Consider the following 57671-nt stretch of genomic DNA (forward strand, 5'->3'; position numbering starts at 1 on the left):
TGGCATCACAAACTTGTTCAAACAAACACGCTATTGGATTCTCAAACCACAAACACACACCCATCACCGAAACCCGAAACCGGGTCACGTTCACTGGGGGTATCAGTTTCATTTGTGCTGCCCCACCCGTTCCGAACCGGCACCCGAACGATTGTTCGTGCTGGTCAGACCCGGTGGAAACCCTGTCCTGTGGATCTCGTTTCCGCGGGGCAACGAGATATAACTCTAGACCAGGCCAACACCCCCACGCAACTCGAAACCGGTTCGTCGGCTGTGACAACGGTCACCGCGCCTCCCGGAGGGCAGTTCCGCCCTCCGAATGCACGGAGAGGTCGCAGTCGAATCCCAGGAGTTCGACCGGACACGGCTCCTACACTGAGGCAATGACTCAGAAGGAGCAGCGCGAACGCCTCGGCAGGAACGACCTCGACCTCGAGGACGAGCTCATCAACGAAGCGACCGCCACAGTCACCGAAGGCGCCAAGCGCCTGAACCGGAAGTGGCCGGAGCTCATCGTCACCGGTTTCTTCGGCGGCGTCGATGTCGGACTCGGAATCCTCGCGATGATCCTCGTCAAACAGGCCACGGGTTCGGCGATCCTCGCCGGCATGGCCTTCGGCGTCGGACTGCTCGCGCTCAAGCTCGCGCATTCCGAGCTGTTCACCGAGGAATTCCTGCTGCCGCTCAATGCCGTCATCGCCGGGCAGGCGAACTGGCTTCAGGTCGTGCGGCTCTGGGTGGTCACGCTGGTGACCAACCTGCTGGGAGGTGCGGCCTTCGCCTGGCTCATCGTCGTCGGCCTGCCCGATTACCATTTCGTGCTCACGGACATGGCGGCAGGCTATGTCGATCAGTCCTCGCTGAGCGTCATGATCGCCCTGTCCCTGCTCGCCGGAGCCACGATCACCCTCGCCACGCGAATGCAGCAGGGCACGAAGAACGATGTCGTGTCGGCGATCGTGTGCATGATCACCGGTCTGCTCGTCATCGGATTCGGGATGCTGCACGGGGCGATCAACGCGATTGTCATCTTCGCCGCGATGTTCGCCGGAGCGGACATCTCGATCCTTCAGTTCCTGCAGTGGTTCGGCATCGTCATTGTGTTCAACATGCTCGGCGGACTGCTCATCATCTCTCTGCCGAGGGTGGTCCGCACCAGACGTGTGCTCTGGGGCGTGCGCAAAGGCAGGATCTCGCTCGAAGAGCTCGAGCAGCAGAGTTCTTAGGCGCGTGCTCCGCGGTATCCGGGCATGAGGGAGTCGCTGTTGACGATCTCCTTGCCCAGGGGCATGAGGGAGACGGGGATGAGTTTGATGTTCGCCCAGCCGAGCGGAATGCCGATGATCGACACGAACAGGGGAATCGATGTGACCACGTGCCCGATGGCCAGCCAGACTCCGGCGACGACGAGCCAGATGATGTTGCCCAGGGTCGTCACAATGCCGGCAGGGCGTGTCTCGATGACCTCACGGCCGAATGGCCACAGAGCGTAGTTGCCGATCCGGAACGATGCGATACCCCAGGGGATGGTGACTATGAGGATGCAGCAGATGATGCCTGCGGCCCAGTATCCCAGGGCGAGCCAGAGCCCGCTGAAGATGAACCAGATGATGTTGAGCAGTGTTCGCATATTCTCCTCGTTTCGTCGGATCCGTCATTCCAGTCTGGTCCACGGTGGGCGTTGAACGCCATGGGGCCTGCCGCAATTATCGTGCCGGCCTCTCCCATAGTCTCGTGGTCACGAACTGGCGACTTTCACAATCAGATACCTTGTATGACGGCATAACAACGTCTTAGTTTGTACGCTGACGGATTCGGCAGTCATCCAACGCTCGGCTCGCACTCGACGCGATGTGCGGAGACGACGACACCGTGCCCTGCAGCGTTCGCAGGACACGGTGTCGTCGGTGGAGGTGGAGCTCAGCTGACGATGTCAACGGCGCCGAGGGTCTTCTTTCCCCGGCGCAGGAGGACCACTCCCCCTGCTTCGGTGGGGAGCACCTCGGCGGGGGTGAGGCTCTGGTCCTCGGCGGTGACCTTGACGTTGTTGACGTAGGCTCCGCCGTCCTTGATGGCGCGACGTGCCTCGCCCTTCGACTTGACGATGCCGGAGGTGACGAAGGCATCGACGACGGGCACCCCTGCGGAGAGCTGCCCGGTGCTCACTTCACCGCGCGGGAGCTCGGCGGTGGCGGCGCCCAAGGTGGAGGCGTCGAGGCCGGTGAGCTCTCCCCCGCCGAAGAGGGCGGAGGCGGCGGCGATGGCCTGCTCGTAGGCCTGGCGTCCGTGGACGAGGGTGGTGACATCCTCGGCGAGGGCCTTCTGCGCCACGCGGGTGTGCGGGGCGGCGGCGAACTCCTCCGCGATGGCCTCGATCTCGTCGAGCGACCGCAGGGAGAACACCTTGAGGTACTTCACCACGTCGCGGTCGTCGGCGTTGAGCCAGAACTGGCTGAACGCGTAGGGGCTGGTCAGGCTCGAATCGAGCCATACGGTGCCGGATTCGGTCTTGCCGAACTTCGTGCCGTCGGCCTTCGTGATCAGCGGGGTGGCCAGGGCGTGGACCGAGGTCTGCTCGACGCGGCGGATGAGGTCGACTCCCGAGGTGAGGTTGCCCCACTGATCGGAGCCGCCGGTCTGCAGGGTGCAGCCGTAGCGGCGGTAGAGCTCGAGGTAGTCGTTGCCCTGGAGCACCTGGTAGGAGAATTCGGTGAAGGACAGGCCGCTCTCGTTCTTCAGGCGCGCGGCGACGGACTCCTTCGCCAGCATCCGGTTGACCGGGAAATGCTTGCCCACGTCACGGAGGAAGTCGATGGCGGAGAACTGCGAGGTCCAGTCGAGGTTGTTGACGATCTGCGCGGCGTGAGGGCCTTCGAAGTCAAGGAACTTCTCGACCTGGGCGCGGATCTTCGCCACCCACTCCTCGACGACCTCGCGCGGGTTGAGCGTCCGCTCCCCCGACATCCGCGGGTCGCCGATGAGGCCGGTGGCGCCACCGACGAGAGCGAGCGGGTTGTGCCCGGCCTGCTGCAGGCGCGCGGCGGTGAGCAGCTGCACGAGGTTGCCCATGTGCAGGCTCGGCGCGGTCGGATCGAAACCGACATAATAGGTCAGCGACTCCGTCTCCAGCGCTTTCTGGAGGGCGGCCTCATCGGTTGACACCGAGACGAGCCCGCGGGCTTTGAGTTCACTGAAGATGTCGGTCACTTCGGTCCTTTCGAATCTGTGGTCTGTGCCGGTGCAAAGCCGACAGGACCAATTCTACGTGCTCGCCGAGGCGGCCAGGTACTCTACACTCCCAAAACAAACAAGAGCGACCCAACTCGAGCCCATACAGGTCAAAAGCGAAACGAAATACTAGCATTATGGCGTTGAGACATTCTCAATACTGACTATAGCGCCGAAGTCACAACAGTATTCTCCGCCATATGGTGGTATTCTTCTGACATCTTACGCGCTAGCACCCACCCAGGAAATATCTTACTATGGTTGATTCAGCACCCCAGAAGCACTTTTCGGAAAATCCAGACGGAACGATCCCTAGAGTGTGGAATATTCCTCGTCCACCAACTCGAAAGATCCCAAAAGAACTTGCTGACCGCCGATCGGCTGCAATAAGCGAACTCATTGCAATGGGCAACTTTCCACATTCACAGACCCGACCGCTCAACCTAAAAGCAACGCAGCGAGAGATTGACGCCCGAGATCCCCACGACCCTTTCCGCAAGTACAATTGGAATCACAGACTTAGAACTGCGCAAGGAAGATCCAGATCAGTTCCGATTGAATTAAAGCAACGAATTGGCGAAATCCGAAGGGAATGGCTGAATCTAACCTATGCTGACATTCGCGTGTGGGAGAGCCAACGCGCAAAAGCAATTGAACAGTACTTGGAGAACAACAACCTCAAGCACCCAGATATTCACGGGAATCTGCTTCTACTTTCATTCGCACTGGGGCCCTTAGCTCTCGCTTGCACATTTGTTGTCGAGTTCTTCACTCCGAAATATAATCTACCCGGGTGGATCTGGGGTGCGACAATTATTTCCAGTGTCGGCTTCGTCCTATGTTTGCTCACGATGCCGAAAGACGGCCCAGCGGGCATCCTCAATAGAGCCCGTCCGATTAACTCCCGAAGACGGTAGTTGAGCAACCTGAATCTTAAATATCATCTCGGCTGTCATCAGCATCAACCGTACACCTAATATTATCTGCCTGGCAGAAGGCCGATCGGCAGAGGAATCGCCATTTCCCACTTTCATTTATTTAGGTACGAGGGTCAAAATAATTGACTAACCGAGCTGGCCTGCCCGGTGAAATCGCCCCAGTCTAAGCCACGGGCCAAAGCAGGGCGTTCCAGAATCACTTTTTCGTCGTCTCGCAAAATCATGCGCGAACCCTCCTACGTGTAAAATCTGCACCGCGTTGGTAATCTTAACTCTTTGGGCGCGACCAGGCGATCTCTCCACTTAACCGAAACTCGCGCATCCCCTTCCATTTTTGGAGGTCACGATGCTGCCCGCGATTGAGGACGAGCACGGCCAGGCGTCGGGCGATGGGACGATCAAGTTTGCGCAGCGCCTTCGCCGCTGAAGGCACATAATTGATCGAGTACGACACAGCGGCGGGTCAGAGCCCGAGCTCTTGTTCCAGCTCTTCCTGAGACACTCGTCCACGCTCTTCTCGAGCCAAAGCTGCAGCTCGCACATCTGCCTGATCCTCGAGTGCCTGGAGTGCACGATCATAGAAATCAGGAGAGACCACCACTGCACGACGAACAGAACCACGGGAGGTGATCTCGACGGGCTCGCGCTGCGCGGCAGCGATGAGACTGCTCTGATGACTGCGGAATTCGGACATCGTTACTGAGCTCATGACACTATCGTACAACTTGTACAAGTTGTACAGAAGACTGCGTGGCGTTGCCCGGTTATATACGGCTCCTCCCAATCCGCGCATAGAGATCCCCCATAGAAAAAGCACTCGCGCAATTGTCGAAATCTCCGCCCGAGCCTCGATGTCACACTAGAAGGGCCGGGAGGCGGCCCTCGACGAAAGGCAGAACATTGAAGTACGTCATTCTCCTCCACTCGAATCCGCAACCCTGGGGGCATCCCACTGGCGACTACGTTGCCGAGGTTCAGGCCTTGCCGAAGGAGGAGCGGGAGAAGCTGGATGCCGACTTCGAGAAACTGCTGGGCGAACTTCAGGAGCGCGGCGAACTGCTCGGCGGCGAAGCCTTGGGCGCCCCTGCATCATCCACGCTCTACCGGTGGAAGGCGGGTGGGCCGACATCGACCGATGGCCCGTACGCAGAGACGAAGGAACACCTCGCCGGATTCTTCAAGATCGACGTCGAATCGCAGGAACGCTCCGAGGAGATCGCCGCCCGATTCGCCGGCCCCGGAGAGATGGTGGAGCTGCGACCGATCATGGTCTTCGGTGACGACGGCGAATGACGATGACCACCAGTGAGGATGTGTGGCGCCGCGAGACGCCGCACATCCTCGCTGCCTTGGTGAGGCGATTCGGTGATTTCACCGCGCGCGAAGACGCCGTTCAGGAGGCACTGTTCGACGCCTCACAACAGTGGCCGTCGGCAGGAGTACCCGACAGGCCCCGAGGTTGGCTGCTGCGGGTCGCTTCCCGTCGGCTCATCGATGCCAAACGTCAGGACGGTGCCCGCCTCGAACGTGAGCGATGGGTATTCGCGCGCGAACGTCCCGATGAGTCATCCATCGCCGAGGCGGCCGTCGAGGACCGTGATGCCTCGTTGGAGGTGCTCGTTCTGTGTTGTCATCCGTCGCTCAGTCCCGATGCTCAAGTGACCTTGACCCTGCGGTCGGTGCTCGATTTGAGTACGGAACAGATCGCCGCTCTGTACTTCATTCCGTCCACGACCGCTGGGCAGAGGATCAGTCGAGCGAAGACCACGATCGACGGCGACGGGCGGCATTTCCCGCGGCCGAGCACGGCGACTGAGCGACTTCCCGCGATGCTCCACGCCCTCTATCTCATGTACACGGCCGGTCACAGCCGACCGAACGGTGAGGACCTCTTCGACAGGAACGTCACGTTCGAGGCCATCAGGTTGGCTCGACTGCTTCATGCCGTACCCCCCGATGAGACCGAGACTGCGGGATTGCTTGCGCTCATGCTGCTCAGCGAGGCGCGTCGACCCGGCCGAAGGACCCAATCCGCCGAGCAGGTGACTCTGCGCGACCAGAATCGCACGCTGTGGAATACGACGATGATCTCCGAAGGAGTCAGCCTTCTGGAGACCGCACTCCCAACCGGACCGGTCGGAGCTTACCAACTGCAGGCCGCGATCTCTGCGGTGCATTCCGAAGCAGCGACCTGGGAGGAAACCGATTGGCCTCAGATCGTCGAACTCTACGCCATGCTCGCACGCATCGCACCGTCCCCGACCGTCACCTTGAATTACGCGGGGCCGTCAGCGAGGTCCATGGTCCGCGCATCGCCCTTGAGATGCTCGAGCCGCTCCTCGCTGACAAGCGCATGAACCGCAGCCACCGACTACACGCCGTCCGGGCGCCGATAGTGGAAGCGCTCGTAGATTCCGCCGAGGCGCTGGCCGCATACCGGACCGCCAGCAGACTATGCACGAACGTTCCAGAGCAGAGATAACTCAATGCGCAGATCACTCGCCTGAGCGACAAGTTCCCAGCGGGCAGCGCCTGACAGGTGGTTCTCACACGCTCCGAGCCGATCCCGCGAACTCACGCAGGCGCGTGACCTCGGTCTTCGCGTTAGCGATCTGCGCCTCGACGGCCGAGCGAGCCGTGCCGCCCTTGGCGTTGCGCGAATCGATCGACCCGAGCGTCGTGAGCACCTCACGAACGGCAGGCGTCAGATGCTCGGAGATTCCCGCGAAGTCCTCATCGGAGAGGTCCCAGAGTTCGACGTCGCGGGACTCTGCCAGCTGCACGCAGGCACCCGAGAGTTCGTGGGCCACGCGGAAGGGCACGCCGGCTCGCACGAGCCATTCGGCGATATCAGTGGCCAAAGCGAACCCGCGCGGCGCCAAATACGCCATCCGCTCGGTGTCGAACGTCAGCGTCGCGATCATGCCGGTGAATGCCGGCAGCAGGAGCTCGAGAGTGTCGGTGGCATCGAAGACTGGTTCCTTGTCCTCCTGCAGGTCACGGTTGTACGCCAGCGGCAGCGCCTTGAGCGTCGACAGCAGACCGGTGAGGTCGCCGATGAGACGGCCGGACTTGCCGCGAGTGAGCTCGGCGATGTCAGGGTTCTTCTTCTGCGGCATTATCGACGAACCTGTCGAATAGGCATCGTGGAGGGTGACGAACGAGAACTCCTTCGTCGCCCAAGCGATGACCTCCTCGGACAGGCGGGAGAGGTTGATGCCGATCATCGTGGTGATGAACTGAAATTCGGCGAACACATCCCGGCTGGCGGTGCCGTCGATCGAGTTCTCGACCGAGTCGTTGAACCCGAGGTCGGCGGCCACGGCCTGCGGGTCGAGCCCCAGAGACGAACCGGCTAATGCTCCCGAACCGTATGCGGAGACTCCGGCCCGGGCGTCGAAGTCGACGAACCGGCCGACGTCGCGCAGCAGCGGCCACGCGTGGGCGAGCAGGTGATGGGCCAGCAGCACCGGCTGTGCGTGCTGGAGGTGGGTGCGCCCCGGCATGGGCGCCTCGGGGTGGGCTTCGGCCTGGGCGATGAGCACCTCGACGGTGTCGAGGACGAGCCCGGCGAGCTCGCGGGCATGATCGCGCAGGTACATGCGACCCATGGTCGCGATCTGGTCGTTGCGGGACCGTCCGGCCCGCAGTTTGCCGCCGAGTTCGGGTCCGGCGATCTCGATGAGCCCGCGCTCGAGCGAAGAGTGCACGTCCTCATCGGATTCGGCTGCCACGTATTCGCCAGTCTCGACCCGGCGCAGGAGCTCGTCCAGCGCCTCGTGCATTCCGGCCAGCTCCTCATCGGTGAGCAGCTTTGCGGTGTGGAGGACCTTCGCGTGCGCCTTCGACCCGGCGATGTCGTACTTCGCCAGCCGCCAGTCGAAGTCGGTCGACTTGCTCAGTGCGGCCAGGGCATCGGCGGGACCGTCGGAGAATCGTCCGCCCCACAGGCTCAGTCGTTCGCTCACAGATCGTCCTTTCCCACCGACGCTGTGGCGCCGGTCCGTTCGTGGTTCGTTGTCATTGTTGCAGGAAATGCGGGTGGCAGGTCGCGCCGAGGCGGTCATCCCTCCCCGAGGCGACCGCCCCTTGCCCACCGCTCAGCCCTCGGCCATGCCACCGGCGGCGAATTCGAGGAAGGTCTCGGCCAGGGCCGCTCCCCCAACGGCTGCCTCGGCGATGACGAGCACCGTGTCGTCTCCGGCGATGGTGCCGAAGACACCGAGGGTCGAGGATCGGTCGATCGCCGAGGCCAGGTACTGGGCGGCCCCGGGCGGGGTGCGCAGCACGACGGTGTTGTCCTGAGCGGCCGCGGAGACGAGCAGCTCCTCGAGCAGTCTCGGCAGCTTCGCGTCGAGGCTGTCGCCGGTCGACTGCTGCAGGGACCGGTCGCCTCCCTCACCGGGGACGGCGTAGACGGAGCCGGTGGTCGTGCGGATCTTCACGGCCCCCACCTCGGCGAGGTCGCGCGAAAGCGTCGCCTGAGTGACGGTGATGCCCGAGGTCGCTAGCGCCTCGGCGAGTTCGATCTGGCTGCGCACGGATTTGCGGGTGATGAGGTCGATGATCTTCTGCTGCCGGGCGGTCTTCGTCAGCGGCGCGGAATTCGCTGCGGCACTGTTCGTCTCGGCCATCATCGCTCCAACAGGTAGGTCATGAGTGCCTTCTGCGCGTGCAGACGGTTCTCGGCTTCATCGAAGACCACCGAGGCGGGCCCGTCGATGACCTCGGCCGTGACCTCTTTGCCGCGGTAGGCGGGCAGGCAGTGGAGGAAGATCGGATCGTTGCCTGAGTCCATGAGCTCCTGGCTGACCTGGAATGGCATAAACGGTGAGGACTCGTCATCACGGCCGGCGGCGTCCTGGCCCATCGACACCCAGGTGTCGGTGACGAGCACATCGGCGCCGTCGGCGGCGGCAACCGGGTCGTCGGTGACCGTCAGCGATCCCCCTGTCCGGACGGACAGGGCTTCGGCCTCGGCGATCACGGCGGGCACAGGCTGGTGGCCTGCGGGCGCGGCGATGCGCACGTGCATGCCGGCGTTGACTCCGCCGAGCGCATAGGAGTTCGCCATGTTGTTCGCTCCATCGCCGAAGTACGTCATGGTCTGACCGGTGACGTCGCCGCGGTGTTCGCGGATGGTGAGCAGGTCGGCCAGGATCTGGCAGGGGTGGAAGTCATCGGACAGGGAGTTGATGACGGGCACACGCGAGTGCTCGGCCATCTCCACGAGCCCGGCCTGGGAGTAGGTGCGCCAGATGATCGTCGAGACCATCCGCGACATCACTTTCGCGGTGTCGGCGATGGATTCCTTGTGCCCGAGCTGCGCCTCACCGGGGTTGATGATCAGCGGCTGCCCGCCGAGCGCAGCGATGCCGGCGGCGAACGACACGCGGGTCCTCGTCGAGGTCTTGTCGAAGATGACGGCCGCGGTCTGCGGGCCGGCCAGCGGGGTCCGCGAATAGGGGGCGGCCTTGAGTTCGACGGCAAGGTCGAGGACCTCTGCCTGTTCGGCCGGGCTGAGGTCGGAGTCCTTGAGGAAGTGGCGTGTCATGAGGTGTCCTTCGGAAGTCTGGGTGAGCTCAGCCGGTGATGAGGCCGGGCAGGGCGGCGATGAACGGGGCGAGTTCGTCGGTGGTGATCGTCAGCGGTGGGGCCAGGCGCAGACGTCCGGGGGCGACGGGGTTGATGATGAACCCGGCTTCGAGCGCGCGGGCGGCGACGGCTTTCGCATCCGGGACCGCGCCATCGCTGGCGTCCTGACCGTCGGCGGCGCCCGTGAGCTCGAGTCCGAGCAGCAGCCCCTTGCCCGTGATCTCACCGATCCCATCGACCTCGGCCAGCTGGGCCTTGAGCCAGTCGCTGACCTCGGCGACGTGGGCGAGGAGGTTGTCCTTCTCGATGGTCTCGAGCACGGCGAGTCCGGCCGCACAGGATAAAGGGTTGCCGCCGAAGGTCGTGCCGTGCTGACCGGCGTCGAGCAGCTTGGTGTTCTCATCGCCGACGGTGATAGTGGCCCCGATCGGCATGCCGCCGCCTAGTCCCTTCGCCGAGGTGATGATGTCCGGTGTCACACCCTCACCGATCTCGGGGTCCTGGTGGGCGAACCAGGAACCGGTCCGGCCGATGCCCGACTGGACTTCGTCGAGGACCATGAGGGCTCCGAACTTCGTGGTGAGTTCGCGGACGGCGGTGAGGTAGCCGGCGGGGTGTGTGCGCACGCCGACTTCGCCCTGGACGGGTTCGATGAACACGGCCGCGGTGTTCTCGTTGATGGCCGCCTCGAGCGCCTGAGTGTCGCCATAGGGGACGTGGACGACTCCGGGCACACCGGGGGCGAAGGGTTCGCGGTAGGCGGCCTTCGCGGTCAGTGCCAGCGAGCCCATGGTCCGGCCGTGGAAGGCCCCGTCGATGGCGATGATGAACGGGCGGCCTCCTCCCCCGGCGCGGCGGGCCATCTTGAAGGCCGCCTCGTTGGCTTCGGTGCCGGAGTTCGAGAAGAACACGGCCGATCCGGCCGGCAGGTCGAGGATTTCGTGCAGCTTCTCGGCCAGTCCGATCTGGGCCGGGGAGGTGAAGAAGTTCGAGATGTGGCCGAGCGTGCTCGCCTGTTCGGCGATCGCGGTCGTCCAGGCCGGGTGGGCGTGGCCGAGTACGTTGACCGCGATGCCGGCGAGCAGGTCGAGGTATTTCTTGCCCGCAGCGTCCCAGACATAGGAGCCCTGACCGCGGACGAGGTCGAGCTGGGGTGAACCGAAGACCGGGGACAGGACGCGGGAGAAGTCATCGCGCCAGGTCTGCGCCTGATCGCCGGCGGCCTGATCGTTCGCGGCCTGGCCGGTCGGCTGGGTCTGTGCGTGTGTGTCAGTCATGGACGTCCTCCGTGGTTGCCTTGTGGCCGTCGCCCAGTGGTGCGGGTTCGACGACGGTGTCCTCGACCATGGTGCCGATGCCCTCGGAAGTGAAGACCTCGAGCAGCAGCGAATGCGCCATCCGGCCGTCGATGATGTGGGCCTGCTGCACCCCGTGCTCGATCGCCTCGAGTGCGGCGGTCATCTTCGGGATCATCCCCGAATCGAGCGTGGGCAGGAGTTCGCGCAGCTTCTTCGGGCCGATGCGGGAGATGAGCGAGGACGTGTCCGGCCAGTTCGCGTAGAGGCCGGGCACATCGGTGAGCATGATGAGTTTGTCTGCCTTCAGCGCCTTCGCCACCGCCGAGGCGGCCAGATCGGCGTTGATGTTGAGCGGTTTCCCGGCACGTCCGTTGATCTCCGAGGCGATCGAACAGATGACGGGTACCCTTCCGTCGTCGAGGAGTTCGGTGAGCACGGTGGTGTTGACCTTCGCGATCTCACCCACCCGGCCGAGGTCGATGACCTCGCCGTTCACCTCGGCGCCGGTCTTGTGCGCCAGCAGCAGGTCGGCGTCCTCACCGGACAGGCCGATCGCGGCGTCACCGTTCTGGTTGATGCGGGAGACGATGTCGCGGTTGACCTGGCCGGACAGGACCATGCGGATGACCTCGGCGGCCTCTTCGGTCGTCACTCGCTGCCCGGCCTTGAACTCGGATTCGATGCCCAGGCGGTTGAGCATCGCCGAGATCTGGGGTCCGCCGCCGTGGACGACGACGGGGCGGATGCCGGCGAAGCGGAGGAAGGCGATGTCATCGGCGAACGACTGCTGCAGCTCCGGGGAGACCATGGCGTTGCCGCCGTATTTGATGACGATCGTGGCACCGGAGAAGGTCTTGATCCACGGCAGCGCTTCTGTCAGGGCCTCGGCCTTGACCTGGGCGGCAGCGAGCCGGGCAGCCGTGGACTTCGTGGACATATCGTGCGGGTTGCTCATGAGGAGTAGGCGCTGTTCTCTTCGACGTAGTCATGGGTGAGATCCGAGGTCCACACGGTCGCGTCGTGGTCGCCTGCGTGCAGGTCGATGACGACATCGACGCTGCGTTCGAAGGTCACACGCTCCGGGTCCTCATAGGGTCCCGAGGCCTTGCAGACCTGGACGCCGTTGATCGTGACGTCGATGGCGGTGGGATCGAAGTCCGCCGAGGTGGTTCCCACCTGAGCGACGACACGACCCCAGTTCGGGTCCTCGCCGAAGATCGCGGCCTTGAACAGTGCCGAACGGGACACCGACCGGGAGACCTCGACGGCATCGGCCTCGCTGGCAGCACCCGTGGTGGTGATGGCGATGTCGTGGTGAGCACCTTCGGCGTCGACATGGAGCTGGTGCATGAGGTCGAGGCAGACCTCGCGCAGCAGGCTCGTGAACTCTTGCGCGTCGACCGCAGCGTCGTGGGCTCCGGAGGACATGAGGATGACGGTGTCGTTCGTCGACATGCACCCGTCGGTGTCGAGGCGGTCGAAGGACTGGTTCGTCGCGGCGCGCAGTGCGTCGTCGAGAACACTCTGGTCGAGTTTGGCGTCGGTCGTGATGACGACGAGCATCGTTGCGAGTCCCGGGGCGAGCATGCCCGCGCCCTTGGCCATACCGCCGATCGTGAACCCGGTGGACCCTGTGCGGCTGGCGGTCTTCGCCACGGTGTCGGTGGTCATAATCGCTTCGGCGGCGTCCTGCCCGGCCTCGACCGTGGTGTCGGTAGCGGCGACGAGCGGCGGAAGGTGGCTGAGGACCGAGTCGCGGAAGCCCTGTCCGCCGACGCCGATGAGTCCGGTGGAGCAGACGAGGATGTCCTCAGGCTTCGTGTCGGTGCCGGCGGCGGTGAGGGCGTCGGCGGTTGTCTGGGCGGTCAGGGTCGTCGTCTCGTACCCGAAGTCGCCGGTGTAGCAGTTCGCTCCCCCGGAGTTGAGGACGACGGCGCGGGCCTGACCGTTGGCCGAGGCCTTCTGGGACCACAGGACGGGGTTGGCCTTGCACCGGTTGGACGTAAAGACGGCGGCGACGGCGTCGGACGGTCCGGAGTTGATGACGAGTGAGAGGTCTTTGGTGCCCGAGGGTTTCAGGCCGGCGGTCAGTCCTGCGGCCGTGAAGCCCAGTGGTGCGGTCACGCTCATGGGGCGACTCCTTCAAGGGGAAGGGCGGTGGTCTCGTCGAGGCCGAGCGCCAGGTGGATGGATTGGAGGGCCTGTCCGGCGGTGCCGCGGACGAGATTGTCCAAAGCCACGACGACGAGGATCTTGTTCGCCCGTTCGTCGACGGTGAACTGGATATGGGCCATATTCGACCCCGTCGTCGCCGAGGTGTGCGGCCACTGGCCCTCGGGCAGGAGCCGGACAAAAGGTTCGTCGCCGTAGGCCTGGGCAAACGCCTGGCTCAGCTGATCCTTGAGTGCCGTCGCGTCGACGAGGCCTTCGGCGGTGCGGGCTACGGCCTCGCCGAGGTCGGCGGTGATGGTCGCGAGGATTCCTCGGGCCATGGGCACGAGAGTCGGGGTGAAGGAGATCCGCGTCGGCCCCTCGGCGGCATCGGCGCCGAGGACTCCGTTGAGATTCTGCTCGATCTCGGGCACATGCCGGTGGGTGCCACCCGTGCCGTAGGGCGAGGCGTCGCCGAGGACTTCGGCCGCGGTCAGGTGCGGTTTGAGGGCCTTGCCCGCTCCGGAGACCCCGTTGGCGAGCACGGCGTTGAGACCGGCCGGTGCGGCGAGACCCGCCTGAATGAGCGAGGCCAGGCCGAGCGTCACAGCGGTGACATTGCAGCCGGGCACGGCGATGCGCTTCGTGGACTTCAGTGCTTCGCGCTGCTTGGTGCCGTCGGCGGTGAGCAGTTCGGGCAGGCCGTAGGTCCAGGTGCCCTGGTGGTCGGAGCCGTAGAACTTCTCCCACGCAGTGGCGCTGATGAGCCGGTGGTCGGCGGCGAGGTCGACGATGAGGGTGTTCGGGCTCGTCTTCTCGAGCTCGGCGGAGATCGCCCCGGACTGACCGTGCGGCAGCGCCAGGACGACGACATCGTGGCCGGCGAGCACCTCGGCGGTGGACTCTTGGACCACAAGTTCGGAGAATCGGGGAAGATGGGGTTGATGTCGGCCGAGCGCCTCGCCCACGGAAGAATGTCCGCACACCGTTGTGACGTTCAGATGCGGGTGAGTGCTCAGCAGCCGGAGGACCTCTCCCCCGGCGTATCCGGTGGCACCGGAGACGGCAACACTGAAATCGTTCATATGTATAACTATACCAGCACATTAAATTATATGCAGGAGGCGTCATGACCCAGGCAGTTCGTGCGATGGAAGCCGGTGGACCCGAGGTCCTCGAGTTCGGTGAGGTGGAGACCCCCGTCGCCGGGCCCGGCGAGGTGCTCGTCGATGTCGAGGCGGCGGGTGTGAACTTCATCGACACGTATCGTCGTTCGGGCGTGTACCCGATGGAGTTTCCGCATATCGTCGGGTCCGAGGGCACGGGTCGCATCGCCGATGTCGGCGAGGGCGTGGAGAGCTTCTCCGCCGGCGACCGCGTCGCCTGGCATGAGGCGCCGGGGTCTTATGCGACCCAAGTGGTCGTGAATACGGACAACCTGCTGCGCGTGCCGGATGGTGTGAGCGCCGAGGTGGCCGCGGCGATGCCGCTGCAGGGCCTGACCGCGCAGTACCTGGCGACGAGCTCGCACGAGATCAAGCCGGGCCAGACGGCACTCGTGCATGCCGGCGCCGGTGGTGTTGGGCTGCTGCTCACCCAGATCATCAAGCACTTGGGTGGCAATGTCATCTCGACGGTGAGCACCGAGGAGAAGGCGGAGCTGGCGCGCAAGGCCGGTGCCGATGAGGTGTTCCTCTACGGTGAGGGCGTCGACATCACGGCGAAGGTCAAGGAGCTCACCGACGGAGAGGGTGTCGATGTGGCATATGACGGGGTCGGCAAGGACACGTTCGATGCGTCGCTGGCCTCGATCAAGCCGCTGGGGTCGATGGTGCTCTTCGGTGGAGCGTCGGGTCAGGTCCCTCCGTTCGACATTCAGCGCCTGAACTCCTCGGGCGGAATCTTCTTGTCCCGCCCGTCGCTGGCGTGGTTCGTCCGCAGCTCGGAGGAACTGGCGAAGCGTTCGGCGATGCTGTTCAACGGCATCGAACACGGCTGGCTGAACTTCCGCGTGGGAGCGACGTTCGCCCTGGCCGATGCTGCAGATGCTCATCGTGCGCTTGAGGGGCGGAAGACGACCGGCAAGGTTGTTCTGACTACGGCCTGATTGATCGACAGTGATTTGAGCCCGGAGTTCCTGCTTGAGTTCAGGTATTCCGGGCCCAAACTGTCAGGATACTGACGTCAGACGGTGTACTCTCATCTCTCCACTCATTCAGAACTTCAGTCGTTGCGTAGTTCATCGTTGTGCCCCATCTCGTTGCGTCGCTGATACCTTGTGGTTATGTACGAAGATCCAGTTCGCGACGCCCTCCGACAGTTCATGGCAGAACGCGATTGGCAGCAGTTCCACACACCCGAGAATCTCGCAAAGAGCGTCTCCATCGAAGCAGCAGAACTGCTCGAGTGTTTCCAATGGGGAGATGCTGACCTCGATTCTGCGAAGGACGAGTTGGCAGATGTGCTGACCTATTGCGTGCTGCTCGCGGGCAAGCTGGGGCTTGATCCCGACACAATCGTCATGGACAAGCTTGAGAAGACTCGTGAGAAGTATCCCGTGGACAAGGTGCGTGGGCGGAGCGTGAAATATGACCAGCTTTAGAATCGAGCGCTTCCCGTTCAGGTCGGAACAGGTCAAAGCATGGGGCGCAGTCGACCCACGACATCGAAACTGGCCCGTCGTCTACGTGATGAATAACCACAAAGAGGTGTACATCGGCGAGTCTCTCAATGTCGAGGGACGGATGAGACAGCACCTTGAATCTGACTCAAAGCAACGGCTCCAGTCGGTCCGAGTAGTTCTCGATGACACGTTCAACAAGTCGGCGTGCCTGGACCTCGAGTCATTCCTCATTCGGATGTTCCACGGCGACGCGAGTCGACAGGTGCTCAATCTCAATGCTGGCATCACCGACGCCGAGTACTACGACCGCGACAAGTACAACAAAACGTTCCATCAGATCTTCGAGGAGCTGCGGACTCAAGAAAACCTATTCAAACGCACGATCCCGCAGATCATCAACAGCGATCTGTTCAAGCTCTCCCCATTCAAGGCGCTTAACCACGATCAGGCCATCGCTGTCGACGACATTCTCGAGGGCTTCTTTGACGACCTGAGAAGCGGCGTTGATAACACCGTCGTAGTCGAGGGCAGTCCAGGAACGGGCAAGACGGTAGTCGCGATCTATCTGCTCAAGCTGTTGGAAGACATCAGGCGTCACGATTCAGAAGAGCCGCTCGACATCGATTCAATCTTCAGCGACTACTTCACTCCCGAACATGCCGAGCTTCTCAAGGCCCTCAAGTTCGCAATCGTAGTCCCTCAGCAATCACTGCGCGACTCAATTGCCAAAGTGTTCAAGCTGACTCCCGGACTAAGCAAGGGCATGGTGTTGACGCCGTTCCAAGTAGGCGAAAGCACTGAACAATTCGACCTTCTCGTCGTCGATGAAGCTCACCGACTCAATCAGAGGGCAAATCAGGCGTCTGGCCCCCTCAACAAGAAGTTCATCGAGATCAACAAGAAGCTCTTCGGTTGGGACGACCCGCAGAAGACCCAGCTGGATTGGATTCAGAAGCAGAGTCGGCACTCGATCCTCATGCTCGACGTCGGACAAACCGTTAGACCAGCAGATCTGCCAGCGTCCACGACGCGGAAGCTTGCCTCGCGAGCTAGAGCGGATGGCCGGCTTTATCCTCTTCAAACCCAGATGCGCATCTCGGCCGATAAGGACTATGTCGGCTACATTCGCCGATTGCTCAGCGACAATCCACCGACATCACGCGAAGACTTCGGGGACTACGACCTGCGACTGTTCACTGACCTCGGCGAAATGAGGCGGGAACTTCAGAAACGCGAAGACGAGCACGGCCTATCTCGGTTGGTAGCTGGCTACGCATGGCCGTGGAAGAGCAAGAACGATACGACCGCATACGACATTGAGCTTGACGGCCAGAAGATGCGCTGGAACACGACCACAACCGATTGGATCAACTCTCCGAAATCGGTCAACGAGGTCGGTTCAATCCACACCGTCCAGGGTTACGACCTCAATCATGTCGGCGTCATTATCGGCAAAGACCTCCGCTTCGACCCGGTCGCAGGCAAGCTCATCTTTGACCGCACCAACTATCACGACAAGAAAGGCCGCGAGAACAACCCGAAGCTCGGCATCACGTATTCCGACAATGACCTACTAGAATATGTAAAGAACATCTACAGCGTGCTACTTACTCGCGGGATCCGTGGCACTTATGTATACATCTGCGACCGCGCTCTAAGAGGGCAACTACGAGAGCTATTCTGAACTTAAATTTGAATCGATTGCCTGCTCGCGCCTAGTAGCTGATGGGGTGTGTTGCGCATCGCCTGCGAAGCGTATTCGGCCCGAGGATGAGTATAGTTACAGCGTCCGCCAAATGCGGCTCGCCAGCACGCATCTGCAAGGCAGCGAGTTGAGAATGGCATAATCTTAGAATCAACGAGGAGAAAGCATGCGCATAGGATTGCCTGATAGGGCCTATCTGGCCGACTTGGAAAGATTTCTATCTATGGTCACGGACGACGGCTCAACTGATCTAACGTTTACCCCGAAGCAGGGTTTGTTTTCACTTCACCCTTTGGTGCTTTGCATGATCGCCGCTCTTTCGGATGATTGCAAGTTAAACGGTGGTCAGGTTACAGTTCAGGGTCTTACTACCAATAGCAGCACTCGCTACCTACAACGTATGGGACTCTTCAATATGATGGGAGTCGAAACCGCCCTCCCTGTTGTCGAGCACGATCCGTCTGGTCGATTCATACCCCTAACACGCATTATCGACAATTCAGGTCTAAATCAGTTTGTCACTGACTTCGTTCCGCTCCTACACGCAACCTCCGGGGAGGCTGACTCTGTCAAATATGTTTTATTCGAGCTTATCCGGAATGTACTCGAACACGCTGGCGCAGGCGATCGAGGTGCGCTAGCTGCAGCGCAAGTGACCAAGTCCGGCCGACTGCTTGTCGGAGTAGCCGATTCCGGTGTCGGTGTCCAAAAAACCCTGGCGCGTTCGCACGTGGTAACAGATCACAAATCCGCCATCGAACTTGCATTTCAGCCGGGGGTCACGGGTACAACTGCGCGTTTCGGAGGAAACGAGACGAACGGTGGCGCGGGCCTCTTCTTCATGAAAGCAATGAGCACACTGTCCCGTCACCATATGGTCATGGTCACCGGCGACCGTCTAATGAAGCTCTTAACTCAGAAGCTCTCCACCAATAGCACACCAACTATCAAAGCGAAGCTCAGTGACGATAGAGTGCGCTGGAAGCAGTTACCTTTCATGTTCAGCGGCACAGCTGTAGGCGTAGACATCACGGTGAAAGAAACACTTGCCTTTAGTGAACTTCTAAAAGAAATCCGTGAAGTATACCATCTGAACGTTCGCAAATCGAAGCAGGAAAGAAGAAGAGCTCGGTTCTCATGAAAGTATTTGATTTCTCAGGTGATTTCGCTGGCGACAAAGATGCGGCCGCATCAGTTCGAGACATCTACATTCGCCCTGCACTTGCAAGAGGCGAACAAATCGTAGTCGATTTCGGTGGCGTCGATCTAGCCACACAATCGTTCATCCACGCGCTAGTCGCGGGAATTGTACGCGAGGACCCAGCTAGCCTCGACTTGATTTCTTTCAAGAATTGTAACGACAGCGTCCGATCAATCATTGAAATTGTAGTTGAGTATGCGCAGGACGAGTTCAAATAGCATCTGCGCATCCAGACTCTAGTTACCTAAGCAAGGCGCTTCCTCCGGTTCGTGAACGTGGCACATGATCGCCGCTTCCAATCGGCAGAACGTCGTTTAGGCCGGGAGCGATAAATTAGACATATCCAAGTCGATGTCTTGTGCACGGTCGGCGCAGGAACTTTCACCTTCGGAAGACTTAGTTATCTATCTGGTCAGTGACTCTCAGCGTACACGGATCGTCCAAATACACCCGAATGTCTTAACATACAGACTGCCAATTAAACTCTAGCTGTGTGAAGCCACGATTGCTTTCAGCTCGTCGGGCTCAAGCCACGGGTGACGGCGATGAATCATTCGATGGCAATTTGCGCAGAGAAGCACCAAGTCGCCCAGCCGAGTAATGGTTTGACCAGAAGCATGCAACGGCAAGACGTGATGCACTTCGATGTAGCCATCTCCGCGATCACCATAAATGATGCTGTAATCGAATCCACACACCTCACACTCAATCTTCTTTCCGGCGCCCAGCACTGCTGAAATCTTCTTGAGCCGCAATGAACGGCTTCGCTCGCGTCGAATTAGCATAATCTCCGCTTCGGCTCCCTCTGAAGCTTCCTGAATACCGAACTCGTCATCACCTTGAAGTCCTTCGGACGTCAACTGAGACGAAACGATTTGTGTTTTGATCTCTTGAGCGCGCTGGGTCATCTTGTCTGGCTCTTCAAGGAAACACTGCACGACCTCACGAGTGGTATTTCCGCCCTTTGTTGGCGTGCCAGAGTAGGTCGGCAACGCCGTGATGATGTCCCATGACTTACGGTGAATGCTGCCAGGGCTCCGAAAAGTTTCCTTACGTTCGTTTAGCGGAACTTTGGATGCTCCGATCAGGAGCACTGACAAACGTCGAGCGGAGAGACTGTCTGCCCGGATGCTGTCCCAACCATTGGCTTTAACCTCGGCGCAAATAAGCACTACCTCGTCTTCGGTCCAGTTGGCACTCATCGCGGTCACCCCCTAGATGTATGAATCCTCTGATCTCAGTTAGCCTAGCTTCATAACCGCCAACGCACAGTAGCAACTCGGATCTCCGCAACGAGCCAGATGTCGTTCCATGTCGATTCCCACTGTCCCCGTCCTGACAGACTTACGGCCGTTCGAATAATGGAATGATGAAGTACTGAGGAAGATTGAACAACTGCGTCAGTCTCCTGTTTAATCGTCTCTTTTTCCCAAGATTCCCAACGGAAAATTTGAACGGTTCGATGGAATGGTTTGTTTAGGTCCATCAACGAAGAACGAGGCGGATTAGCCCGGATAGTGCTGGCTGACCCACCCCGTTGAAAGTTTTTACCTCACTCTTCGACGCGCTCAACCTTCCCGACAAGGAACACGTACGACAGCACACCGACGATGGTGACCGCGGCCATGTAGACGAATGCCGGGGCGAAGTCGATGTCGGTGACGAGGAATCCGATGACGATCGGAGTGGCGATCGATGACAGGTTGCCGATGAAGTTGAACATACCGCCCGTCAGTCCCAGCAGTCGCTCAGGTGCCAACGCAGACACCAGTGACCAAGTGATCGAGGCGAAGCCGTTGCCGAAGAACGCGATCGACATGAACACGATGACCAGAGCCGACGAGTCCGTGTAGTTGGCGCCGAGCATGAACACTGTCATCGCCAGGCCGATGATGATCGGCAGCTTCCGTGCCATGCCCAGCGATAGGCCCCTCTTGACCATAAAGTCCGAGACCCACCCGGAGAGCAGAACTCCCACAAGGGCAGCAATGAACGGCAGTGAGGCCATGAAGCCTGACTCGATGTAGTCCATGCCTCGATAATCGACGAGGTAAGTCGGGAACCAGGTGAGGAAGAACCACAGCGTCGAGGTCAGACAGAACTGGCCGAGGTAGATGCCCCAGAGCTTCCGCCTAGTCAGCACGACCTTGACGTCGGACCACTTGAGCTTCGGCTTGGCCTCCCTTTTCACTCCGCTCTCGACGTCAACGAGCCCTCCGCCGGAGTCAATGAGGTCGATCTCAGCCTGGTTGACTCCCGACTTGTCGCGCGGCTCGCGGTAGACGAACCACCAGATCGCGGCCCAGATGATGCCGACGACACCGGTGAGGATGAATACCCAGTGCCAGGTGAGCACCGTCTGCAGCCACGACAGCACAGGAGTGAGCAGCGCGAGACCGATGAACTGGCCCGAGGTGTAGAAGGCGATGACGCGTCCGCGTTCGCGCTCCGGGAACCACGCGGTGGCGACCTTGTTGTTGATGGGGTAGGCGGGCGCTTCGAAGCCACCGACCATGAGCCTGAGGATGATGAGTGCGACGAATCCGCCGGACATTCCCATGAACAGAGTGGCGAGCGACCACAGCACAAGGCACGAGGCATAGAGCACGCGTGGTCGCACGCGGTCGACGAGCCATCCGCCGGGCAGTTGCATTGCGGCATAGGTCCAGCCGAACGCAGAGAGCAGCAGTCCCTGCTGGCCTGTGGTGAGGTCGAACTCCTGGGATAGTGCCGGCATCGCGATGGACAGGTTGGCCCGGTCCATGTAGTTGATGACGACGGTGATGAAGAGCAGAACCGCGATGATGTAGCGGATCCGTGTGGGGCGAGTGGTGACTGCGGTGTCGAGTTTCGTCATGGGTCTCTCCTCACCATTCCGCGAAGGAGCCGTCGCTGTGGCGCCAGATCGGGTTGCGCCACCGGTGTCCTTCCGCCGCTCGTTCGATGACGTAGTCTTCATTGACCTCGATGCCGAGCCCGGGCCCGGACGGGATGTCGATCATGCCATCGTCGTAGTTGAACACGGTCGCATCGGTGACGTAGTCGAGCAGGTCGTTGCTCGTGTTGTAGTGGATGCCCAGGCTCTGCTCCTGGATGAAGGCGTTGTAGCTGCCGGCATCGACCTGCAGGCAGGAGGCGAGCGCGATCGGGCCCAAAGGGCAGTGCAGCGCGAGTGCCACATCGTAGGATTCGGCCATCATCGCGATTTTCCGCGTCTCGGTGATGCCGCCGGCGTGGGAGACATCCGGTTGGATGATGTCGACCGCGCCGGAGGCGATCACTTCGCGGAAGTCCCACCGGGAGAAGAGCCGCTCCCCCAGCGCGATCGGCGTCGGCGTGTTCGCCATGACATCGCGCAGTGAACCGAAGTGTTCGGACAGGACCGGCTCTTCGATGAAGAGCAGCCGGTAGGGTTCGAGCTCCTTGATGAGGACCTTGGCCATCGGTTTGTGCACGCGACCATGGAAATCGACGCCGATGCCGAATTCCTCACCGGTGGCCTCCCGAATCGCCTGGACGTTCTCGATGACCTGGTCGACCTTGGTGTAGGAATCGATGAACTGCAGCTCCTCGGTCGCGTTCATCTTCACGGCAGTGAATCCGCGGTTCTTCGTCTCCAGCGCGGCAGCCGCAGTATCGCCGGGGCGGTCTCCGCCGATCCACGAGTACGTGCGGATACGATCCCGCACCTTCCCACCGAGCAGCTGATGCACCGGCTGGCCGAGCGCCTTGCCCTTGATGTCCCACAGTGCCTGATCGATGCCCGAGATCGCACTCATGAGAATGGGGCCACCGCGGTAGAAGCCACCGCGGTACATGATCGTCCACAGGTCCTCGATGTTCGCAGGATCCTTGCCGATGAGCAGGTCGGAGAGCTCATCAACGGCGGCAGCCACGGTTGCTGCCTTGCCTTCGAGGATAGGCTCACCCCATCCCACGATCCCCTCATCGGTTTCGATCTTGAGGAACAGCCACCGAGGCGGCACTGTGTACGTCGTCATCGACGTGATCTTCATTGGTCTGGCCTTTCGTTCGGTTGTTGTCGTTGATGTGTCGGTGGTCGGTTCAGTGGTTTTGCGCCCACGCCGAGGCGATCGCCTCAGCCCGCACGCGTACCTCATCGGGGCGGTCGCCTCGGCGATAGAGAGAGGAACCCAGGCCCAGGCCCGCGGCTCCGGCGTTTCGCCATTCGGCGGCGTTGTCGGCGCCCACTCCCCCGACGGGGAAGAGTTCGGTGCCGTCGGGAAGAACTTCGCTCCAGGCCTTCATCCCGCTGATCCCGACCGCCGAGGAGGGGAAGAGTTTGACCTTGGCGGCACCTGCCTTGATGGCAGTGAATGCCTCGGTCGGGGTCGCGGCTCCCGGGTAGGGAATGAGGCCCATCCCGAGCGCGGTCTGGATGACTTCGGTGTCGGTGTCGGGGGCGACGATGATGCGGGCACCGGCGCGCTCGCACTCGCGGACCTGGTCGGCTGTGAGTACCGTGCCAGCGCCGATCTCCACTTCGTCGCCGAATTGTTCGACCAATGCGGCGATCGAGTCGAGGGGGTCGGGTGAGTTGAGTGGAACCTCGATGGCGGAGAATCCGGCGGCGACGATGCCTTCGGCGATGTCGAGGACTTCGTCGGGGCGGACCCCGCGGAGGATGGCGATGAGGCCGGTGGGGTCAGTGTCAGGCATGGGAGTTCTCCTTGGTCGGCACGAGGCCGGATTGTTCGGCGATGCGGAAGAGACCGGTGGCGGCAGCGCGCGGATTCGCATCGACGGTCTCCCGCCCCTGGCTGTGGAGTGCCCGTGTGTACCGCATCGTCAGGTCTGCGGTTCCGCAGACGATGACGGAGGCTGACGAATCTGCGGTAGTGGAGAGGTGGCTGGTCACCTCGGCCCCGATGAGCACCCCCGAAAGGTAATCGTTGATCTCCTCGGGGCGCAGGCGACCTCCGAGCGCCCAGGTCCGGGCGGAGAAGATCGAGGAGGTGACCGCTGCGGGGTCATCGGCTCCGACGCTCAGGCCCCAGTCGAACGCGTCCGGGTGGAAGTCATCGGTGGGTTCGGCCAGGCGACTGAGAATTGAGGACGTGCTCAACAGACCGAATAGTTCGCCGCTCATCGAGGTGGAGAAATCGGTGACGCGCTGTCCCTGGCAGCTGACCCATTTGGTATGGGTACCGGGAAGAATCACGGTGGTGGGGTCGGTCCGTTCGGGATCGAGCAGCCCGAGCAGCTGGGTCTCCTCGCCGCGGATGACGTCCGGGGCGGTTGTCTCAGTCGCCGTCTTCTGCAGTCCGGGAACGATATGCAGCTCGCCGATGTCCAATCCGATTGCTGTCAGCTGCTGCCCCACAGCACTGAGATCTGCTGGCAGATCGATGTATCCCGCCTCGGCGATGCCCTGGGCCGAACCGATCATTCCGCAGGCCAAGATCGGCAAGGGGCCATGTGCGGTGAGCCAGGTTCCGATGGCCACCTGAGCGATCCGGGAGAAGTCGCCTCGGAGGTCCTTCGTCTCGGAGTCCACAGCCATGATCCCGTCCGAGCCGTTTCGCTCCCCGAGGATCGTTCCCTCATGGCCGATGAGGAAAGCACGCAACGAGCTCGTCCCCCAGTCGAGGCCGATCAGCTGCGGCGCCTCGGGTGTTGCCAGTTCAATCATAAGTGCCACTATGAGGACGTGTTCCACCATGCGCCATCACTGTCCCTATATGTGGGATCCGTGACATACTGGTGTGATGACAGAAGACACCCGACCCGGAGCACGGGAAACCATCCCGCAGGGCACACAGACACTGGCGAAGGGCCTACAGATCATCAGCGCCATCGCTCATGGATCGACGACGCTCAAAGCCGTCGTCGAGTCGACCGGCATCGGTCGCTCAAGTGCGCATCGAATGATCCAGCTTCTCGTGCACACGGGATACCTACGGCACGGGTCACCGGGCCAGTTCCGCCTGGGCCCGACTCTCATCGAGTACGGGTTCACCGCGCTCAATCAGGATCCGCTTCCAGTCGTCGCTCGTGAAAGCCTCGACGCTCTTGCCGCGCGAACCCAGGACACCATTCATCTGTCGGTCGAGGATGCTGAGTCGGTGCTCTACCTCCACAAGATCCCAGGGACGCGGGGTGCCGAAATGCGCTCACGCATCGGACATCGCATGCCGATGACTCGCACGGGGGTGGGAAAGGCACTGCTGTTAGGGCAAGAGGACCGTTGGGAACGAGTCTTCACAGCTGAGAACCCCGGTTCTGGTTCTCCTGCGGTGGAAGCGTTCGTCAATCGAATGCGCGATTACACACGTGACGGTGCCACATTCGACCTTGAGGAGAATGAACCGGGGATCCGGTGTGTGGCCGCCCCGATCCGCGACGGCAGCGGGAGTATCGTCGCAGGAGTCTCGCTGTCAGCCACACGTCCCTATATGCCGAAAGATCGGATGCATGCGCTTGTCCCGGTGATGAAGGCCGCCGCGAAGGAGATCTCAGTGAAGCTGGGATACCAGCAGGATTAATGGCCTCGGCGGTCTGTCTGCCATCACCCGGTGTATGAGGACACCGAATACACCTTGACCGCTCCCGCCTCATTGCCCTTGAGCAGCAGGTGCGCTGCGTACCAGCTGTACTCATCGTCCGGGTCGATCGTCTCGTCTGGTCCTTTCAGTCCGCAGATGACGTCGCCGGGCTCGATGGAATCGGAGCCGAAACCGATTCCTTCCATCAGTTCAACACCATTGCTCATGGTGTAGTCCCCGTATTCCTCGTCCACGACTCCGATGAGTTCGCAGGTATCGACTTCGGTCCCGTCCTGGAGAGCCACGTTGCGGTACGTCAGCGGTGGGTTCGCAGATGCATCCCCGATGACCGTGTCCAGGTCTCGCATCACCTCATCAGTGGCCATCGCACCGGCGGTGTCATCGTCGCCTTTCGCGGCCGCGTCGACGAACTTCTGAACTTCCTCGACTTCCGGGACCCGGACGGTCGCTCCGTCGGCGTTGAACAGCACATCCTGGGGTTCGTATCCTCCCTTCGACCATGCGAAGCGAAGCTCTGCCTCCGCTGTGCGCTCTGCCGCGTTGTAGTCCTCGTCGCCGTAGACGGCGATATTGCTCAGCGTCGCTGTCATATAGGGTCCGGTCATATCGACGGCAGAGACGATGCTGCGGTTGAAATCGGCAAGCTGTTGGAAGTCCGAGTCCGCGCCCCACGGCTCGATCGAGGTCACCAGGTCGAGCTTCTGATCATAGACACCGACCGAAACCGTCACCCAGTTCCCACCCGGATAGCAGACGAAGTCGATCGCGACCATCGGCTTCGGTGCGGCCAACGACGTTGTTACGTCATTGATGGCGATCGATGACCCGTACTCCCCTTCTGCGGTCTTGCCGTCTGTGAACTCCTGCTTCGTTCCCTCTGCCATAGTTAAGTCTGCACAGGCAGGAGGGACCTCCAACTTCGCATTCTGGATATCGTCCTCCGACGGAAGCTTCGGTGCCGGCAGCGCCGTAATGCTCTCATCGAATCCCTTGTCAGCGGTCACTGAATCGTCGTCCGACGAGTCCGTGAAGTCGAAGGAGCTCACTGCTCCCTCGTGCTGGATGCGCAGCTGACTGCCGGTGACCGCGAATCCGTCGGTCGGTGCGGACACTGCCCACAGTTGGTCACCGGTCGAGACATCGAGGCCTTTGACCCCGTCCGAGGTTCCGATGATGAGAACACCGTCGACCGCCGCCCACGACGGGGTGACGCGTTTGTCACCGAGTCCGGTCACCTCGGCGGTGGAGGAACCGAGATCCTGCGTCCATAGGACGCTGTCGGAATCGACGGCGGCAAGAGTCTGACCATCGGAGACCACCCACGGTCCGGTCTCCCCCGCCTGTGCACCGCCGATCATCGAGGCATGGGCCTCAGGATCGAGGCTCAGACCGTCATAGGCCTGATCGTCCGGCCCGGTCACTGCCCCTTCGCCATCGGCCTCGAGAGGGACCCTCGACGTTGCGGGATCGGGGTCGACCTCGGCTGTGCTCTCTGCCTTCGTCATCGACCCGTCGCTGAGTGCGACCGTTCGGTTCCCGCACTGGGCAGCGCCGCTGGAGATCCGGCACGCGGCGGGAGTGCCCGCCAGCTTCTCCTCTTCGTCGGAAGTGTCTTCGGAGGACTCCGGGTCGAGCGCCTCGTCGAGCGGCTCGGTGTCGCCGGTGTCGATGTCCTGGTGCGGGATCGACACCGTCCAGGCAGGCGTATCGTCGTCACCCACTCGGGTGAGAATCGATGTGGTCGATCCGATGAACCGCAGGATCTGAGAGGAGGTCTCACTTATTTCGGTTGAGGCAGTCAGCGGGGCACCACTGAGGTGCATGTCCTGACTCAGGCCGCTGAAGTCCATGACATCGGACTGGCTGGGAGTCTGCGCGTAGTCGGGCTCCGAATCACCGAAAGGGGTGTACCCGGAGAAGTACGCGAAGGAGCCTCCGGCGATGAGCGCCACGACCGCCACCGCGGCAACACCGATCAGGATGGGTGTGGATCTCGATTTCTTCGTCGCGCCCGGCTCAGTCGGGGGCAGCTGTGGTTCACGAGAATATGGGTGGTCGCTCATACTCAGAGAATCTAGCAGGAAGCCCTGACGCGACTACGTGAACTGTAGTGAATGACTGAAATGTTGTCAGATCGCAATTGTCGTCAACGATGTCGAGGAGCCCACGTCTTCATCGACTCGATGACACTGCGCTGCCTGACACACCCACGAACTCCCGGATCTCCGGCAACTCGCGCCGCGCTTGGGACAGCCCCATCCGGTGGGCGGCGGCCAAGCGGGAGAGGTCGCGGGTGCTGTTGTCGACCGGCATGCGTTCGGGAGCGAACACGTGCGCCTTGCCCTCGGCCTCGAGTTCGAAGATGCGCTCACGGGTTTCGTTGTATCGCTTCCACCGCGTCAGCAGCGCCTCCCCCAGCGCCGGGTACCGGCGGAAGATGCCGCGGTAGATCGCAGGGAACCGCTGCGGCACCTTCCGGTACGTTCGTTCCTGCGTAAGGACGATGACGAACTTCTCGAACCCCTCGCGCTGGGCCTGGCTCAGTGCGATACCGCCGTCCTCACCCATGGCGCCATCGACGTAGACATGCCCGTTGAGGTGCACCGGCGGCATGAGCCCGGGCATCGTCGACGACGCCCGGACGCGGATCATGAGGTCATCGATGCGCGGGGTGTCCTTGCGCGACCACACGGCTTCCTCGCCCGTCACCGCGTCGAAGGCGATGATCCGCATATCGGCAGAACTGGACTGGAACGCCTCCCAGTCGAACGGCAGCGCCTCGTTCGGGCCACCGGCCTTCTGATAGATGTACTCCGCATTGAACATGCCCTGCCCACGAGCGAAGTAGCGCAGACCGCCGAACTGCTCATCGGCGGCGAACTCGACGAACGACCTGCGGGCACGACGAGCATCGGCAGACAGATAGTTCACGGCATTCGACGCGCCGGCGCTGATGCCGGCGACCCAATCGAAGTCGAGCCCGGCACCCAGCAGCGTGACGACCATTCCGCTCGTCAGCGATGCCCGCATCCCACCGCCTTCGAAGATGAGGGCCGTGTCACTGATCGTCCCGTCTGCCGTCGTCATTTTGCCTGCATCCGTCATAGTCGTCATCCTAACGAAGGCTACTCGATAGTAAGTGGTGGCTGAACGGTCATCTCCCCGATACCGGGCTTTGTTCGCCTTCGTCCGTCTGTCCTATAGTCAACACGTCGGCCTCACCCGCCGCAGAACGATTCGAGTCGAAGGAGACTTCATGCGCTACGTCGTCGGCATCACCATGGACAAACGCGGACGCGACGCGGTCTCGCTCGCCCTCACCCTCGCCCAGTCGACGCTGTCGTCCCACCCTGTCGAACTCGACCTCGTCCATGTCCTCCGCGGAGTCCCACCGGAGCAGGCAGCGACGAAACCCGAACGGGAGTATCAGAAGCTCTGCCTCGACGAGGCCGAGCAATGGCTGGCCAAAACGCATGACCTCATCCCGAAGTCCATCCGCTCGACAACCTCGGTCCATTTCGCCGATTCCATGGCGGCAGGCCTGATCGACACCGCCACGTCTCGTCCCTGCGACCTCATCGTCGTCGGCGCAGCCAGCCACGGCCCGCTGCGCCGCTTCACCGTCGGATCGGTGGCAAATGCACTCCTCCACGCCTCCCCCGTGCCGGTCGCTCTCGCTCCCTCGGGCTACCTGCCGCCCAGCCGCCTCACCCGCCTCACCTGTGCCCTGGGCACGCGCCCCGGCGCCGAGGTGGCCCTCAACGTCGCCATCCAGACCTCGGTCCGGCACGACGTCCCGCTGCGGCTGATCTCGCTCATCGGCCTCGACTCCCGGGCCGGAACCGATGAGACCGCGGAGGAAGCCCGAACACATGCGAAGAACCTGCTCCTGCGCGCCTCTCAGTCCGTCGACGACGCCACGGAAGTCATGGTCGACGTCGCCGAGGGCCGCTCCATCGAATCCGCCATCGACAAACTCACCTGGGACGAAGGCGAGATCGTCCTCATCGGCTCCAGCCGACTGGCCCGAAGCCGCTCCATCTTCCTCGGCACGACCGCGAACAAAATGCTGCGCAGCCTTCCAGTTCCCATGGTCGTCGTCCCCCGCTACCCCGCTCCCGATATCGCTCCCGACAAAGACCTCTCCGTCTGAGCTGCGACACAGATGACCTCTCACGACCACAGCACCGAACCCGCCACCGGCCGCACGGCCCGATCACCGATCGAGATCTCCCCGGACTCGAAGGAGCCGCTCTACCGGCAGCTGCGCCACGCACTCGAACACCAGATCCTGTCCGGAGGGATGAACCCGAATGTCCCGCTGCCGTCCTCCCGCGACCTGGCGAACGAACTCGGTCTGTCCCGGAACACCGTCAATGCCGCGATCCAAGAACTCGTCGCCACCGGCCTCATCGAAGCCCGCCCCCGCAGCGGACACTTCATCAACACCACCCTGCTCGCCGACGGCCCGGAGAAGGACGAGACGACCCGCCTCTCCGACGGCTCCATCGACTGGGAGGCAAAGATCCGTCCGATCCCGGACCGGCATCTGCCGCAGATCACGAAGACGAAGAACTGGCACACATATCCTTACCCCTTCGTCGCCGGCCAGGTCGACCCGGACGAATTCCCCCGACTCGCCTGGGCCCGGGCCTTGCGGACGGCCATGGATCCCGAGCACCTGCCGTTCTCCGTCCGCGATGCCATCGACGAGGACGACCCGCTGCTCATCGACCTGCTGTGCCAACGGGTCCTGCCCAGCCGGGGCATCCACGTCGCCGCCGACAACGTCCTCATCACTGCAGGATCCCAGCAGGGACTCGACCTGCTCGCACAGCTCCTCGTCGGACCCGAGACCACCGTCGGCGTCGAAGACCCCGGCTACGTCGATGCCAAACACGCCTTCACACGCGTCGGCGGCCGACTGGTTCCTCTGCCCGTCGACAACCAGGGCATGATCCCACCCGAAGACCGGCTCGACATCGTCTATGTCACTCCCAGCCACCACAGTCCCACCAATGTCACCCTCGATCCCTCACGCCGGCTGCGGCTGCTCACGCACATGCGTGAGACCGACTCACTCATCATCGAAGACGACTACGACTCGGAGTTCAGATACCGGGGCAAACCCACCCCCGCGCTCAAAGCACTCCCCCACTCCGAACACGTCATCTACCTCGGCTCATTCAGCAAATTCCTCGCCCCGGGCCTCCGGCTCGGCTACATCGTCGCCGAACCCGAACTCATCGAACGCATGCGCACCCACCGGCGCTACTCCATCCGCCACGTGCCCGGCCACACGCAGCGCGCCATGGCCCTGCTCATCGACTCCGGACAGTTCCATCGCACGATCTCACGTCGCCGCAACCACCTGCGCAGGAAATGGGAGACGCTCACGGCTGCGCTCGAGAAGCACCTGCCATGGACCGTGCCCTTCCCCGCCGGTGGCGTGAGCGTGTGGATCGAAGCTCCTGCCGGAGTCGACGGCCGTGCCCTGGCCGAAGAATGCCTGCGCCGAGGCGTCGTCATCGAACCCGGCGACCCCTTCTTCCTCACCCCGGAAGACAACCTCAACTTCTTCCGCCTCGGCTTCGCTGCCATCGACCTCGAGGACATCGAACCCGGCGTCCGCCTCCTGCGCGAGGCGATCGACGAACTCAGCTGATCGACTGGCACCAAAGAACTCGCAACGGACTGGGACTTCATTCGGAACCAGATCACCACGAGAGTGATGACAAGCACACCAACGAAGGAGTGCCGGAGTCGGGACGCCTCGACGTACCGACCCAGACAGTTCGAATGGAGGGTTCGCGTGACGATCTCGGATTATGCAAATCGTGCCCAGCAGCATCTTTTTCCACACTTCACCACCGGCAAAGTATGGAATGACGATGATCTTCCGATCATCGTCGAAGGGCACGGGAGTTATCTCACCGACGAACGAGGAGACCAGTACCTCGACGGTCTGGCCGGCCTGTTCTGTGCGAACATCGGCCACGGACGCCAGGACATCCCTCAGGCGGCCTACGAGCAGATGAGCAAGCTCGCGTACTGGACGAATTGGGGTTCGGCCCATCCGGCGGCCGTGGACGCGGCGACACGCATCGCCGGCCACGCCCCCGGTGACCTCGACACCGTCTTCTTCGTGAATTCGGGTTCCGAGGCCGTCGAATCCGCCGTGAAATTCGCCCGCCAGTACCACCGCTCCCAGGGACAGCCCGAACGCACGAAGATCATCGCCCGGGACATGGCCTACCACGGCACCACCCTCGGCGCCCTCGCCGTCACCGGCATCCCCGGCTACAAAGAGCCCTTCGGCGAGCTCATGCCCGGAGTCTTCCACGTACCCAACACGCTCGGAGAAGAGGTCCCGGCCGGGGGCACCGCCGCCGATCTGCCCTCGATCCAGGCAATCCGGGAGCTCATCGCACGGGAAGGCGGAGACACCTTCGCCGCCCTCTTCGCCGAACCGGTCCAGAATTCGCGCGGAGCACTGGTGCCGCCGGACGGCTACTGGCAGGAGCTGCGGAAGATCTGCGACGAGCACGGAATCCTCCTCGTCGCCGACGAAGTGATCACCGGGTTCGGACGGCTGGGCGAATGGTTCGGCTCGATCAAGTTCGACGTCGTACCGGACCTCATCACCTTCGCCAAAGGCTCGACCTCGGGCTATATGCCCCTCGGCGGAGTCATCATCCGCAAACCGCTGGCCGAGGCCCTGCTCGACTCGCCCAATGCCGGAACGTTCACCCACGGCGCCACCTGGGGCGGCCATCCGGTCGCGACTGCAGTGGCCACAGCGAACCTCACGGCGCTGGCCGAGGAGAACATCCCCGGCAATGTCCGCAGCCTCGCCCCATACTTCCAAAACGGCCTCGACCGGATCACCGACTCCTACCGCTGCATCAAGGAGTACCGTGGCACCGGATTCTTCTACGCCATCGAGATGATGGCCGACCGCGACACCGGCGCCGAACTGACTCCTGAGGCGTCAAAGCAGGTGCTCACCGAAGTGATCCCGAAGTCGATGAAGGAGGCCGGACTCATCACTCGCCCCGACAACCGCGGCGCGACGATGCTCGTGCTCTCACCGCCGCTGGTCGCCGATCAGGCCGTTCTCGACGACCTGCTCGACAAGGTCGACCACGTCATGGGCGCAGTCGACAAGCACCTCGGCGTCTCGACGCTGTCGGCCGCGGTCTGAGAGACGGATGATGTTGAAGACGCCGGCAGCGCGCGAAGGCACCGATCCCCAGGGCACGACCATCGGGACCGACCACGAGTCCGTCACGATCGACCCGATGCTCCTCGAGCGGGTGCTCGTCCTGTGCGAACAGGGTCCCCGACCGAGGGCCGTCCTCGCGGAGTCCCACGACGAGCGTGTCCTCCGCGCTGCCGGCGCCCTCGCCGAGGTGGGCGTCCAGCCCGTCCTCATCGGAAGCGGTTCCGAGGTCCGGGACCGTGCGAAGCGGCTGGGCATCGCGGGCACCGACGGATGGTCCGTCGAAGACCCAGCGGTGCTCGCCGCCGGATCGGCCGGTGAGAGAATCCGCAGCAGCGCAGAGAGGAAGCATCCCGAACTCGCCGAGCAGTGGCTGACCGATCCCGTCTTCCTCGCCGCCGCAGCCGTCAAAGAGGGACTGGCCGATGCCGCAGTCGCCGGGGCGGATCGGCCCACCGCCGATGTCATCCGAGCGGGGCTGTCCATCGTCGGACTCGCTCCGGACTCATCTCTGCTCAGCTCCTCGTTCCTCATGCGGCTGCGCGACGGACGGTACCTGGGATTCGGCGACTGCGCCGTCATCCCGGTCCCCGATGACGAGCAGCTCTCAGCGATCGCCATCGCCACCGCCCAGACCTTCGCGGCGATCACCGGTCAGCCGCCTTCCGTGGCGATGCTGTCCTTCTCCACCGCGGGTTCGGCCCAGCACTCCGACATCGATCGGGTCCGAGCGGCCACCGAGCACATCCGCAGCAGCTGCCCCGAACTCGATGTCGACGGCGAACTTCAGTTCGACGCGGCCATCGTCGAATCCGTGGCGAAGTCGAAATGCCCCGAATCCGCCGTCGCCGGGCATGCGAACGTGCTCGTCTTCCCGAACCTCGCCGCGGGCAACATCGGCTACAAGATCGCCGAACGCCTCGGCGGGGCCGATGCGTTCGGTCCTCTGCTCCAGGGTCTGGCCGCCCCGATCAACGACCTGTCCCGTGGGGCGAGCGTCTCCGACATCGTCAACGTCGGGCTCATCACCTGCCTGCAGGCGCTCACCCCTGCGGCGAGCGCCCCGCAATCGACGAAACTCACTGCCCATACCTTCACAGCGAAGTGACGAAAGTAAGGTGCCATGTCGAAATCAATAGAGAACCCAGCTCAGAGTGTCGCCTCGGCTCCATCGGGGGCCGGCGACGGTCAGCAGCCGGAGAGGATGGCGAAGACGCTCAAACCGCGTTGGGTCTTCGCCATCGCCCTCGGTTCGGCGGTCGGCTGGGGGGCGTTCATCCTCCCCACGGACTGGCTGGCCACGGGAGGCCCATTGGGCACGCTCGTCGGCTTCGCCCTCGGTGCCGGGCTCATGCTCGTCATCGCCGTCAGCTACGGCTTCCTCATCCGAACCTTCCCCGTCTCCGGCGGTGAACTCGCCTACGCCCTCATCGGGTACGGCAGAGTGCACGCCTTCTTCGCCGGATGGTTCCTCACGCTCGGCTACGTCTGCATCGTCGCACTCAACGCCTCGGCCCTGGCCCTGCTGTTCCGCAAGATCATGCCCTCGGTCATCGAGCAGGGCTATCTCTACACCGTGGCCGGCTGGGACGTCTATCTGCCGGAGATCATCATCTCGGTCACGGCGCTCGTCGTCTTCGGCATCCTCAACATCCGCGGCACCGCGCTGTCCGGTCGGGTCCAGTATTGGGCTTGTGTGCTCATGATCATCGCGGTCGCCGCGATCATCATCTCCGTCGTGTTCAACCCGACGACCCATTTCGGCAATATGTCCCCGGCACTGCCCGACGGTGTCAGCCCGGTGGCCGCGATCATCGCGATCGTCGCCATCGCCCCGTGGGCGTTCATCGGCTTCGACAATGTTCCGCAGGCCGCCGAGGAGTTCGATTTCTCGCCGGCCAAGGCGCTGCGCCTCATCGTGCTCGCCATCGTCACCGCCGCAGCCCTCTACATGGCGATGCTCGTGTCCGTGTCGATGGCCGAGCCCTGGCAGGCCCTGGCGAATTCGGGATCGGCCTGGGGCACCGCCGACGCAATCACCGGTGTCATCGGCGGCTCGGGTCTGCTCCTGCTCGCGATCGCTATCACCATGGGGGTCAGCACCGGGCTCAACGGCTTCTACGTCTCGGCCAGCCGCGTGCTCATGGCCATGGGCCGTGCGCAGATGATCCCACCGATCTTCGCCCGCCTGCACTCGAAGCACAAGACCCCGCACATCGGGATCATCGCCGTCCTCATCGTCTGCCTCATCAGCCCGTGGTTCGGCCGGGCGGCGCTGACCTGGGTCGTCGACATGTCCTCGATCGGTGTCACCATCGCCTACCTCTACACCTGCCTGTGCGCCTTCCGGATCTTCCGCCCCACTCATGAGGCACGGGATCCCGAGGCCCTGCCGGGCATGTACTCGACGACGAAGAAGGTCCTGTCCGGTGTGGGAGCGGCCATTGCGATCATCTTCATGCTGCTCCTGCTCATCCCGGGCTCGCCCGGTGCGCTGGGACCGCAGTCGCTCATCGCCCTGGCCGTCTGGATCGTCATCGGGGTCGTGTTCTTCCTCTCCCGGATCCGGCACAACAGGAAGCTCACCGATCTGCAGGTCGATCGTCTCGTCCTCGGTGATGAGCGTCCCGCGGTCACCCGGTTCAGCGAACGTGCTCAGCTGCGCCGCGAAGGACGGCTGACCACGGACGGCTGAACGGCAAACCGGGAAACAAACACACAGCGGTCGGCCCGCTGCCAGGACTCACCGGCAGCGGGCCGACCGCTGTCGTCGGTTCGACCGCCGAACGGGACGGCGGATAATGAAACGTAGACTAGGCTGAAATGCGATTTCAGAAGACTGCGCTTGGTGCCGCCGTACTTGCATGTGCGTTGGCCTCACTGACTGGCTGCACATCGGAGTCGAACGGTCCGCCAATCGAGGGTGCAGAGTCCACGAAGAAGCGGACATACTCCAAACCCACCGAAGAACAACCGCCACCCACTGCTGCGGCCAATGCTTGCTCGATTTCAGGCGACGGTCTTCGCGAGCCGGTGTGGACTGGCAGCGGCGACGTGAACGTCAATCTCTCGCCAGTATTTGCGGGCGAACCGGACATGGACGACGTGTCCTATGACGACACCCGCGCAGACAGCTACGACAACTACTCAGAAGAATTTGATCCCACACGCCTGCTCGTTGTCGTTCTCAAGCAATCGAATCTTCCCCTCGCAGCCGATGACCTCACCGATTTCGAGTTTCAGCGAGCCGAGGCAGAGCCAGGCACCAAGGTCTGCGACGATCCACTTGACACCGATGTGCGTTACATCGGCACTCGCGACGCAGGTGATGGCGAATCGGCAGCGATATGGGAAATCTCGTCCGATGAGCCGTTCTTTGACAGTTCGGATCTCGCGAAAGTCACTCTGGACGTTCGCCAGGCCCACATCGATGCGTGGCCGGATAGGTACGTCAAGCGTCAGGAGCACGTCGACAACGATGGCCCCAGGGAACCGCGAAGAACTCCGGCGTTCGAGGATCTTGAGTTCTACTACGAGAACCGCTGACAAGTGAGGAAAGACCAAGGCGGGAGGTGAGCGGCAAGTCCGGGAGTGCGTTTGCGCTCCTCAGAACACCGAACCCGCCACCGGTCGTCATGCCGACCAGTCCACGGGCGCGATTGCTGGGTTCGGTCGTCAGCGAGCGAGGACGGTGCGGAGTCCGTCGACGATCGCCCGCACCGAGGCCCGGTCCCCCAGAGAATCGGCATCGAGTTCGACGCTGGCGGGGTAGATGAGACCGGGGTCCGTGCCGATGCCGACACCGAGCACCCCGATGTCACCGGCCCGTCGCAGACCGGCCACCGTGGTCTCGAGGTCACGAGCGAGGTAGTCCTCGTCATTGGCGAACGCTGTGGCCGAGTCGGCCGGCAGACCGTCGCTGATGACGACCACGGCCGATTTCGCCGCCTGTCGGCTGCGCAGTCGGCCGATTGCCCAGCGCAGGGCCTCGGCGTCGATGCCCTCCCGATACAGCGAGGTCTTGAGCAGGCCGCCGAGGTGGGTGCGCGTCCGCCGCCACGAGGACGCTGCGGACTTGATCACGAGGTGATGGAGTTCGTTGAGCCGTCCCGGCCGCTCGGGCGATCCGGCCTTCTTCCACTCGCTTCGCACACGCCCGCCGTTCCATGAGTTGGTGGTGAACCCGAGGATCTCCGTGGACACATCCAACCGGTCGAGGGCGGTGACAAGCACGTCGAGGAGGGATCCGAGTCCGAGCGCATGAGGCTTCATCGACCCCGAGAGGTCGAGCAGGAAGGTCACGGCGCAATCGGTCTCGGCCCGCTGCGATCGTCCGCGGAAGACGCGCGGGTCGCCAGGAGACGTGAGCAACCGTGTCAGCCGGGAGGGGTCGAGGGTCCCGTCCTCGGAGTCGACGAGCTCGTGAGCGTCCTTCGCCGCCTCGACGACACCGTGCAGGCGGGAGACGACGGGTGCCATCGGCACCGAGCGGCGAGCCGTTTCGGCGGCGATGGCGGTCCGGCCGCTGCGCAGGCTCTCCGTCCGGACCACCTCGGCGATGGCCGATTCCCGGTCGAACCGCGTCGTCCACGTCCGATAACCGCGGGCGAGGTGAAGCTGCCCGACGGAGTCGTCAGAGGCGGGGGCGAAGAGATCTTCGGCGATGTCGAAGACCAGCGGCAGGCTCGGGGTGGCGCGACGCTCGCGCGCTCCGGACCGGGTTCCCTCTCGCTCTTCGACGGCGGCGATCCGGTCGGCGAGCGTGTGCGCGAGTTCGCGGGCCACCTCGGCGAAGGCCTGCTGATCGTGTCGGGCATCGCGCAGCGGGATGAGGAAGGGCCCGAGCTCGGGTGAGAGTTCGAACCGGGATTCCTCGAGCAGGTCGGAGTCCGCTCGACCGATCGGGTCTCCGGTCAGGACCGACCGGGTGACGAGGACGACCGTGTACAGCAGCATGCCCAGGTGGGTCTCGTGCAGGCGGTTGCGCAGGTACTCGCTGCGCCAGTACGCGTGCCGCTGGGACAGGTTGGCCCGGACTCCCGCCTGTCGGGCCAGGGATTCGCACCGGAACTGTTCGAGGATCTCGACGATGAGGCGCTCTTCGCGGGCCCGCGGCAACATCTGCCGGTGGAGCTCGGGATCGCTCCACTTCCGTCGCATGGCCATGGCGTCCGTGGCTCCGCGCAGAGAGGGCAGATCCAACCGTGAGGGGTCTGGGTAGAGGTGGGGCGCGTTCATCGGCAGCAGGCCGTTGCCATCGGCCGGGCGGTGCGCCCACAGGTCGACCCCGGGATCCTGGCTCAGTGCCCGGAACACGGCGGCCAGGCGCCGCTCGAGGACGATTCCTTCCCGGTCGGAACGCTGTGTCGAGTGCGGACCATGCGTGGTCATCAGCTTGCCGTCGCCGCTTGGTCCAGGTCGAGCTCACCGCCGAAGCAGCGCTGGTAGTACTCCGCAACGAGCGGATGTTCAGTGGCGTCGCAGCGGTTGAGGAACGAGAACCTGAAGGCCAATTCGACGTCGCCGAAGATCACCGAGTTCTCGGCCCAGGAGATGACCGTGCGCGGGGACATGAGCGCGGAGACGTCGCCGGCGGCGAATCCGCTGCGCGTCAGCTGGGCGACCTCGATCATCGTCGCCACCGTCTCCTCCCCCAGTCGCGTCTCCGCCTCGGGCACCTGACCGGTGACGACGAGGAGCTCTTCGGCCGGGTCGAGGTAGTCGAGTGAGGCGATGATGTTCCACCGGTCGAGCTGAGCCTGGTTGAGCCGGTTGACCCCGTGGTAGAGGCCGTTGATGTTGCCCAGGCCGACCGTGTTCGCCGTGGCGAAGAGCCGGAAGTGCGGGTGGGGGCGGATCACCCGGTTCTGTTCGGTGAGGGTGAACAGGCCATCGCGTTCGAGCAGACGCTGGATGATGAACATGACCTCCGGGCGGCCGGCATCGTATTCGTCGAAGACCAGCGCCATCGGCCTCGTCAGGGCGTAGGGGATCACACCCTCTTCGAAGGCCGTGCGCGGCTGCCCGTCCTCGATGACGACCTGGTCCTTGCCGACGAGGTCGGACCGGGAGATCTGCCCGTCGAGGTTGACGCGCATGAGCGGCCAGTTGAGGCGGGCGGCGATCTGTTCGATGTGCGTGGACTTCCCTGTCCCGTGCAGACCCTGCACGAGCACTCGGGATCCGTGGGAGAACCCGGCGAGCACTGCCCGCGTCACCTCAGGGTCGAACCGGTAGTTCTCATCGATGCGCGGGACCAGATCGCTGTCGTCGTCGAGCATCGGCACGGGCATGTCGGCATCGATGCCGAACAGTTCTCGCAGTGTTGAAGCGTCGGCCATGAGCGCCGTCCTTTCCTGGTCGTGGTTCAGCCTCACCGTGGCAGCCGGTCAGCCCGGTCGCGGTTCAGGCCGAGTTCTCGTCGGCACGGTCGATCTCATCGAGAACGGCCATGCGCTGGGCGGCCTCTTCCACCACCGGCAGCAGTTCGACGAGGTCGTCGATCGACTTCCGGATCACGGGAGCCTGGACCGCCAGGGCCTGGTTCGACCGACCGATTTCGGTGGGGATGAGCACCGCGAGGCAGACGAGGCCCTCGAGGTACTCCTGCCGATCCAGGGCATAGCCGCAGCTTCGGGCCGAATCGAGTTCGGCCTCGAGCTCTGTTGGATCGGTGAGCGTGTGCGGGGTGAACTCCCTCAACTGTGAACTGCTCAGCAGCCTGCGGCGCGGCGTCTCCCCGTACTGAGAGGCGATCATCTTCCCGCTGGCCGAGGCATGGATCGGCACGCGGCTGCCGGCTTCGAGATGCACGCGCAGCGGGTGCGAGGTCTCGACGCGATCGAGGTAGATGACCTCATCGCCGGAGACCGCAGTGAGATTGCAGCTCTCGCCGATCTCCTCGGACAGCCGGGACAGGATCATCCGCCTTGCCCCCTGCCTCGAGTCATTGAGCAGCACGTCCTCGGCCATCCGCCGCAGCCGCGCTCCGGTGCCGTAATGACGGCCGTCGCTGTGCCGGGTGAGCAGTCCCGCACCCTCGAGCTGCTGCAGCATCCGGTGGAGTGTGGGTTTGGGCAGGCCCGTCTGCACGACGAGGGACTGGAGAGTGAAGATCTGGTCGCGGGTGGAGATGAACTCCAGCAGCGACACCAGCCTCAGCGCGGGCGTCTCACCCGCCAGAGAGACGCGTTCCTCGGGACCCGGCTCCGCCACGTCATCCATGCTCGCCTACCTTCCCGGCCTCCATCGGCCATGATCACCCTGTCTCGGAATATCGTACCAAACGAAATCTTTTTCGGAACTCTATTGACACCTATGGAGCTCGGACCATAAATTCGAGGTGTTCCGCTTTTCGAAGTGAAATGAACACAAAACCGAGACCACAAGGCAGTGGTCCTACGACGAACAGGAGACGTTGCGATGACGGAACTGGCCGATCGAACCGACGAAGCGACGCTGAGCGATGCAGTGAAGACCCAGAAGATCACCTCCTCAGAGGCCTTCGTCGAGACGATGGTGAACTACGGAGTCACCGACATCTTCGGAATCATGGGCTCGGCATTCATGGATGCGATGGACATCTTCGCTCCCGCCGGCATCGACTTCATTCCGGTGGTCCATGAGCAGGGAGCCGCGCACATGGCCGACGGCTATGCCCGCGCATCAGGTCGCTTCGGCGTCGTCACTGGTCAGAACGGGCCGGGCATCTCGAACTGCGTGACAGCGATCGCCGCTGCCTATTGGGCACATTCGCCGGTCGTCATCGTCACTCCGGAGGCGGGCACGAACTCGATCGGCCTCGGCGGATTCCAGGAGGCGAATCAGCTGCCGATGTTCCAGGAGTTCACGAAGTACCAGGGGCATGTGTCCAATGCGTCTCGCATGTCCGAATTCACCGCTCGCTGCTTCGACCGCGCGAGGTCGGAGATGGGACCCACCCAGCTCAACATCCCGCGCGACTACTTCTACGGCGAATGCGATCCGCAGATCCCGACGCCGCAGAAGATCGACCGGGGCGCCGGCGGCGCCGAGAGCCTGGAGGAGGCGGCAGACCTGCTCGCCTCGGCGAAGAATCCCGTCATCGTCTCCGGCGGCGGCGTCGTCATGGCCGATGGCGTCGATGAGTGCATCGCCCTGGCCGAGCGTCTCGGAGCGCCGGTGGTCAACAGCTACCAGCACAATGACTCCTTCCCCGCCAGCCACCCGCTGTGGGCCGGACCGCTGGGCTACCAGGGTTCGAAGGCCGGGATGACGCTGATCAACCAGGCCGACGTCGTCCTTGCTCTGGGCACCCGCCTGGGGCCGTTCGGCACGCTGCCCCAGTACGAATTCGACTACTGGCCCACCAACGCGAAGATCATCCAGGTCGACGCCGATCAGAAGATGCTCGGCCTGGTCAAGAAGATCGATGTCGGCATCTGCGGAGACGCCAAGGCCGTCGCCGAGGAGCTGCGCAACCGCCTCAACGACCGCGAGGTCGCCTGCGACGCCACGAAGGACCAGCGCGCCGAGCTCATCCGGGCCGAGAAGGAGGCCTGGGAGGCCGAACTCGATTCCTGGACCCATGAGAAGGACGAGTTCTCCCTCGACGCCATCGACGAAGCGGAGAAGGAGGACGGCAACTGGCTGCACCCGCGCCAGGTGCTGCGCGAACTCGAGAAGGCGATGCCCGCCGACGTCATGGTCTCGACCGACATCGGCAACATCAACTCGGTCGCCCACAGCTACCTGCGGTTCGAGCGCCCGCGAAGCTTCTTCGCTCCGATGAGCTTCGGCAACTGCGGCTATGCCCTGCCGACGATCATCGGCGCCAAGCGTGCGGCTCCCGAACGCCCGGCCATCGCCTACGCCGGTGACGGCGCCTGGGCGATGAGCATGGTCGAGGTCCTCACCGCGGTCCGTCACGACATCCCGGTCACCGCGGTGGTCTTCCGCAACCGGCAGTGGGGTGCGGAGAAGAAGAACCAAGTGGAGTTCTACGGCCACCGCTTCATCGCCGGCGAGCTCGACAACGGGGAGAGCTTCGCTGCCATGGCCGAGTCGATGGGAGCCGACGGCATCGTCGTCGACGACCTCGACGAGGTCGGCCCGGCCCTGCAGAAGGCCGTGGACGCACAGATGAACGACGGCAGGACCACCGTCATCGAGGTCATGTGCACGAAGGAGCTCGGCGATCCCTTCCGCCGCGATGCGCTGCGCAAGCCCGTTCGGACTCTGGACAAGTACAAGGACTACGTGTGAGTCCTCGATACTGGTGAGCGCCGGTCGCCGGAGGTGGTGCTCGGGTCGGACCCGACCACCATCTCCGGGGCTTCCGGTGCCGCCCATCACGCACGACACAATCGATCAGCGGCCCGTCGACGATGACACGGCCGCAGAAAGCTGGCGCTCACGCGATGAACTCGCCCGAACAGATCATCTACCCAGCCCGTACCGTGCGGACCCTTGATCCCGCACGACCCACCGCCGAGGCGGTCATGGTCCGCGGATCGCTGATCCGAGCCGTCGGTTCTCTCGACGAGCTCAAGGCCTACGGTCCCTCCCGCATCGACGACCGCTATGCGGATGCCGTGATCTTCCCCGGAATGGTCGAAGCCCACGCACACGCGGGCAGCGGAGGCATGTGGGAGAACACCTACGTCGGCTTCTATACGCGCAAGGATCCCGATGGTCGGATCTGGCCCGGCTGCACGAGTGTCGACGAGGTGCTCGATCGGCTGCGGGACGCCGACGCCCGACTCGGCGACGGTGAGCTGCTCATCGCCTGGGGGCTCGATCCGATCTTCTTCCCCGGCGAGCGCCTCGACAAACGCCACCTCGACTCAGTGTCGACGACGCGGCCGATCTTCGTCAGCCACCAGAGCGGACACCTGGCCACCGTGAACTCGGCGATGCTGGCCCATGAGGGAATCGACCGCGACTGCCCGGTCGAAGGCGTCGTCCGCGGTTCTGACGGCGAACCCAACGGCGAGCTGCGGGAGCCTCCGGCGATCGCACTGATCTCGAGCGCCTCTTCCCTCCTCGGCGGCCCGTTCGATCCGGCCGCTCTGCGCGGTTTCGCCGCCGACGCCCGCAACCACGGGGTGACGACCTCTGCGGATCTCGGCAACCCCTACATCATGACCGATGCCCTCGACGAGCATCGGAGCATCATCGACGATGATGACTTCCCGCTCCGACTCTCGCTCTTCCACCTCGGCGGCGGCATGGGTGCCGGCGGCGATCCGCACACGGCGTCGCGCACTCTGGCGGATTTGGCCGAGACCGGCAGCGAGAAGATGCACCTCGGCGGGGTCAAACTCTTCCTCGACGGGTCCATCCAGGGCTTCACCGCCCGGCTCCAGGCTCCTGGGTATCTGTCCGAGGACGGCAACGGCATCTGGCTGTCCTCACCAGAGGAGTTCTATCGGGCCTTCCGCGCCTATCATGCTGCCGGCTCGGTCATCCATGTCCACTGCAACGGCGACGAAGCCACCGAGCTCTTCCTCGACACCGTCGAGCAGGTGCTGGCCGAGGTGCCCCGCTGGGACCACCGGCACACGGTCACCCACAGTCAGCTGACGACTCCGGCGCAGTACCGGAGGATGAAGGCTCTGGGGGTGTGCGCGAACATCTTCTCCAACCACATCTGGTACTGGGGCGACCAGCATCGGGATCTCATCCTCGGCCCCGATCGCGCCGAGCGGATGAACGCCGCCGCCACCGCACTGCGCATCGGGGTGCCGATCTCGCTGCACTGCGATACACCCGTCACTCCCCTCGACGCGCTGGCCACGGCCTCCTACGCGGCCGAACGGGCCACTCCGAGCGGCCGCGTGCTCGGAGTCCACGAGAGGATCAGTGTGGCCCAGGCTCTCGACGCTGTCACCCTGGGAGCGGCCTATATGCTCAAGCTCGACCACCTCGTCGGGTCGTTGGAGGCGGGCAAATTCGCCGACTTCGCGATCCTCGACCGGGATCCCTGCGAGTGCGAACCCGCCGAACTGCGCGAAGTCACCGTCCACGGGACCGTCGTGGCCGGCCGGCACTTCCAGGCGGCAGGCTGAGCGATGATCGAGCTGACAGTGATCGGCGGCTATCTCGGGGCGGGCAAGACCACTCTGCTCAACGAGATCCTCGATCGGACCGACGGTGAACGCGTCGCGGTCATCGTCAACGACTTCGGCACGGTCAATATCGACGCGGAGATCATCGCCAGCGACGACGGCCGGACCTGGGAGATCGCCAATGGGTGCATCTGCTGCGACCTCTCGGACGGAATGGCTTCCGCGATCGAGAGCATCCGGACCGCCACTCCCCCGGTGACGCGCATCTTCGTCGAGGTCAGCGGAGTCGGACAGCCCGAGGTCGTCGCACGCTGGGGCGACCATCCCGGTTTCTCCCGAGGCGGTTCCCTCGTCTGCGCCGATGCCACCTCCATTCGCCGGGACGTCAACCGGAAATGGGTGGGAGAGACGGTGCTGTCGCAGCTGCGCGGTGCCGACCGGATCCTGTTGACGAAGACGGATCTGGTCGACGAGCTGCAGCTGCGCGAGGTCGAGGACTGGTTGGCCGCGCACCCGGCCATCGACGCGGAGTCCGTCGACCGGGGCGAGGTCCTGGCCGGTGGTCGGGCGGGGCGACCGGAGACGGCGGCGCACAATGCGGATGACGCCGTCGCCGAGCCGATGCCATCAGCCGAGGACGGGGACGTCGGCCACGCTCCCGCACGGGCCCACAGCTCGTGGTCGATCACGGCCGCCTCGGCGATCGACCCGGAGCAGCTGTGCGGTCTCATCCTCGACCTGCCCGAGACCGTCGTCCGCGCCAAGGGGCTCCTGCCCGACAAGCGGAGGCCCGGCCGCCGATTCCTCGTCCAATATGACGGTACGAGGTGCGAGACCAGCGAGGTCGCCCCGGATGGCGCGACCTCGGACGGCGGCACGGTCGCGGACAGCTTGGGCGCACGAGAGTCCGCGGCCTCGGACGGCCTGGGCCGACTCGTCATCATCGCGGCCGGCGACCATGCCGGCACTCCTGAGGCCGTGACCTCACTGGCCCAGGCACTTCACGGGTGGGTCGGCGACTAGCCGGCCCCGATCTTCGGAAAGGGAACAATGAAGTTCACCCGCAGAAAGAACAACGCGGACCGCCCGCGACCGCTCAAGGGGCAGGCGACCCGCCTGCTCACCCCGGTCATCGCGATCGCAGCAGCGCTGGGTCTGGTGCTCAGCGGATGCGCTGCACCGTCCGCGCTCGTCGGCAACGGCGATGACACACTCATCTTCGGCACAGGTTCGGTCCCTCGCGTGCTCAATCCCGCGGTCCAGTCGGGACTCGCCACAGCGACGCCCGGCGCACAGCTCTTCGCCAGCCCGGTCCGGCTGAACAGCGATATGGAACCGGAACCCTACCTTGCGCAGTCATGGGACGAATCGAAGGACGGGAAGACAGTGACCCTCCATCTCGCCGATGATGCGAAGTTCCACGACGGCCGGCCCGTCACCTCCGAGGACGTGGCGTTCTCACTCGGAGTCGTCAAGCGGGAGCATCCCTTCGGGGCCAACCTCTTCGGCCCTGTCACCAACGTCGACACACCCGACGACCAGACCGTGGTGATCAATATGTCCCGCAGGCATCCGGCCCTCATGACTGCGATGAGTCCACCGTTCCTTCCGGTCATGCCCGAACACGTCTACGGCACCGACGACACCGTGGTCGACCATCCGCAGAACGCACACGACGTCGTCGGTTCGGGACCATACCAGCTGCGCAACAATCTTGAAGGAAAGCGGATCGTGCTCGACAAGGTCGATGACTTCTTCATGCCCAACGAGGAGGCACCACAGCAGGTGCTCATCGAGATCATCTCGGATGAGAACACCCTGGCCCTGGCTACGGAGAAGGGCGAGATCGACATGATGCTATCGAACACTCCGTCGATCCTCTCGCGCATGGAAGCCGTCGACGGAGTCACGGTCGCCGACGAAGGCTACGAAGGGCTGGGAGCCCTCACCTGGCTCGGATTCAACGTCAAGAGCGACAACGTCTCGGACAAGCGGGTGCGACAGGCGATCGCCTATGCGATCGATCGCGACTACCTCGTCAACAAACTCCACCGGGGTCAGATCGAGCCGGCGACGAGCCCGATCGCCAACGGCAGCCCCTACTTCGACGATTCGCTGCCGCGCTATGACCGCGATCTCGACAAGGCCGCGGACCTGCTCGACGATGCCGGGTACCCGCTCGACGAGCACGGCAATCGCTTCACCGTCCAACTCGACTATGATCCGCTCAGCGCCGAAATGTCGTCGAGCATCGCCGAAACCATCAAGGCCAACCTCAGGGACGTCGGCATCACCGTGCGGATCCGAAGCTCCGCCGACGAACCGACCTGGGGCAATCGGGTAGCGAACTACGACTACGACATGACCCTGGACAACGTCTGGAACTGGGGCGACCCAGCCGTCGGAGTCGAACGCACCTACCTCTGCGACAACATCAAGAAGGGCGTGCTCTGGGCGAACATGTCCCAGTACTGCAATGAGGACGTCGATCGACTCTTCAAGAAGGCGGCGGCTGCTCCCAACGAGAAGGCGCGGACAGCTGACTATGCGAAGATCCAGAAGATCCTCACCGATGAGCTGCCCGTGCTGCCGCTGGAGAACCAGCAGTACCGCAACATCTATTCGGACTCCGTGAAGAACGCCCCCAACGGTCCGTTCGGCATCATGTCACCGCTGCTGGACACCTCGATGGAAGGTTGACCATGTCACTGACAGCTCCACCGAAGATCAAGCTCAAAGGGCGCAGGAGCATGGCCCTGGCGAGGACCCGTTCGATCGCCTCGCGCATCGCCCAGGCTGTCCTCCTCCTGCTCGCCGTCATCATCTTCAATTTTGTGCTCATCCACCTCGCCCCCGGAGACCCGGCGACGGTCATCGCCGGTGAGTCGGGCGGCACCACCCCCGAGCAACTCGAATCGATCAGAGAAGCCTACGGGCTCAACGACCCGATCCTCGTCCAGCTCTGGCACTACCTCGTCAAGATCGCCCACTTCGACCTCGGCTACTCGTTCTACTTCGGTCAGGACGTCACAGCGCTCATCGGCGAGCGCCTGTATCCGACAGTTCTCCTCGCCGGGACCGGCATGCTCGCCGGGCTCGTCCTCGGAACGCTGCTCGGAGTCGTCGCCGCCATCAAACCGAAGGGGGTGCTGAGCTACGTCGTCACGGTCATCGCCCTTGTCGGCTTCGCCGCACCGGTGTTCTGGACCTCGGTGCTGCTGCTCCTGGCGCTGTCGATCACCCTCCCGATCTTCCCCGTTCAGGGGATGAACTCGATCATCGTCTCCCCTCACACGCTCCCGCAGATGTGGGACACTGCGATGCACCTCGTTCTCCCGGCCACGGCTTTGGCGCTCATCTACGTCGCGCTCTACAGTCGCACTGCGCGGACGAGCATGCTCGAGGTCCTCGACTCCGACTACATCCGCACGGCGTGGGCGAAGGGTCTGGGCGGCAAGGTCGTCATCTTCAAGCATGCGCTGCGCAATGCGGTGCTGCCCGTCGTCACCCTCTTCGGCCTCCACGTCGGCGCGCTGCTGTCCTCCGTCGTGCTCATCGAGGTCGTCTTCAACTGGCCCGGGCTCGGTTCGCTGCTGCTCGAGTCGATCCTCCGCAGGGACACTCCTGTGATCCTCGGGATCCTCTTGGCCAGTTCCGTACTCGTCATCATCGCCAATCTGGTCACCGACGTGGCCTACCGCATCATTGATCCGCGGATCGCCATCTCAGGAGGACCGCAATGACCGACACCATGTCACGTCCGGGCGCCGGACAGGAGCAGGCCGAACCAGGGCGCGGGAAGATCCCGAGAAAGCGTCCGACGACTGCGTGGACGCTGTTCCGTCGCAACCGGGTCGCCCTCATCGGACTGTCACTGCTCGTGGCGATCCTGCTCGCCATCACCTTCGGCCCGATGCTATATCCGAACAATCCGTTCGAGATCGTCGGCATCCCGATGGAGGCACCTGGAGAGTCCTCAGTGCTGCTGGGGACGGATGCCCTCGGCCGGGACCTCTTCGCCGAGCTTCTCTACGGCGGTCGGGCGACGATGCTCGTCGGCGTGGTCGCGGCCGTCCTGTCCACGGCGATCGGCATCATGCTCGGCGGGCTGGCCGGGTATCACCGGGGCTTGGCCGACTCCGTGGCCGTGCGGATCACGGAGTTCTTCCAGGTGCTGCCGCCCCTACTGCTGGCCATGGTGCTGGTCACCCTGTTCACTCCGAGCCTGATGACAATCACGATCGCCATCGGCGTCGTCAGCTGGCCCGCGACCATGCGCATCACCCGGGCCGAGTTCCTCCGCATCCGCGAGCTCGACTACGTCAAGAACGATCGTGCCGCCGGCGCCGGTGACTTCTGGATCATCATGAAGACGATCCTGCCGAACGCGCTACCGCCGATCGTCGTCATGTCGACCCTGGTCATCGGTCAGGCGATGCTCTTCGAGGCGGGGCTGAGCTTCCTCGGCCTCGGCGACCCCAACACGATGAGCTGGGGCCTGATCCTTGGCAACAACCGCGAGCAGATGCTCACTGCCTGGTGGCCCGTGGCCTTCCCGGGACTGGCCATCTTCCTCGCCGTGCTCAGCGTCAGCCTCTCCGGCGACGGACTCAACGACGCCCTCAACCCCAAAGGTCGTGAACGATGAACACTGCAACGATCAGTTCGACTGCCACCGCCGACGCCGAGCGCGGACCGGAGCCTGCGGGTGCCGACGAGTCGCCAATCCTGTCGGTGAAGAACTTGTCGGTGAAGTTCCAGGACAACACAGCCGTCGATGCCGTCTCCTTCGACGTCAGGCCGAGAGAGGTTCTCGCGATCGTCGGGGAATCCGGGTCGGGGAAGTCGGTGACCTCCCTGGCGATCATGCGCCTGGTCGAGCTCTCCTCCGCGGGCAAGGTCACCGACGGTCAGATGTGCTTCACTCGGTCAGGCGGTGAGGTCGTCGACCTGCGCACGGCTCCGGAAGCGACGATGCGCGCGATTCGGGGCAATGACATCTCGATGATCTTCCAGGAGCCGCTGACCTCGCTCAACCCGGTCTATTCGGTGGGCAATCAGCTCGCCGAGGTGTTGCGCGTGCACAAGGGGATGGCCCGTCGTGAGGCGAGGAAGGGCGTCATCGAGCTCATGGAGAGAGTGCGCATCCCCGAACCCGAACGCCGGGCCAGGCAGTACCCGCATCAGATGTCCGGCGGCATGCGGCAGCGCGTCGTCATCGCGATGGCTTTGGCCTGCCAGCCGCGGATCCTCATCGCCGACGAACCCACCACGGCACTGGATGTGACGATCCAGGCACAGATCCTGGCACTGCTGCGTGAGCTGAAGAACGACCTCGACGCCGGCATCATCTTCATCACCCACGACATGGGTGTCGTCGCCGAGATCGCCGATCGGGTCCTCGTCATGCGCAAGTCGCAGGCGATCGAGACGGGCAGCGTGGAGGATATCTTCCACAATCCTAAACACCCGTATACGAAGAAGCTGCTCAGCGCGGTGCCGAAGCTCGGGGCGATGAACGGCACCGACTCCCCCGTACTGTTCCGACTAGACGAGGAAGAGGCCTGCTGATGACGAAGATCCTCGAAATCGACAATCTGGTCAAGGGCTTTTCGATCTCCGGCGGGATGAAGGTCCATGCCGTCGAGGACGTCAGCTTCCATGTCGACAAGGCGGAGACGTTCGCGCTCGTCGGAGAGAGCGGGTGCGGCAAGACCACACTGGCGAACCTCGCGATGCGTCTGCAGAAGCCCGACAGCGGAACGATCAGGCTCCTCGACACGGATATCACCGATCTGGGAACACGCGGTCTGCGCCCGCATCGCCGTCACCTGCAGATGATCTTCCAGGATCCGTTCGCCAGCCTCAATCCGCGCAAAACCGCGGGCAGGATCGTCGGTGATCCGATGCGACTCAATCGCACGGCCTCGAACGGAGACGTCGAGGCCCGCGTGGCCGAACTGTTCGAACTCGTCGGCCTGAGTGCCGATGACATGCGGAAGTACCCGCATCAGTTCTCGGGCGGTCAGCGGCAGCGCATCTGCATCGCACGAGCGCTCACGCTCAATCCGAGCCTCATCGTCGCAGACGAGGCCGTGTCCGCCCTCGACGTGTCCGTGCGAGCCACGGTGCTCAACCTCATGATCGAGCTGCAGCAGGAGTTCGAACTGTCGTATCTCTTCGTCAGCCACGACCTGGCGGTCGTCGAGAGGATCGCGCATCGGGTAGCCGTGATGTACCTGGGGCAGATCGTCGAGATGGGGCCGCGGCGTCAGGTGTTCGAGAACCCGCAGCACTCGTACACACAACGCCTCATGGATGCCGCGCCGATCGCCGACCCGAGCCAGAAGCGCGAACGAGCCCTCATCGCCGGTGAGATCCCCAGCCCTGTCTGGCCCGAGGACCAGGGCCCGGAGAGAGTGACCTTGCGCGACCTAGGAGGCGGACACCTGGTGGCGGCCGAGTGACGGCTCACTGCTTGCCGAGGATGCCGTCCCCGCCGTCGACGTTGAGCAGGGTGCCCGTGACGAAGCCGGCGTCGTCCGAGCACAGCCATACGGCAGCGGCCGCCTGCTCCTGAGGACTGGCCATCCGCTTCATCGGGATGGCCTCGGTGACCTTCCTGTACTCCTCTGGGGACGCTTCAGCCCACGAACTCAACGCCGCCGTCATCGTCGCCGCGGGGCAGATCGCATTGACTCGAATGCCCTGTGCGGCGTATTCCAACGCTGCCGTCTGCGTCATTCCGTTGACCGCCCATTTCGAGGCGTTGTAGGGCGACAGCCCAGGACTGCCGTTCTTGCCCGACATCGACGATGTGTTGACGATAGCGCCGGACCCCTGTGTCGCCATCTGCCTCAGTTCGTGCTTCATGAAGCCCATGAGGCCGAAAACGTTGACGTCGAAGAGCCGCTGCCAGTCGTCACGGTCCTGGTCACTGAATGGCAGGGCAGCGGCTCCGAGTCCGGCATGGTTGTGTGCGAAGTCGAGGCTGCCCCATCGTGAGACGACTTCCTCGACGACGGCTGCGGCATCGTCCTCGGAAGACGCGTCGACGATCCTTCCTTCGGCGGTGCCGCCCTCGGCGCGGATGAGTCGGCAGGTCTCCTCCACTGCCTCGCCGTCGATATCGGTGACCAGGACCGCGGCGCCCGCCTCGGCGAAGGCCATGGCGCTGGCGCGTCCGATTCCACTTCCTGCCGCCGTGACGAAGCCGTTCTTTCCCCTGAGATCTGTCATAACGTTCCTCTCTCCTGCCTGTGGCAGCGTGTGGTGGCGCCGGCATGTCGCCGACACCTGTCGACGGCAGCAGATTCTGCGCCGACTTCACCCACGTCGTTGCGGGAAAGCCTGGCAGCAGATTGCTGTTGCCTATGGTGAACTGTCATTAATCATAGAATTGATTCTATTGGCTGTGAACCGAATGCTTCCTTCTACCCCAGCCCGTCCCACACCATTCTCTGCCGCAGGGCTGGCGCCAGCACGAGGGCGGCGATGACGCTGCCGACCAGCAGCACCCAGGCACCGAAGTAGGTGAAGAGTTTGAGTTCGGGAGCCAGCTGCGGCCCGAAGTCGGCGGCCATGAGGATCACTCCCCCGAGGATGAGCGCCGTGGACACGATCACCTGGATGAACTGCTCGACGGTGGACTTGAGCAGGTTCTTGATCATCGAGATGTTCAGCCCTGATGTGCCGACGTCAAGCGTTCCGTCCTGCAGGTGGCCGGCGATGCGAGAGAGCTGTCCGGGCAGCTCGGCGATCTGCGGTGCAGTCGCGGCTGCATAGAGAGTGAATTCCTGCCGGTCGACGCCCAGTCCGCCGACCTCACGCAGCAGCGTCCTCCCGTTCTGAGTCACCAAAGCCAGCAGGTTGAGTTCGGGAACCAGCCGGGTGATCGATCCTTCGAGGGTGCTGATCGCGCGGAAGGCCGTCGCTACCGAGGCGGGCATCGGGAACCCGAAGTCGACGACGAAATCGATGAGCTCGCCGAACAGTGCCGCCGAGGTGGATCCCGGCAGTCCGTCACCGAACTTCAGCATGATCTGCCCGATCTCACGTTGCAGCTCCCGCAGGTTCACATCACTCGGCGTGCCCAGCAGCTCCAGGATCGCAGCTGTCGCCGCTTGCGAGTTCTGCGAGTCGAAGGCCATGAGCAGCAAGGCGATGGCACGCCGGTCACGTTTGTCGATGCGACCGACGGCACCGAAGTCCACGAGTCCGGCACGACCGGATTGGGAGATGACGATGTTTCCCGGGTGGAGATCGGCGTGGAAGATGCCTTTGCCGAGCACCTGACGTACGACCATGAGGAACAGGTCCTCAGCGATCTCCCTACGGGCCAGTTCGGAGAGGTTGTCGACCACCTCGGCGGCGTGGGACAGGGGGATGCCCTCGACGAGGTCCATGACGATGACGAACTCGCCGGAGAGTTCCTTGTGCACGTGCGGGATGTGGACCGTCGAGTCGGTCTTCGACGTCGAACGTCCGGTCTCGTCGGCGAGGCGGAGCGCTTCGATGTGCCCCAGTTCCCCGCGGTAGTCGAGTTCGCCCTGGAGTGAGTCGACGAAGCTGTGGGCGAGCTTCGCGATGCCGATCTTCTGCGCCCACTCCGTCGTCCGCTCCAGACGCTCGGCCAGGGTGAGGACGATATCGCAATCGGCGCGGACCTGTTTGCGGATCTTCGGTCGCTGCACTTTCACCGCCACCGCGCGACCTTCCAAGGTCACCGCACGGTGAACCTGCGCGACCGAAGCGCCTGCGAAGGGGACTTCGTCGAACTCGGCGAACACCTCGGCGACAGGACGGCCCCATTCGGCCTCGAGCTGGTCCTTGACCTCGGAGAAGGGAACCGGTTTCACCCCGGCCTGCAGGGTGGAGAACTCTTCGACGAACTCGTGCGGGATCATGTCACCGCGGGTAGCGATGAACTGGCCAAGTTTGATGAAGGTGACGCCTGAGGCGGCGAGGGCGTCGCGCGTTGTCGAAGCAATCTCGCGCAGGGACACCCGCAGGGTCGGAATCCTCGGCTTGAGGTAGCGGGAGAGTCCGAACTTGATGAGGATCTTCTGGATCTGCGCGAGCCGGTTGAGTCGGCGATACCAGGTGGGGATCTTCGGAGCGTTGCGGATGAGTGAGCTGAGCGTGCCCGAGGGCATGACGAGTTCGATCGCCAGGAGGACGAACATCTGAATGACGATGAACCACGCGAAGAGCAGTAGGAAGACCATGATGGCCGGAAAGCTCATGTCCAGGGTCGGATAGTATCCGCCTGCGGAGATACCGAGCATCTTGTAGGCCTGGAGTGTGATCGGCCAGATCGACAGGCCCATGATGAGGGAGACGATCGTGTTACGGGCGGCACCGGTGCCGGTGAGCATCATCCGCCGGACGAGGAATCCGACGATGAGCGCGCTGAGGACACCCAGTCCGATGGTGTAGAGGATCGTCACCCGTCGTCCCTTCCGTCGTCTGTGGTCCCCGCCGAGGTTCGGAATCGTTCACCGAGGTTCGGGGCCGTCACCAGCCTAATAGATCAGGTGGGGTGGAGATTGAGAGTTCGCAGGGTGTCGACGGAAGGACGGTGCCTCCCACTCACTCCGGCCGATGCGCGGCCATCACCTTCTTGAACAGCTCGTCGCCGAGTTTGTCGTACGACGCGTCCTCCGGGTACCACTCGTCGAGTGAGGCGAATTCGCCCTTGTCGTCGAAGCCGAGCTCGGTCACGCTCTTCTGCCACTCCTCCCCCGCACTGCTCAGCGCCTTCGGGGCCTCGGCAACTCCGGCCTTCTCAGCGGTCTTGTCCGACAGCGCCTTCGCGTACTTCGCCATCTGCTTCTGGACATCGTCCTCGAACGGCTTGACGGAACCGCCGTTGTCCTTCGCCTGCTCGACGGCCTGAGCCTTCGCACCGATGACGACCTCCATCATCGTGGAGAACGTCGTCGACATCGCGTCGAAGACCACCTGCTGATAGGCCACCGGAAGTTCCGAGTACTTCTTCCCGGCCGTGATCGCACCGGCCGAACGGGCGATTCCCGCATCGGAAGCGACACCGATGTGCGGTGCGACCTCGAAGGTGCCGGCCTCGACGTTCGGCGCCAGCTGACCGAGATCGCAGTCGACGGTGCCGCGCTGCAGCGCCTCATAGGTCTCCGGGAACGACAGAGACACCGGGGTCGCGCCGAGGTCGGTGACCTGCTTGCCGGCCGCCGCCGAGCCGACGCGGATCTGCTGTCCCTTCCAGTCCTCCGCGGTGGTCATCGGCTCGGAGCACATCGTCGAATACCCGCCGGCGGCGAGCATCGGGATGAGTGGGACGAGGTTCTTGTCCTCGAACTCGGCGAGCACCTCGGGCGTCTCCCAGGCTGCTTGGACGCCGGCCGCATTCGCCGCCAGATCGCTGGCCACCGGCGAGCTCGGCAGCGTCGACATCGCGGTGCCGAGCGCATCGAAGGCCGGATACTCGGCCGGGGTGTAGGACGGCAGAGTGAACGCGAGGTCGACGCGCCCGTCAGCCAGCGCATCATCGACGTCGGCATAGCTGGCGATCGCCTGCCCCCATACAATGTCGACGGTGATCTTGCCGCCAGAGCGTTCCTCGATCGCCTTCTTCACATCGAGCCCGTTCGGCGCGAGGATCGACTTCTCCGACATCGCCGACGGCTGGAACTTCAGGGTCACCGGGTCGAGGTCGGCCAGAGCCTCATCGATCTCGTCCTGCGACGCGTCCGCGGCGAAGCCCTCCCCCGCGGCGGTCTCCGAGTCCGAACCGCCACCGCCGACCGATCCGGCGCACCCGGCGAGCAGAGCCAAAGATGCCGCCATCGCTGTGACAGTGGCGGGGCGGACTGCCGCCGAACGGATGCGGTGCATGGGACTCCTTTGAACGAACGCTGTGAATTCTCTTAGATCATAGATCCGAATCCGCTCGCCCCGACCTCGAACGAGCATGACTCCGCTCACACCGTGCGGAAGCGATCCGACAGCACGTTCGTTGGTTCGGTGGGCCGCCTCGGCGGGGGTCATCCGGCCGCCATGCCGCCGCTTGTGCGTTCGATGAGGTCAGGAAGCCACTCCGTCATTCCGGGGGCGACGATCATGAGGACGAGGAAGACCACGGCCACGGGCAGGAACCACAGGAGTGAGGTGAAGATGTCCCGCAGTGTGACGGTGTGCCCGAGGTTGACGTCGGGGTGCTTGGCGATGCTGTGGACGATGTAGGGGATGATGCCGACCGGCGGGGTGATCATGCCGAACTCGCCGAGCAGGACGACGAAGACGCCGAACCACAGCGGGCTCACCCCCATCGTCTCGAGCGTCGGCAGCAGGATCGGGATGGTCAGCAGCATCATCGACATGGTGTCGAAGAACATGCCCATGATGACGTAGAGGACGATGAGCACGAGCAGGAACCCCACCGTCGACAGGCCCAGGCTCGTGATGAACCCGGTGAGGATGGGGGCGAGCCCCGTGATCGCCAGCAGGCTCGTGAGCATCGTGGCGCCGATCATGATGAAGAAGATCGCCGAGGTGGCCGACACCGTTGCCAGCGCCGATTCCGCGACCTTGCGCCACGGTCGTTCGCCTCGTTTCTCCCACAGGCACAGCAGTACCGAGCAGAGAGCGGCGGCGGCTCCCGCCTCAGTGGGAGTGAAGATGCCGGAGAACATGCCGCCGAAGAGCACGACGAGGATAACCAGGAATCCCCAGACGCCGCCGAGCGAGGTGAAGCGTTGGCGCCACGTGGGTCGGGTTCGTTCAGTGGTGCCGGCCTCGCGGCCGACGAGCGACGGTGCGACGAGGCCGATGGCGAAGATGAAGATGGCGAAGCAGAGGGCCAGGAGAATGCCGGGCACGGCTCCGGCCATGAGGGCGGGGCCGACCGGCACCGAGGCGATGCCGGCGTAGACGACCATGAGGATCGACGGTGGGATGAGGTTGCCCGTCATACCGGAGACCATGATCGTGCCGACCGCCATGCGTCTGTCGTAGCTGGCTTTGAGCATCTCGGGGATTCCGGCTCGGCCGAGAGCGTAGGTCATGCCGATCGTCGAGCCGGTCACGGCGGACAGTCCGGCTCCGGCGAAGGTGGTGCCGATGCCGATGCCGCCGGGCAGCCAGGAAAACCAGTGGTCGGCGACGCGGTAGATCTTCGCCGACAGCCCGGACTGGGTGAGCAGCATGCCCATGAAGATGAACATCGGCAGCACGCTGAGCGTCCAGTCCGAGACCGCGCTGAATGGCGCGGTGGCCAGGATGTTCATGGTCGCGGGAATGCCGGACACGGCGTAGACGCCGATGATCGATGGCACGGACAACGCGATGGCGACGGGAACGGAGATAAAGAGGAGGACGAGCATCATTCCGATGCACCAGGCTCCACCGATGGCAGCAGTTGGGCTGGTGAAGAGGCCGATGAGGCAGACAGCGACGAGTCCGAACCCGATGGTCAGGGCGAGGGGACCGGAGCGTTCGCGACGCGAGACTGTGGGGAAGAGCGCGGTGGTGTTCGGGCGCCCAGTGCCGGTGATGTTCGCGCTGCTTGCGTGGTCTGGTGGCAGGGATGCGCCGGTGAGATCGGTGTTCGCGTTCACTTCTCCTCCCCTGCCTCGGTGCGGCGGCGGAGAATCGCGACGACGTCGAGGATGTAGAGCACAGCGAGGAGCACGAACACAATCGGCACGAGGTAGTACACCGGCCACGTGATGACATCGGAGACATCGGCGGTCGATCCGATGGCCGTGTTTTCCAGTGCCTTGCTCAGCCCGAACCAGGCGAAGGCGATCGACACGAGTGCGCCGAGGAGGCACGCGAAGACCGTGAACACCGCAGCGGTGGCAGGTTTTACCCGCTCGATGGCCATGGTGACGGTGATGTGTTGCTTCTGCAGCTGGGCGGCAGGAATGCCGAGCAGTGCCACGATGGGCAGGTACCAGTATTCGACGATCTCGTTGGTGGCGTAGATCGGGGCGTGGAAGATCGATCGGGCCAGGGCGTGGGTGACGATGTGGAGCATCATCACGATGATTGCCGCGGCCGTGGTGACCGTCAGCCACCTATCGAGGACTTTGGTGAACGTGCTCATCAGGAGTCACTGTAGCCGTCGGTCGCGGTGCCTGTGGCGGTTGCACCGCTAGCGGCTTCTGCTGCATCCGCGCCGGTTGGCGCGCCTGTCCCACCGAGGGCGATATCGGCGGCTCGCAGCGCATCGATGAGATCGACCACCTCGGAGGCGTCTGCTAGACCGTCGGCTATCAGCGCGGAGACTCGACGGGCGCCGGCTTCTTCCAGGGCGATGGGGTCGATGCCAGCGATTTGGGAGAAGCGGCGGGCGCTGCGGGGCAGCAGTGCGACGCCGAGTCCGTTGGAGACGAGTGATTGGATGGCTCCGGGGTTGTCCGTGATGTGGCGGGTCCGAGGTTCGAATCCGGCGGTGCGGCAGAGGCGCTCGGCGGTGGACCGGCAGCGCACGCATCCCATAATCCACGGCAGCTCGGCGACGTCGTTGAGGTGTTCGATCTGCCCGGCACGGTTCCACCGTTCGGGTACGAGCAGGTCGAGGTGGTCGGCGCCGAGGTCGACGTTCTTGTGTCCGGCGAGCTCGGGCGGGGCTTCGTCTTCGTGGTGGAAGAGGAACGCGATGTCAATGGCACCGTCGTCGAGCAGGCTCAGCGCTTCGGGCGGTTCGGCCTCGGAGACCTCGTACGAGTGATGGAGCGGTGAGTCCGTACTTGTGCCGGCGTTTGCCTCGAGCCGGCCGAGTGCTGCGGCCAGTGGGCCGATGACGAAGCTGGGGAAGCCTGCGAGGCGAACATTGCGCCCACCGAGGCCGAAGGCCTTCGCCAGATCGCTGCGCAATCCCGTCACCGAGGCGGCCACATCGCGGGCGCGGATGCGGGCAAGCTGACCGGCGGTCGTCAGCCTGATACCGCGTGGGGTGCGGTCGAAAAGGGTGACGCCGAGGTCCTTTTCCAGCGCGGTCATGTGTTGAGACAGTGCTGGTTGGGACCAGCCGAGGACGCGGGCGGCGGCGCCGATGCTGCCGGATTCGGCAATGGCGCCGAAGATGAGGAGGCGTTTGGGCTCACCGAGGTCGAGAGCCTGTTCAAAGACATTAGCCATAAGCTCAGCTTATG

General features: G+C 63.5%; 49 protein-coding genes. 23 read left to right on the forward strand and 26 right to left on the reverse strand.

Annotation, left to right across the window (positions count from 1 at the left end):
• The first annotated feature begins 383 nt into the window (after positions 1–383).
• Positions 384–1226, forward strand: coding sequence for a formate/nitrite transporter family protein (locus tag IIE29_RS00005; protein ID WP_209323162.1), 843 nt, complete (start codon positions 384–386; stop codon positions 1224–1226).
• On the opposite strand, the gene IIE29_RS00010 is transcribed toward IIE29_RS00005, so the two are convergent.
• The 3 genes from IIE29_RS00010 to IIE29_RS00020 all read right to left on the reverse strand — a co-directional run bounded on the left by IIE29_RS00010 (position 1223) and on the right by IIE29_RS00020 (position 4875).
• Complete coding sequence (locus IIE29_RS00010) at positions 1223–1630, reverse strand: YccF domain-containing protein (protein WP_209323163.1); 408 nt, start codon at positions 1628–1630, stop codon at positions 1223–1225. The two genes, IIE29_RS00005 and IIE29_RS00010, sit on opposite strands and share 4 nt — an antisense overlap.
• A gap of 290 nt (positions 1631–1920) precedes the next feature.
• Entirely contained in the window at positions 1921–3207 is a 1287-nt protein-coding gene (gene tyrS, locus IIE29_RS00015; protein WP_209323164.1) for a tyrosine--tRNA ligase, read from the reverse strand.
• Positions 3208–4629: 1422 nt separating this feature from the next.
• Positions 4630–4875 (reverse strand): type II toxin-antitoxin system Phd/YefM family antitoxin, encoded by a 246-nt coding sequence (locus IIE29_RS00020; protein ID WP_209323165.1) that lies wholly within the window; start codon positions 4873–4875, stop codon positions 4630–4632.
• 191 nt (positions 4876–5066) lie between these two features.
• Between IIE29_RS00020 and IIE29_RS00025 the strand changes: the two genes are divergently transcribed.
• On the forward strand, positions 5067–5459 hold the full coding sequence (locus tag IIE29_RS00025) for a YciI family protein (RefSeq protein WP_209323166.1): 393 nt from the start codon (positions 5067–5069) through the stop codon (positions 5457–5459).
• Between the two features lie 2 nt (positions 5460–5461).
• The gene (locus tag IIE29_RS00030; RefSeq protein ID WP_246475624.1) at positions 5462–6523 is read left to right on the forward strand and encodes an RNA polymerase sigma factor; all 1062 of its coding nucleotides are present in this window, start codon (positions 5462–5464) and stop codon (positions 6521–6523) included.
• Between the two features lie 189 nt (positions 6524–6712).
• Here the strand turns inward: IIE29_RS00030 and argH are convergent, their stop codons facing one another.
• The 7 genes from argH to argC all read right to left on the reverse strand — a co-directional run bounded on the left by argH (position 6713) and on the right by argC (position 14295).
• Positions 6713–8134, reverse strand: a complete 1422-nt coding sequence (gene argH, locus IIE29_RS00035; protein ID WP_209323167.1) for an argininosuccinate lyase — start codon at positions 8132–8134, stop codon at positions 6713–6715.
• 132 nt (positions 8135–8266) lie between these two features.
• On the reverse strand, positions 8267–8800 hold the full coding sequence (locus IIE29_RS00040; RefSeq protein WP_209323168.1) for an arginine repressor: 534 nt from the start codon (positions 8798–8800) through the stop codon (positions 8267–8269).
• Positions 8800–9720 (reverse strand): ornithine carbamoyltransferase, encoded by a 921-nt coding sequence (gene argF / locus IIE29_RS00045; RefSeq protein WP_209323169.1) that lies wholly within the window; start codon positions 9718–9720, stop codon positions 8800–8802. The genes IIE29_RS00040 and argF overlap by 1 nt, the downstream gene beginning before the upstream one ends.
• A gap of 28 nt (positions 9721–9748) precedes the next feature.
• The gene (locus IIE29_RS00050) at positions 9749–11038 is read right to left on the reverse strand and encodes an acetylornithine transaminase (RefSeq protein WP_209323170.1); all 1290 of its coding nucleotides are present in this window, start codon (positions 11036–11038) and stop codon (positions 9749–9751) included.
• Positions 11031–12014, reverse strand: a complete 984-nt coding sequence (argB, locus tag IIE29_RS00055; protein ID WP_246475625.1) for an acetylglutamate kinase — start codon at positions 12012–12014, stop codon at positions 11031–11033. The genes IIE29_RS00050 and argB overlap by 8 nt, the downstream gene beginning before the upstream one ends.
• Positions 12011–13189: a bifunctional glutamate N-acetyltransferase/amino-acid acetyltransferase ArgJ gene (gene argJ, locus IIE29_RS00060; RefSeq protein ID WP_209323171.1), complete on the reverse strand. Its 1179-nt coding sequence runs from the start codon at positions 13187–13189 to the stop codon at positions 12011–12013. The genes argB and argJ overlap by 4 nt, the downstream gene beginning before the upstream one ends.
• The gene (gene argC, locus IIE29_RS00065) at positions 13186–14295 is read right to left on the reverse strand and encodes an N-acetyl-gamma-glutamyl-phosphate reductase (RefSeq protein WP_209323172.1); all 1110 of its coding nucleotides are present in this window, start codon (positions 14293–14295) and stop codon (positions 13186–13188) included. Before argC ends, argJ begins: the two co-directional genes overlap by 4 nt.
• A 44-nt stretch (positions 14296–14339) precedes the next feature.
• On the opposite strand from argC, the gene IIE29_RS00070 reads away from it, so the two are divergent.
• From IIE29_RS00070 to IIE29_RS00090, 5 genes are all read left to right on the forward strand, one after another.
• On the forward strand, positions 14340–15317 hold the full coding sequence (locus IIE29_RS00070) for a quinone oxidoreductase family protein (RefSeq protein WP_209323173.1): 978 nt from the start codon (positions 14340–14342) through the stop codon (positions 15315–15317).
• A 177-nt stretch (positions 15318–15494) separates the two neighbouring features.
• A complete protein-coding gene (locus IIE29_RS00075) occupies positions 15495–15812 on the forward strand; it encodes a nucleotide pyrophosphohydrolase (RefSeq protein ID WP_209323174.1) in 318 nt (105 codons plus the stop codon).
• The gene (locus tag IIE29_RS00080) at positions 15799–17517 is read left to right on the forward strand and encodes a DUF2075 domain-containing protein (protein ID WP_209323175.1); all 1719 of its coding nucleotides are present in this window, start codon (positions 15799–15801) and stop codon (positions 17515–17517) included. The genes IIE29_RS00075 and IIE29_RS00080 overlap by 14 nt, the downstream gene beginning before the upstream one ends.
• 187 nt (positions 17518–17704) lie before the next feature.
• Positions 17705–18679, forward strand: coding sequence for an ATP-binding protein (locus tag IIE29_RS00085; RefSeq protein WP_209323176.1), 975 nt, complete (start codon positions 17705–17707; stop codon positions 18677–18679).
• Entirely contained in the window at positions 18676–18957 is a 282-nt protein-coding gene (locus IIE29_RS00090; RefSeq protein WP_209323177.1) for an STAS-like domain-containing protein, read from the forward strand. The genes IIE29_RS00085 and IIE29_RS00090 overlap by 4 nt, the downstream gene beginning before the upstream one ends.
• Positions 18958–19224: 267 nt before the next feature.
• On the opposite strand, the gene IIE29_RS00095 is transcribed toward IIE29_RS00090, so the two are convergent.
• From IIE29_RS00095 to IIE29_RS00115, 5 genes are all read right to left on the reverse strand, one after another.
• Complete coding sequence (locus tag IIE29_RS00095; protein ID WP_209323178.1) at positions 19225–19941, reverse strand: HNH endonuclease; 717 nt, start codon at positions 19939–19941, stop codon at positions 19225–19227.
• Between the two features lie 350 nt (positions 19942–20291).
• Positions 20292–21596 (reverse strand): MFS transporter, encoded by a 1305-nt coding sequence (locus IIE29_RS00100; protein ID WP_209323179.1) that lies wholly within the window; start codon positions 21594–21596, stop codon positions 20292–20294.
• Between the two features lie 10 nt (positions 21597–21606).
• Positions 21607–22860, reverse strand: a complete 1254-nt coding sequence (gene dgoD / locus IIE29_RS00105) for a galactonate dehydratase (protein ID WP_209323180.1) — start codon at positions 22858–22860, stop codon at positions 21607–21609.
• On the reverse strand, positions 22805–23419 hold the full coding sequence (locus tag IIE29_RS00110; protein WP_209323181.1) for a 2-dehydro-3-deoxy-6-phosphogalactonate aldolase: 615 nt from the start codon (positions 23417–23419) through the stop codon (positions 22805–22807). The genes dgoD and IIE29_RS00110 overlap by 56 nt, the downstream gene beginning before the upstream one ends.
• Positions 23412–24392 (reverse strand): 2-dehydro-3-deoxygalactonokinase, encoded by a 981-nt coding sequence (locus IIE29_RS00115; protein ID WP_209323182.1) that lies wholly within the window; start codon positions 24390–24392, stop codon positions 23412–23414. The genes IIE29_RS00110 and IIE29_RS00115 overlap by 8 nt, the downstream gene beginning before the upstream one ends.
• Positions 24393–24468: 76 nt before the next feature.
• On the opposite strand from IIE29_RS00115, the gene IIE29_RS00120 reads away from it, so the two are divergent.
• Positions 24469–25245, forward strand: coding sequence for an IclR family transcriptional regulator (locus tag IIE29_RS00120; RefSeq protein WP_209323183.1), 777 nt, complete (start codon positions 24469–24471; stop codon positions 25243–25245).
• 23 nt (positions 25246–25268) lie between these two features.
• Here IIE29_RS00120 and IIE29_RS00125 read toward each other — a convergent pair whose 3' ends face one another.
• Both IIE29_RS00125 and IIE29_RS00130 read right to left on the reverse strand, forming a co-directional pair.
• Positions 25269–27329 carry a PQQ-binding-like beta-propeller repeat protein gene (locus IIE29_RS00125; protein WP_209323184.1) on the reverse strand — a complete coding sequence of 687 codons (2061 nt, stop codon included), beginning with the start codon at positions 27327–27329 and terminating at the stop codon, positions 25269–25271.
• A 109-nt stretch (positions 27330–27438) separates the two neighbouring features.
• Positions 27439–28353 carry a patatin-like phospholipase family protein gene (locus tag IIE29_RS00130; protein WP_425491422.1) on the reverse strand — a complete coding sequence of 305 codons (915 nt, stop codon included), beginning with the start codon at positions 28351–28353 and terminating at the stop codon, positions 27439–27441.
• A 169-nt stretch (positions 28354–28522) separates the two neighbouring features.
• On the opposite strand from IIE29_RS00130, the gene IIE29_RS00135 reads away from it, so the two are divergent.
• From IIE29_RS00135 to IIE29_RS00160, 6 genes are all read left to right on the forward strand, one after another.
• The gene (locus IIE29_RS00135) at positions 28523–29419 is read left to right on the forward strand and encodes a universal stress protein (RefSeq protein WP_209323186.1); all 897 of its coding nucleotides are present in this window, start codon (positions 28523–28525) and stop codon (positions 29417–29419) included.
• 12 nt (positions 29420–29431) lie between these two features.
• A complete protein-coding gene (gene pdxR / locus IIE29_RS00140; protein WP_209323187.1) occupies positions 29432–30931 on the forward strand; it encodes a MocR-like pyridoxine biosynthesis transcription factor PdxR in 1500 nt (499 codons plus the stop codon).
• A gap of 147 nt (positions 30932–31078) precedes the next feature.
• Positions 31079–32470, forward strand: a complete 1392-nt coding sequence (locus tag IIE29_RS00145) for an aspartate aminotransferase family protein (RefSeq protein WP_343071739.1) — start codon at positions 31079–31081, stop codon at positions 32468–32470.
• A 10-nt stretch (positions 32471–32480) separates the two neighbouring features.
• Positions 32481–33596 (forward strand): phosphotransacetylase, encoded by a 1116-nt coding sequence (locus IIE29_RS00150; RefSeq protein WP_216629480.1) that lies wholly within the window; start codon positions 32481–32483, stop codon positions 33594–33596.
• 15 nt (positions 33597–33611) lie between these two features.
• Positions 33612–35183, forward strand: a complete 1572-nt coding sequence (locus IIE29_RS00155; RefSeq protein WP_209323189.1) for an APC family permease — start codon at positions 33612–33614, stop codon at positions 35181–35183.
• A 128-nt stretch (positions 35184–35311) separates the two neighbouring features.
• Positions 35312–36034, forward strand: coding sequence for a hypothetical protein (locus IIE29_RS00160; RefSeq protein ID WP_209323190.1), 723 nt, complete (start codon positions 35312–35314; stop codon positions 36032–36034).
• Positions 36035–36163: 129 nt separating this feature from the next.
• Here the strand turns inward: IIE29_RS00160 and IIE29_RS00165 are convergent, their stop codons facing one another.
• The 3 genes from IIE29_RS00165 to IIE29_RS00175 form a co-directional block, all read right to left on the reverse strand.
• Entirely contained in the window at positions 36164–37879 is a 1716-nt protein-coding gene (locus IIE29_RS00165) for a cobaltochelatase CobT-related protein (protein WP_209323191.1), read from the reverse strand.
• Positions 37879–38829 carry an AAA family ATPase gene (locus tag IIE29_RS00170; RefSeq protein ID WP_209323192.1) on the reverse strand — a complete coding sequence of 317 codons (951 nt, stop codon included), beginning with the start codon at positions 38827–38829 and terminating at the stop codon, positions 37879–37881. The genes IIE29_RS00165 and IIE29_RS00170 overlap by 1 nt, the downstream gene beginning before the upstream one ends.
• 64 nt (positions 38830–38893) lie before the next feature.
• Positions 38894–39712, reverse strand: a complete 819-nt coding sequence (locus IIE29_RS00175; protein ID WP_209323193.1) for an IclR family transcriptional regulator — start codon at positions 39710–39712, stop codon at positions 38894–38896.
• Between the two features lie 198 nt (positions 39713–39910).
• Here IIE29_RS00175 and xsc point away from each other — a divergent pair, with 198 nt between their 5' ends.
• The 8 genes from xsc (at position 39911) to IIE29_RS16975 (ending at position 50003) form a co-directional block, all read left to right on the forward strand.
• Complete coding sequence (gene xsc / locus IIE29_RS00180) at positions 39911–41731, forward strand: sulfoacetaldehyde acetyltransferase (RefSeq protein WP_209323194.1); 1821 nt, start codon at positions 39911–39913, stop codon at positions 41729–41731.
• A gap of 155 nt (positions 41732–41886) precedes the next feature.
• On the forward strand, positions 41887–43536 hold the full coding sequence (locus tag IIE29_RS00185; protein WP_209323195.1) for an amidohydrolase: 1650 nt from the start codon (positions 41887–41889) through the stop codon (positions 43534–43536).
• 3 nt (positions 43537–43539) lie between these two features.
• Positions 43540–44559 carry a CobW family GTP-binding protein gene (locus IIE29_RS00190; RefSeq protein ID WP_209323196.1) on the forward strand — a complete coding sequence of 340 codons (1020 nt, stop codon included), beginning with the start codon at positions 43540–43542 and terminating at the stop codon, positions 44557–44559.
• A gap of 27 nt (positions 44560–44586) precedes the next feature.
• Entirely contained in the window at positions 44587–46236 is a 1650-nt protein-coding gene (locus IIE29_RS00195; RefSeq protein WP_209323197.1) for an ABC transporter substrate-binding protein, read from the forward strand.
• A gap of 2 nt (positions 46237–46238) precedes the next feature.
• Entirely contained in the window at positions 46239–47279 is a 1041-nt protein-coding gene (locus IIE29_RS00200; RefSeq protein WP_209323198.1) for an ABC transporter permease, read from the forward strand.
• On the forward strand, positions 47276–48184 hold the full coding sequence (locus IIE29_RS00205; RefSeq protein WP_209323199.1) for an ABC transporter permease: 909 nt from the start codon (positions 47276–47278) through the stop codon (positions 48182–48184). The genes IIE29_RS00200 and IIE29_RS00205 overlap by 4 nt, the downstream gene beginning before the upstream one ends.
• Positions 48181–49107 carry an ATP-binding cassette domain-containing protein gene (locus tag IIE29_RS16685; protein WP_216629481.1) on the forward strand — a complete coding sequence of 309 codons (927 nt, stop codon included), beginning with the start codon at positions 48181–48183 and terminating at the stop codon, positions 49105–49107. Before IIE29_RS00205 ends, IIE29_RS16685 begins: the two co-directional genes overlap by 4 nt.
• Positions 49107–50003 carry an ABC transporter ATP-binding protein gene (locus IIE29_RS16975; RefSeq protein WP_216629482.1) on the forward strand — a complete coding sequence of 299 codons (897 nt, stop codon included), beginning with the start codon at positions 49107–49109 and terminating at the stop codon, positions 50001–50003. The genes IIE29_RS16685 and IIE29_RS16975 overlap by 1 nt, the downstream gene beginning before the upstream one ends.
• Before the next feature lie 4 nt (positions 50004–50007).
• Here IIE29_RS16975 and IIE29_RS00215 read toward each other — a convergent pair whose 3' ends face one another.
• The 6 genes from IIE29_RS00215 to IIE29_RS00240 form a co-directional block, all read right to left on the reverse strand.
• On the reverse strand, positions 50008–50775 hold the full coding sequence (locus tag IIE29_RS00215; RefSeq protein ID WP_209323200.1) for an SDR family NAD(P)-dependent oxidoreductase: 768 nt from the start codon (positions 50773–50775) through the stop codon (positions 50008–50010).
• 194 nt (positions 50776–50969) lie between these two features.
• The gene (locus IIE29_RS00220) at positions 50970–52985 is read right to left on the reverse strand and encodes an ABC1 kinase family protein (RefSeq protein ID WP_209323201.1); all 2016 of its coding nucleotides are present in this window, start codon (positions 52983–52985) and stop codon (positions 50970–50972) included.
• A 142-nt stretch (positions 52986–53127) separates the two neighbouring features.
• The gene (gene dctP, locus IIE29_RS00225) at positions 53128–54408 is read right to left on the reverse strand and encodes a TRAP transporter substrate-binding protein DctP (RefSeq protein ID WP_209323202.1); all 1281 of its coding nucleotides are present in this window, start codon (positions 54406–54408) and stop codon (positions 53128–53130) included.
• A 149-nt stretch (positions 54409–54557) separates the two neighbouring features.
• Positions 54558–56129 carry a TRAP transporter large permease gene (locus IIE29_RS00230; protein ID WP_209323203.1) on the reverse strand — a complete coding sequence of 524 codons (1572 nt, stop codon included), beginning with the start codon at positions 56127–56129 and terminating at the stop codon, positions 54558–54560.
• A complete protein-coding gene (locus IIE29_RS00235; RefSeq protein ID WP_209323204.1) occupies positions 56126–56620 on the reverse strand; it encodes a TRAP transporter small permease in 495 nt (164 codons plus the stop codon). The genes IIE29_RS00230 and IIE29_RS00235 overlap by 4 nt, the downstream gene beginning before the upstream one ends.
• Entirely contained in the window at positions 56620–57657 is a 1038-nt protein-coding gene (locus IIE29_RS00240; RefSeq protein ID WP_209323205.1) for a LysR family transcriptional regulator, read from the reverse strand. Before IIE29_RS00240 ends, IIE29_RS00235 begins: the two co-directional genes overlap by 1 nt.
• Between the last annotated feature and the right edge of the window lie 14 nt (positions 57658–57671).

This window comes from Brevibacterium renqingii, assembly GCF_017808095.1.
GTDB lineage: Bacteria > Actinomycetota > Actinomycetes > Actinomycetales > Brevibacteriaceae > Brevibacterium > Brevibacterium renqingii.

Bases quoted from the DNA above. Each gene is read 5' to 3' on its own strand.
- IIE29_RS00005 (WP_209323162.1), top strand. From the start codon at position 384: ATGACTCAGAAGGAGCAGCGCGAACGCCTCGGCAGGAACGACCTCGAC.
- IIE29_RS00010 (WP_209323163.1), bottom strand. From the start codon at position 1,630: ATGCGAACACTGCTCAACATCATCTGGTTCATCTTCAGCGGGCTCTGG.
- IIE29_RS00020 (WP_209323165.1), bottom strand. From the start codon at position 4,875: ATGAGCTCAGTAACGATGTCCGAATTCCGCAGTCATCAGAGCAGTCTC.
- IIE29_RS00030 (WP_246475624.1), top strand. From the start codon at position 5,462: ATGACCACCAGTGAGGATGTGTGGCGCCGCGAGACGCCGCACATCCTC.
- IIE29_RS00040 (WP_209323168.1), bottom strand. From the start codon at position 8,800: ATGGCCGAGACGAACAGTGCCGCAGCGAATTCCGCGCCGCTGACGAAG.
- argF (WP_209323169.1), bottom strand. From the start codon at position 9,720: ATGACACGCCACTTCCTCAAGGACTCCGACCTCAGCCCGGCCGAACAG.
- IIE29_RS00050 (WP_209323170.1), bottom strand. From the start codon at position 11,038: ATGACTGACACACACGCACAGACCCAGCCGACCGGCCAGGCCGCGAAC.
- argB (WP_246475625.1), bottom strand. From the start codon at position 12,014: ATGAGCAACCCGCACGATATGTCCACGAAGTCCACGGCTGCCCGGCTC.
- argJ (WP_209323171.1), bottom strand. From the start codon at position 13,189: ATGAGCGTGACCGCACCACTGGGCTTCACGGCCGCAGGACTGACCGCC.
- argC (WP_209323172.1), bottom strand. From the start codon at position 14,295: ATGAACGATTTCAGTGTTGCCGTCTCCGGTGCCACCGGATACGCCGGG.
- IIE29_RS00070 (WP_209323173.1), top strand. From the start codon at position 14,340: ATGACCCAGGCAGTTCGTGCGATGGAAGCCGGTGGACCCGAGGTCCTC.
- IIE29_RS00075 (WP_209323174.1), top strand. From the start codon at position 15,495: ATGTACGAAGATCCAGTTCGCGACGCCCTCCGACAGTTCATGGCAGAA.
- IIE29_RS00080 (WP_209323175.1), top strand. From the start codon at position 15,799: ATGACCAGCTTTAGAATCGAGCGCTTCCCGTTCAGGTCGGAACAGGTC.
- IIE29_RS00085 (WP_209323176.1), top strand. From the start codon at position 17,705: ATGCGCATAGGATTGCCTGATAGGGCCTATCTGGCCGACTTGGAAAGA.
- IIE29_RS00090 (WP_209323177.1), top strand. From the start codon at position 18,676: ATGAAAGTATTTGATTTCTCAGGTGATTTCGCTGGCGACAAAGATGCG.
- IIE29_RS00095 (WP_209323178.1), bottom strand. From the start codon at position 19,941: ATGAGTGCCAACTGGACCGAAGACGAGGTAGTGCTTATTTGCGCCGAG.
- IIE29_RS00100 (WP_209323179.1), bottom strand. From the start codon at position 21,596: ATGACGAAACTCGACACCGCAGTCACCACTCGCCCCACACGGATCCGC.
- dgoD (WP_209323180.1), bottom strand. From the start codon at position 22,860: ATGAGGTACGCGTGCGGGCTGAGGCGATCGCCTCGGCGTGGGCGCAAA.
- IIE29_RS00110 (WP_209323181.1), bottom strand. From the start codon at position 23,419: ATGCCTGACACTGACCCCACCGGCCTCATCGCCATCCTCCGCGGGGTC.
- IIE29_RS00115 (WP_209323182.1), bottom strand. From the start codon at position 24,392: ATGATTGAACTGGCAACACCCGAGGCGCCGCAGCTGATCGGCCTCGAC.
- IIE29_RS00120 (WP_209323183.1), top strand. From the start codon at position 24,469: ATGACAGAAGACACCCGACCCGGAGCACGGGAAACCATCCCGCAGGGC.
- IIE29_RS00125 (WP_209323184.1), bottom strand. From the start codon at position 27,329: ATGAGCGACCACCCATATTCTCGTGAACCACAGCTGCCCCCGACTGAG.
- IIE29_RS00130 (WP_425491422.1), bottom strand. From the start codon at position 28,353: ATGACGACGGCAGACGGGACGATCAGTGACACGGCCCTCATCTTCGAA.
- IIE29_RS00135 (WP_209323186.1), top strand. From the start codon at position 28,523: ATGCGCTACGTCGTCGGCATCACCATGGACAAACGCGGACGCGACGCG.
- pdxR (WP_209323187.1), top strand. From the start codon at position 29,432: ATGACCTCTCACGACCACAGCACCGAACCCGCCACCGGCCGCACGGCC.
- IIE29_RS00150 (WP_216629480.1), top strand. From the start codon at position 32,481: ATGTTGAAGACGCCGGCAGCGCGCGAAGGCACCGATCCCCAGGGCACG.
- IIE29_RS00155 (WP_209323189.1), top strand. From the start codon at position 33,612: ATGTCGAAATCAATAGAGAACCCAGCTCAGAGTGTCGCCTCGGCTCCA.
- IIE29_RS00160 (WP_209323190.1), top strand. From the start codon at position 35,312: ATGCGATTTCAGAAGACTGCGCTTGGTGCCGCCGTACTTGCATGTGCG.
- IIE29_RS00165 (WP_209323191.1), bottom strand. From the start codon at position 37,879: ATGACCACGCATGGTCCGCACTCGACACAGCGTTCCGACCGGGAAGGA.
- IIE29_RS00170 (WP_209323192.1), bottom strand. From the start codon at position 38,829: ATGGCCGACGCTTCAACACTGCGAGAACTGTTCGGCATCGATGCCGAC.
- IIE29_RS00175 (WP_209323193.1), bottom strand. From the start codon at position 39,712: ATGGATGACGTGGCGGAGCCGGGTCCCGAGGAACGCGTCTCTCTGGCG.
- xsc (WP_209323194.1), top strand. From the start codon at position 39,911: ATGACGGAACTGGCCGATCGAACCGACGAAGCGACGCTGAGCGATGCA.
- IIE29_RS00185 (WP_209323195.1), top strand. From the start codon at position 41,887: ATGAACTCGCCCGAACAGATCATCTACCCAGCCCGTACCGTGCGGACC.
- IIE29_RS00190 (WP_209323196.1), top strand. From the start codon at position 43,540: ATGATCGAGCTGACAGTGATCGGCGGCTATCTCGGGGCGGGCAAGACC.
- IIE29_RS00195 (WP_209323197.1), top strand. From the start codon at position 44,587: ATGAAGTTCACCCGCAGAAAGAACAACGCGGACCGCCCGCGACCGCTC.
- IIE29_RS00200 (WP_209323198.1), top strand. From the start codon at position 46,239: ATGTCACTGACAGCTCCACCGAAGATCAAGCTCAAAGGGCGCAGGAGC.
- IIE29_RS00205 (WP_209323199.1), top strand. From the start codon at position 47,276: ATGACCGACACCATGTCACGTCCGGGCGCCGGACAGGAGCAGGCCGAA.
- IIE29_RS16685 (WP_216629481.1), top strand. From the start codon at position 48,181: ATGAACACTGCAACGATCAGTTCGACTGCCACCGCCGACGCCGAGCGC.
- IIE29_RS16975 (WP_216629482.1), top strand. From the start codon at position 49,107: ATGACGAAGATCCTCGAAATCGACAATCTGGTCAAGGGCTTTTCGATC.
- IIE29_RS00215 (WP_209323200.1), bottom strand. From the start codon at position 50,775: ATGACAGATCTCAGGGGAAAGAACGGCTTCGTCACGGCGGCAGGAAGT.
- dctP (WP_209323202.1), bottom strand. From the start codon at position 54,408: ATGCACCGCATCCGTTCGGCGGCAGTCCGCCCCGCCACTGTCACAGCG.
- IIE29_RS00235 (WP_209323204.1), bottom strand. From the start codon at position 56,620: ATGAGCACGTTCACCAAAGTCCTCGATAGGTGGCTGACGGTCACCACG.
- IIE29_RS00240 (WP_209323205.1), bottom strand. From the start codon at position 57,657: ATGGCTAATGTCTTTGAACAGGCTCTCGACCTCGGTGAGCCCAAACGC.